Annotated in this window: 53 protein-coding genes (2 of these 53 cut by a window edge); 6 read left to right on the plus strand and 47 right to left on the minus strand. The window is 43.7% G+C overall.

All coding sequences use genetic code 11. The features are described 5' to 3' along the window. On the minus strand, positions 1-2931 hold the 5' portion of the coding sequence (gene addB / locus V7D18_RS22250; RefSeq protein WP_426157617.1) for a helicase-exonuclease AddAB subunit AddB. It extends 537 nt beyond the left edge of the window; the window shows 2931 of its 3468 coding nt (coding positions 1-2931); its start codon is at positions 2929-2931; its stop codon lies beyond the left edge, outside the window. Positions 2932-3070: 139 nt separating this feature from the next. Here addB and V7D18_RS22255 point away from each other — a divergent pair, with 139 nt between their 5' ends. Together V7D18_RS22255 and V7D18_RS22260 are read left to right on the plus strand one after the other, a co-directional pair. Next, positions 3071-3511: an FMN-binding protein gene (locus V7D18_RS22255; RefSeq protein ID WP_426157619.1), complete on the plus strand. Its 441-nt coding sequence runs from the start codon at positions 3071-3073 to the stop codon at positions 3509-3511. A 75-nt stretch (positions 3512-3586) separates the two neighbouring features. Beyond that, positions 3587-4969: an MATE family efflux transporter gene (locus V7D18_RS22260; RefSeq protein WP_426157620.1), complete on the plus strand. Its 1383-nt coding sequence runs from the start codon at positions 3587-3589 to the stop codon at positions 4967-4969. 101 nt (positions 4970-5070) lie between these two features. Here the strand turns inward: V7D18_RS22260 and V7D18_RS22265 are convergent, their stop codons facing one another. From V7D18_RS22265 to V7D18_RS22290, 6 genes are all read right to left on the minus strand, one after another. Then, complete coding sequence (locus tag V7D18_RS22265) at positions 5071-5328, minus strand: HPr family phosphocarrier protein (protein WP_426157622.1); 258 nt, start codon at positions 5326-5328, stop codon at positions 5071-5073. 13 nt (positions 5329-5341) lie between these two features. After that, the gene (locus tag V7D18_RS22270) at positions 5342-7267 is read right to left on the minus strand and encodes a BglG family transcription antiterminator (RefSeq protein ID WP_426157624.1); all 1926 of its coding nucleotides are present in this window, start codon (positions 7265-7267) and stop codon (positions 5342-5344) included. Between the two features lie 82 nt (positions 7268-7349). Next, a complete protein-coding gene (locus V7D18_RS22275) occupies positions 7350-8792 on the minus strand; it encodes a glycoside hydrolase family 1 protein (protein ID WP_426157625.1) in 1443 nt (480 codons plus the stop codon). A 34-nt stretch (positions 8793-8826) separates the two neighbouring features. Next, complete coding sequence (locus V7D18_RS22280) at positions 8827-9165, minus strand: PTS lactose/cellobiose transporter subunit IIA (RefSeq protein ID WP_426157627.1); 339 nt, start codon at positions 9163-9165, stop codon at positions 8827-8829. A 17-nt stretch (positions 9166-9182) separates the two neighbouring features. Then, positions 9183-10436 carry a PTS sugar transporter subunit IIC gene (locus V7D18_RS22285; RefSeq protein WP_426157629.1) on the minus strand — a complete coding sequence of 418 codons (1254 nt, stop codon included), beginning with the start codon at positions 10434-10436 and terminating at the stop codon, positions 9183-9185. A 17-nt stretch (positions 10437-10453) separates the two neighbouring features. Further along, on the minus strand, positions 10454-10765 hold the full coding sequence (locus V7D18_RS22290) for a PTS sugar transporter subunit IIB (protein ID WP_426157631.1): 312 nt from the start codon (positions 10763-10765) through the stop codon (positions 10454-10456). Positions 10766-11101: 336 nt separating this feature from the next. Here V7D18_RS22290 and V7D18_RS22295 point away from each other — a divergent pair, with 336 nt between their 5' ends. Then, a complete protein-coding gene (locus V7D18_RS22295) occupies positions 11102-12016 on the plus strand; it encodes a calcium/sodium antiporter (protein ID WP_426157632.1) in 915 nt (304 codons plus the stop codon). A gap of 2 nt (positions 12017-12018) precedes the next feature. Here the strand turns inward: V7D18_RS22295 and V7D18_RS22300 are convergent, their stop codons facing one another. Next, the gene (locus V7D18_RS22300) at positions 12019-12891 is read right to left on the minus strand and encodes a YitT family protein (RefSeq protein ID WP_426157633.1); all 873 of its coding nucleotides are present in this window, start codon (positions 12889-12891) and stop codon (positions 12019-12021) included. Between the two features lie 404 nt (positions 12892-13295). Between V7D18_RS22300 and V7D18_RS22305 the strand changes: the two genes are divergently transcribed. Next, entirely contained in the window at positions 13296-14705 is a 1410-nt protein-coding gene (locus V7D18_RS22305) for a spore germination protein (protein WP_426157635.1), read from the plus strand. 45 nt (positions 14706-14750) lie between these two features. Here V7D18_RS22305 and guaB read toward each other — a convergent pair whose 3' ends face one another. From guaB to V7D18_RS22340, 7 genes are all read right to left on the minus strand, one after another. Further along, on the minus strand, positions 14751-16205 hold the full coding sequence (gene guaB / locus V7D18_RS22310) for an IMP dehydrogenase (RefSeq protein ID WP_426157636.1): 1455 nt from the start codon (positions 16203-16205) through the stop codon (positions 14751-14753). Positions 16206-16499: 294 nt separating this feature from the next. Then, positions 16500-18152 (minus strand): alpha,alpha-phosphotrehalase, encoded by a 1653-nt coding sequence (treC, locus tag V7D18_RS22315; RefSeq protein ID WP_426157638.1) that lies wholly within the window; start codon positions 18150-18152, stop codon positions 16500-16502. Between the two features lie 3 nt (positions 18153-18155). Next, positions 18156-19562, minus strand: coding sequence for a PTS system trehalose-specific EIIBC component (gene treP, locus V7D18_RS22320; RefSeq protein ID WP_426157639.1), 1407 nt, complete (start codon positions 19560-19562; stop codon positions 18156-18158). 134 nt (positions 19563-19696) lie between these two features. Then, positions 19697-20410 carry a trehalose operon repressor gene (gene treR, locus V7D18_RS22325; protein WP_426157641.1) on the minus strand — a complete coding sequence of 238 codons (714 nt, stop codon included), beginning with the start codon at positions 20408-20410 and terminating at the stop codon, positions 19697-19699. Between the two features lie 189 nt (positions 20411-20599). After that, positions 20600-21109, minus strand: coding sequence for a DUF6106 family protein (locus V7D18_RS22330; protein ID WP_426157642.1), 510 nt, complete (start codon positions 21107-21109; stop codon positions 20600-20602). A gap of 52 nt (positions 21110-21161) precedes the next feature. Beyond that, positions 21162-22781 (minus strand): chaperonin GroEL, encoded by a 1620-nt coding sequence (groL, locus tag V7D18_RS22335; protein ID WP_426157644.1) that lies wholly within the window; start codon positions 22779-22781, stop codon positions 21162-21164. A 99-nt stretch (positions 22782-22880) separates the two neighbouring features. Next, a complete protein-coding gene (locus V7D18_RS22340; protein ID WP_097005136.1) occupies positions 22881-23171 on the minus strand; it encodes a co-chaperone GroES in 291 nt (96 codons plus the stop codon). Positions 23172-23436: 265 nt separating this feature from the next. Between V7D18_RS22340 and V7D18_RS22345 the strand changes: the two genes are divergently transcribed. Next, positions 23437-23991 carry a hypothetical protein gene (locus tag V7D18_RS22345; RefSeq protein ID WP_426157646.1) on the plus strand — a complete coding sequence of 185 codons (555 nt, stop codon included), beginning with the start codon at positions 23437-23439 and terminating at the stop codon, positions 23989-23991. Between the two features lie 136 nt (positions 23992-24127). Here V7D18_RS22345 and V7D18_RS22350 read toward each other — a convergent pair whose 3' ends face one another. The 19 genes from V7D18_RS22350 to V7D18_RS22440 form a co-directional block, all read right to left on the minus strand. After that, on the minus strand, positions 24128-24976 hold the full coding sequence (locus V7D18_RS22350) for a GNAT family N-acetyltransferase (protein WP_426157648.1): 849 nt from the start codon (positions 24974-24976) through the stop codon (positions 24128-24130). Between the two features lie 176 nt (positions 24977-25152). Then, the gene (gene bioB / locus V7D18_RS22355; RefSeq protein WP_426157650.1) at positions 25153-26112 is read right to left on the minus strand and encodes a biotin synthase BioB; all 960 of its coding nucleotides are present in this window, start codon (positions 26110-26112) and stop codon (positions 25153-25155) included. A 23-nt stretch (positions 26113-26135) separates the two neighbouring features. Beyond that, positions 26136-26678, minus strand: coding sequence for a biotin transporter BioY (locus V7D18_RS22360; RefSeq protein ID WP_426157652.1), 543 nt, complete (start codon positions 26676-26678; stop codon positions 26136-26138). A 117-nt stretch (positions 26679-26795) separates the two neighbouring features. After that, positions 26796-27623, minus strand: coding sequence for a rhamnulose-1-phosphate aldolase (gene rhaD / locus V7D18_RS22365; RefSeq protein WP_346064689.1), 828 nt, complete (start codon positions 27621-27623; stop codon positions 26796-26798). A gap of 12 nt (positions 27624-27635) precedes the next feature. After that, a complete protein-coding gene (locus V7D18_RS22370) occupies positions 27636-28886 on the minus strand; it encodes an L-rhamnose isomerase (RefSeq protein ID WP_426157654.1) in 1251 nt (416 codons plus the stop codon). A 24-nt stretch (positions 28887-28910) separates the two neighbouring features. Then, positions 28911-29225 carry an L-rhamnose mutarotase gene (gene rhaM / locus V7D18_RS22375; RefSeq protein ID WP_426157656.1) on the minus strand — a complete coding sequence of 105 codons (315 nt, stop codon included), beginning with the start codon at positions 29223-29225 and terminating at the stop codon, positions 28911-28913. 25 nt (positions 29226-29250) lie between these two features. Further along, positions 29251-30681 (minus strand): rhamnulokinase, encoded by a 1431-nt coding sequence (rhaB, locus tag V7D18_RS22380; protein WP_426157657.1) that lies wholly within the window; start codon positions 30679-30681, stop codon positions 29251-29253. 842 nt (positions 30682-31523) lie between these two features. Then, a complete protein-coding gene (locus tag V7D18_RS22385; RefSeq protein WP_117419375.1) occupies positions 31524-31757 on the minus strand; it encodes a hypothetical protein in 234 nt (77 codons plus the stop codon). Positions 31758-31936: 179 nt separating this feature from the next. Further along, a complete protein-coding gene (locus V7D18_RS22390; protein ID WP_426157659.1) occupies positions 31937-32926 on the minus strand; it encodes an AraC family transcriptional regulator in 990 nt (329 codons plus the stop codon). Further along, positions 32923-33813: a hypothetical protein gene (locus V7D18_RS22395; RefSeq protein ID WP_426157660.1), complete on the minus strand. Its 891-nt coding sequence runs from the start codon at positions 33811-33813 to the stop codon at positions 32923-32925. Before V7D18_RS22395 ends, V7D18_RS22390 begins: the two co-directional genes overlap by 4 nt. A 4-nt stretch (positions 33814-33817) precedes the next feature. Further along, the gene (locus V7D18_RS22400; protein ID WP_426157662.1) at positions 33818-35251 is read right to left on the minus strand and encodes a PLP-dependent aminotransferase family protein; all 1434 of its coding nucleotides are present in this window, start codon (positions 35249-35251) and stop codon (positions 33818-33820) included. An 86-nt stretch (positions 35252-35337) separates the two neighbouring features. Further along, positions 35338-37011, minus strand: coding sequence for a glutamine--tRNA ligase/YqeY domain fusion protein (locus V7D18_RS22405; protein ID WP_426157664.1), 1674 nt, complete (start codon positions 37009-37011; stop codon positions 35338-35340). Positions 37012-37096: 85 nt separating this feature from the next. Next, positions 37097-37615, minus strand: a complete 519-nt coding sequence (locus V7D18_RS22410) for a transcription repressor NadR (RefSeq protein ID WP_426157666.1) — start codon at positions 37613-37615, stop codon at positions 37097-37099. After that, complete coding sequence (locus tag V7D18_RS22415) at positions 37585-39312, minus strand: ABC transporter ATP-binding protein (RefSeq protein ID WP_426157668.1); 1728 nt, start codon at positions 39310-39312, stop codon at positions 37585-37587. The genes V7D18_RS22410 and V7D18_RS22415 overlap by 31 nt, the downstream gene beginning before the upstream one ends. Next, on the minus strand, positions 39299-40075 hold the full coding sequence (locus tag V7D18_RS22420) for an energy-coupling factor transporter transmembrane component T family protein (RefSeq protein ID WP_426157670.1): 777 nt from the start codon (positions 40073-40075) through the stop codon (positions 39299-39301). Before V7D18_RS22420 ends, V7D18_RS22415 begins: the two co-directional genes overlap by 14 nt. 16 nt (positions 40076-40091) lie before the next feature. After that, complete coding sequence (locus V7D18_RS22425; RefSeq protein WP_426157671.1) at positions 40092-40694, minus strand: ECF transporter S component; 603 nt, start codon at positions 40692-40694, stop codon at positions 40092-40094. A 14-nt stretch (positions 40695-40708) separates the two neighbouring features. Beyond that, positions 40709-41455 (minus strand): nucleoside phosphorylase, encoded by a 747-nt coding sequence (locus tag V7D18_RS22430; protein WP_426157673.1) that lies wholly within the window; start codon positions 41453-41455, stop codon positions 40709-40711. 115 nt (positions 41456-41570) lie between these two features. Beyond that, positions 41571-41846 (minus strand): GNAT family acetyltransferase, encoded by a 276-nt coding sequence (locus V7D18_RS22435; RefSeq protein ID WP_426157674.1) that lies wholly within the window; start codon positions 41844-41846, stop codon positions 41571-41573. A 15-nt stretch (positions 41847-41861) separates the two neighbouring features. After that, positions 41862-43583 carry a L,D-transpeptidase family protein gene (locus V7D18_RS22440; protein ID WP_426157676.1) on the minus strand — a complete coding sequence of 574 codons (1722 nt, stop codon included), beginning with the start codon at positions 43581-43583 and terminating at the stop codon, positions 41862-41864. A 191-nt stretch (positions 43584-43774) separates the two neighbouring features. Between V7D18_RS22440 and V7D18_RS22445 the strand changes: the two genes are divergently transcribed. Continuing rightward, on the plus strand, positions 43775-44278 hold the full coding sequence (locus V7D18_RS22445; RefSeq protein WP_426157677.1) for a hypothetical protein: 504 nt from the start codon (positions 43775-43777) through the stop codon (positions 44276-44278). Positions 44279-44336: 58 nt separating this feature from the next. Here V7D18_RS22445 and V7D18_RS22450 read toward each other — a convergent pair whose 3' ends face one another. The 13 genes from V7D18_RS22450 to pap form a co-directional block, all read right to left on the minus strand. Beyond that, positions 44337-45746, minus strand: coding sequence for a L,D-transpeptidase family protein (locus V7D18_RS22450; RefSeq protein ID WP_426157679.1), 1410 nt, complete (start codon positions 45744-45746; stop codon positions 44337-44339). A 99-nt stretch (positions 45747-45845) separates the two neighbouring features. Continuing rightward, positions 45846-46460 carry an HD-GYP domain-containing protein gene (locus V7D18_RS22455; protein WP_426157680.1) on the minus strand — a complete coding sequence of 205 codons (615 nt, stop codon included), beginning with the start codon at positions 46458-46460 and terminating at the stop codon, positions 45846-45848. 45 nt (positions 46461-46505) lie between these two features. Next, positions 46506-46997 (minus strand): transcriptional repressor, encoded by a 492-nt coding sequence (locus V7D18_RS22460; RefSeq protein WP_426157681.1) that lies wholly within the window; start codon positions 46995-46997, stop codon positions 46506-46508. Positions 46998-47051: 54 nt separating this feature from the next. Further along, positions 47052-47189: a FeoB-associated Cys-rich membrane protein gene (locus V7D18_RS22465; RefSeq protein ID WP_426157683.1), complete on the minus strand. Its 138-nt coding sequence runs from the start codon at positions 47187-47189 to the stop codon at positions 47052-47054. Between the two features lie 64 nt (positions 47190-47253). Beyond that, complete coding sequence (gene feoB / locus V7D18_RS22470) at positions 47254-49437, minus strand: ferrous iron transport protein B (RefSeq protein ID WP_426157684.1); 2184 nt, start codon at positions 49435-49437, stop codon at positions 47254-47256. Between the two features lie 73 nt (positions 49438-49510). After that, positions 49511-49729 carry a FeoA family protein gene (locus V7D18_RS22475; protein WP_426157686.1) on the minus strand — a complete coding sequence of 73 codons (219 nt, stop codon included), beginning with the start codon at positions 49727-49729 and terminating at the stop codon, positions 49511-49513. A 14-nt stretch (positions 49730-49743) separates the two neighbouring features. Further along, on the minus strand, positions 49744-49959 hold the full coding sequence (locus tag V7D18_RS22480) for a FeoA family protein (protein WP_104436553.1): 216 nt from the start codon (positions 49957-49959) through the stop codon (positions 49744-49746). Between the two features lie 196 nt (positions 49960-50155). After that, positions 50156-52213 carry a M13 family metallopeptidase gene (locus V7D18_RS22485; RefSeq protein ID WP_426157688.1) on the minus strand — a complete coding sequence of 686 codons (2058 nt, stop codon included), beginning with the start codon at positions 52211-52213 and terminating at the stop codon, positions 50156-50158. 83 nt (positions 52214-52296) lie between these two features. Continuing rightward, entirely contained in the window at positions 52297-53397 is a 1101-nt protein-coding gene (gene rpsA, locus V7D18_RS22490) for a 30S ribosomal protein S1 (RefSeq protein ID WP_426157690.1), read from the minus strand. Next, entirely contained in the window at positions 53378-54229 is an 852-nt protein-coding gene (ispH, locus tag V7D18_RS22495) for a 4-hydroxy-3-methylbut-2-enyl diphosphate reductase (RefSeq protein WP_426157691.1), read from the minus strand. Before ispH ends, rpsA begins: the two co-directional genes overlap by 20 nt. 3 nt (positions 54230-54232) lie before the next feature. Continuing rightward, positions 54233-54919 (minus strand): (d)CMP kinase, encoded by a 687-nt coding sequence (gene cmk / locus V7D18_RS22500; protein WP_426157693.1) that lies wholly within the window; start codon positions 54917-54919, stop codon positions 54233-54235. After that, positions 54916-56172, minus strand: coding sequence for an NAD(P)/FAD-dependent oxidoreductase (locus V7D18_RS22505; RefSeq protein WP_426157695.1), 1257 nt, complete (start codon positions 56170-56172; stop codon positions 54916-54918). Before V7D18_RS22505 ends, cmk begins: the two co-directional genes overlap by 4 nt. A 66-nt stretch (positions 56173-56238) precedes the next feature. Beyond that, on the minus strand, positions 56239-57671 hold the 3' portion of the coding sequence (gene pap, locus V7D18_RS22510; protein ID WP_426157697.1) for a polyphosphate:AMP phosphotransferase. Its footprint extends 67 nt past the window's final position; 1433 of the gene's 1500 nt are visible here — the last part of the coding sequence; the start codon falls outside the window, past its right edge — the gene reads right to left on this strand; its stop codon occupies positions 56239-56241.

Consider the following 57671-nt stretch of genomic DNA (forward strand, 5'->3'; position numbering starts at 1 on the left):
CTTATCCGGTCTTTTTCTCTCTTCCATCTCCAGCGCCGCATCCATGTAGACCACCAGCTGCAGCTGCAGTCCATAGTAGAGGGAAGTTAAATCAAATGCCGTGCTTCCGGATTTGTAGTCAATGATCTTAACATAGACAGCCTCCTCATCTTCACATATATCCATACGGTCAATCCGCCCCCTTAAATGAACGGCCTCATCCTTTGATAAGGGCAGTCTCATTGCCTTTAAATGATCGTCTGCAGAAAAGGATACTTCGAATCCCACAGGAGTGAAGTCCCCTTTTTTCAGCTGCTCGGACAGTGCCCAGACCGTTCTGTCCGTAATCCGCTCCACCTTGCCTGCAAGATAAGCGTTTCTTGCAGAGCTCTTTAAGACTGTATTGCCATATTCCTCCGTCACTCTGGTTACACATTCGTGCACCATAGTCTTACGTTCCTCTTCTGTCAGCGTCTTAAAATCCCTGCCCTCTTCCTTCATCCGCGCAAACCATAAATCAATGGAGTCATGGAACAGATTTCCGATATCCATGGCGGCCAGCTCATATTCCTGGCGTTCCATCAGTTCCAGACCGTAATTTAAAAAATGGGCATATGCACAGGAAGCATACTGCTCCATCCTGGTCACGCTGCCATTAATAACGGAACCGTAAAGAGCTCTCGCAGCTGCTTTTCCGATGCCCTTTTGCCGGTATACATAAAAAGCCGCTTCAATCAGCTTCCTTCCTTCCTCCTTATGGTCCGCAGAAGCAAGAAAGGCTTTTAGCAGTTCCAGAATCCGGCTGTCTTCTCCGTTCTTTCCATACTCCCTCATCCCATCTGCCAGCTGGTTCTTTGCCTCACGGAAGGTCAGGGGAACTCCTGCTTTTAAGGGAGCCGATTCCTTTAATCCCGGAAACAGTTTCTTCAGCTCCCCGATTAAGGTGGAGGGGCGCAGGCTCTTTCCGCTCCCATCCATGGCTGAATAAGATAACACCAGCTCTCTCTCCGGCTTTGTCAGCGCTAGGTACAGATAAAACCTCTGGCGAAAACCTTCTTCCATGGAAGTAGGGGCCAGTTCTATGGCATGACCGGATAAAAACTCTCTTTCCCTGTCTGTAAATAAACTGCTTTTCTCCTTTTTTACAGGAACCAGTCCGTCATTGACTCCTACAAAATAAAGAACCTTGATATGGTCCAGACGGGTTCTCGTGATATCTCCCACTACAACCCGGTCCACAGCGGCCGGAATCACGCCCACTTGAATCTCAGCAAAGCCGGCATCCAGAATCTCCCCGTATTCTCTCCTGCTCACATGCTCCCCGCCCAGCAGTCCGGCAAGCCGGTCAAATAAATCCATTACCAGCCCGTAAACCTGCCCGTACTCCTTTGCAAGAGCGAATTCCCCCATATCCTGAAACTTTTTCTCAAAATCAAGCATCTTTTCCTCAATGCCTGTCTCCATTAAAAGTGCGGTCACTGCGGCAGTCATGGTTTTTACCGTGGAATCTTCTCTTTTAAATTCCTCACGCAGATGCTTAAGGGGCCCCATTAACTCATCCTTAAACTGGTTTAATTCCACAAGATTTAACTCTCTGGCTCCTTTATACCAGCCCTCAAATGCAGCATCCCATCTTTTAAAGCCCCGGATTCCCATAGCTATTACGTAATTTTCCAGTCTGTCTGCCTGATTCATACCATCCTGAGAAACAATCAGTCCTGTTCTTAAATAACGAAATACCGATTCATAGGAAAAATCCTTCTGAACAATCTCTATGGCAGCCCGGATCAGCTCGACCATGGGATTCTTTAAAATGCTTTTTTTATCATCCAGAAAATAGGGCACATGACTTAACTGAAACTGATGGATCATCTCGTTTGCATAGTTCGATAAATTCCCGGTTATTACCGCCATATCCCTGTATCGAAGTCCGTTCTTTCTGATATTCTCTTCCATGGAACGTATCACAAATGCGATCTCTTCCGACGGACTGCGCGTCTGATGCAGATGAATGGATTCCGGCTGTCCTTGAAAGGATCTTCCTGTGTAGCGGTACAGATTCTGTTCCAGAAAATCCAGAGAACAGGGAGTACCCTTTCCTTCCTTAAGAAAGCGAACTGCCGGATGATCGGAAAGAAGAATGTCCTTTTCCCGGCTGATACCCGTTTCCTTCGCCAGATCATTCAGTTTTTTAATCATCTGGCGGCTCATGTAAAACAGCTCCTGGACCCCTGTTTTTCTGCTCATATTCTCTGCAGGATCCATGGTCACTGTAATCACGACCTTCCTGCTGTAACGGAAAAACAGCTCTAAAATCCGGTACTGGACAGGGGTAAAACCTGTATATCCGTCTAATGTAATGACACTGTTTTTAATCAGCTCAGATCGTGGAAGAACGTTACAGAGTACATCCAAAATCTCCTCGGATGTAATAAACTTACCTTCAATATACTCCTTAAACCCCTGATAAACGACAGTAATATCCGACAGTTTCTGAGCCAGCACAGGACTTACATTTTCAGGGATCTTTTCCCCAAGGATATCGGGGGTTATTCCATACTGGTAAAGCTCTGAAAGCATGGACTTCAGCTGGGAAATGAACCCTGCCTTTGATAAATGCTCTTTATAAAAAACCAGACTTTTTTTCTTATCTGCTGCTACCTTTCTAAGTACCATGGATTTTCCCATATCGTCAAGGACCTGGGGATTCGTAACTGCCAGTTCCTCAAAGATCCGGTAGGCGAGACGTTTAAAGCTGACAATATCAATATTCATCACTCCGAAGCTTGGGTGCAGGGAAACGATCTCCTTCTGGGTCTGCATGGTGAACTGCTCCGGTACAATGGCAAAATACTGGGTATCCGGTTCTTCCACCGACTGCCGGATCAATTCCGTATAAAGGCGGCGGGTCTTGCCGGAACCGGATCCGCCCACAATAAATTGAAGGGACATACTTTTTATTCCTTTCCCAAAACACATGTTTGTCTATTATATTAGCACAGATTTCCTGTTACAACAATGAAATCTTAGGAATGAAATCCCCCAATCCGCTCATACATTGTAACAAAACTATACGGAGGGCTTCTGTCTTATGAGCTCAAAAACAAAAATTGTTGTTTTACGAATGAAAGAGATCATCTATACTGCGATCTTCGTTGGCCTTGGAATCCTCCTCATTACCCTGTTTCTAGTCATGTTCCGTCCGAAAAAGGATACTGTTCCCACTTCCGGCGATTCTGTGGACTATGTACCGGGCGTATATTCCTCTGCCATTACGCTGAATAGCCAGGATATCAATGTTGAGGTCACAGTTGATTCTAAGAAAATCACTTCCGTTACACTGGTTCCTTTAAGCGAGGCGGTTACCACGATGTATCCCCTTATGCAGCCCGCCATGGATAATTTATCTCCGCAGATTTTAAAGAACCAGTCAACCAAAAACATTTCCTACCCGTCTGAATCCCGCTACACCTCCGGAGTCCTGTTAAACGCAGTGGATCAGGCACTTACAAAAGCCCAGAAAACCGACTGAGACAGGGATTGTGTTTTTTATTTCCAGACGGTATAATGAAAAATGATTACATAATTACTTAAACGAGGAAATTTTATGAAAGAGAATACGAGTAACAGAGGCGAAGGGACGTCGAATCAGATTACAGAGGGAGTGATATGGAAACAGCTTCTTCTGTTTTTCTTTCCAATTTTATTTGGGACATTTTTTCAGCAGCTCTATAATACAGCCGATGCTGTCATTGTAGGCAGATTCGTGGGGAAGGAAGCACTGGCTGCCGTAGGGGGCCCTACAGGAACCATAATCAATCTTTTCATCGGGTTCTTTATCGGGCTTTCCTCCGGCGCAGGCGTGATCATATCCCAGTTTTTCGGGGCCGGACAGAAAAAGCAGCTGAGCCAGGCAGTGCATACAGCCATGGCTTTTTCTGCTGTCTGCGGCTTTTTTATCATGATCATCGGAATCGTTCTCGCTCCCTTTGCCTTAGAAGCCATGGATACTCCGGCTGACATTCTTCCCTATGGTGTTTTATACATGCGGATTTACTTTCTTGGAGTGATTCCAAATCTGGTTTACAATATGGGAGCAGGGATTTTAAGGGCAATCGGGGATTCCAGGCGCCCCCTTTACTTTCTGATTGCCAGCTGCTTTACCAATATCATTTTAGATATTATCTTCGTGGTTTTCTGGAATATGGGTGTCATGGGGGCAGCCGTTGCTACCATCCTGTCCCAGCTTCTCAGTGCCGTGCTGGTACTGATCGTTTTAATGCGTACCAGACAGCCATACCGGCTGATGCTGTCTTCTTTAACGTTTCATAAGGACATGCTGGTGCGGATTGTCCGGATCGGATTTCCGGCAGGGCTGCAGTCAGTCATGTATACTTCGTCAAATATTATCATCCAGTCAAGCGTGAATTCACTGGGGACCGATACAGTAGCAGCATGGACCGCATATGGCAAGATCGATACCCTGTTCTGGATGATGATCAGTGCCTTCGGAATCTCCATAACCACATTTGTGGGGCAGAATTACGGTGCGAAGAAATCAGACCGGGTATACAAGGGTATCCGGGTCTGTCTTTTCATGTGCTTTCTTTCATCAATTGTATTAAGCTTCCTGCTTTACACATTCGGAAGTCTGGTATTCCTCCTGTTTACCACTGACGCAGCCGTTATTGCCAAAGGCACACAGATTCTACGGTACCTGGTCCCTTCCTTTTTTACTTATGTCTGCGTGGAGATTTATTCCGGATCCCTTCGTGGAACAGGTGACTGCTGGATCCCCATGATTTTAACCAGCCTTGGAGTCTGCGTCCTCAGAATTGTGTGGATTTGTACTGCAGTGCCAATTCACCCGGCTATCGAGACGGTAGTATTTTGTTATCCTCTCACGTGGACCGTTACATCCATACTGTTCATTATATACTTCCATTGGTTCAGCAAACTAAAGAGAACAAGAGTGAAAAGAAAACCATGATTTTTTCCACATAGAAAAGAGGCGTAAACTCTTATATCCATGTGCATCCTTTCTGCACCTGCCAGAGCTTGCGCCTCTATCTGTTTATTCATCCCCATACTTTACAAATTTTCTCTGCAGAATGCTTCTAATTTTATCGCAGCCATCTCTTCATCTGTACCTTCAATCATAAAAGTTACCTTTTCCCCGCATCTGACTCCCAACGCCATTAATGCCATAAGCCTCTTACCATTGGCGGTCTGACCATTTCTCTCTATTATGATTGAACTCTCAAAAACAGAGATTTCCTTAACAAGCATACCGGCAGTTCTTGCATGAATACCCATCAGTTCTGTTACGATATATTCAAATTTTTTCATCTCTGGTTCCTCTCTAGTTAAAACATCCAACTACTGCTTCTATAAAATCGATATAAGCATCACTCTCCAAAACTTTTACTGCATTTGGTTTATCGATCAATAATACAATTAAATTATCATATACATCGTGGAAGATTGCTCTTTCTTCCCTGCTGATGGCAAACATCATTACAATACTGACCGGTTTTTCATTCCACATAATCGGTTTTTTCTCATTCAGCAAAACAAACATACCGGTTTTATTGGCATTCATATGCATGGAATGGGGAACTGCAATATGCTCAAATGCCGTTGAGGACTGTTTTTCCCGCTCAAATATCTCCTCGGCAAAATTTGCATTTACATAGCCTTCTTTCTCCATGGTATCAACCATGAATAAGATAGCGTCTTCCTTGTTCACAAATTCCTTATTCTTATAAAAAAAACAGGGATTTGAGATCTGCATCAAATGCTGTTTTAGTCTTGCTTTCTTTTTTCTCAGAATAATTTTTTCAATGGCAGAGCTGATATTTTTATAATCCTTTTCATTTAAAAAGGGAGTGACAATTACCGTTTCCATACGGATCAGCTCTGTTATGGGAATAGTGGAAATAATCAAATCCGTTTTATCCAGTTTCCTGATCTCGTCGAGAGAGGTTATGACTGTCTTTATTTCCACCTGCTCCTGGTAATGACTTTTAATTTCCTCCATCATTTTATTGGAAAAATCATAATATTGTGGAAATAGAATAACACAGCTTATTACCTTTCTTTTTGATTTCTGTGTTTCCAGATTTCCGCCGATATGCAAAGCGATATAACCTATTTCATCCTCTGACAGGTCATAACCGGTCAATTCGTGAATTTTATTGGAAACCTCTACGGCACATTCAAATATTAACGGACAGGTGTTTTTAATTTGATTAACTAAAGGATTTTTTATTTTGTATCCATTGCGCAGTCTGACTAACATATTTTTGATATGCAATGTGAATTTTATAATAAAATCAGCATTTTCCATATCCACAAAATACGTATTTTTCAAGATGTCGCTTAACTGATTCACAATATTAACACATTCACTTCCAACCATATGTTCCAGGTTTTCTTTGTTAATGGCATTTAAATCCATTTTCATTAAATGGCTTAAGAGAATAATTGTAAGTTCTTCTAATTCCGTTATGCTGTATTTAACTCCAAAATGAGTTTCAATTTCCGTTGCAATATTACGGGCCAGCTCCTGTTCACGAATACCGATGCGCTTATCTTCCTTTTTTTCTTTTTCAAAGGTTTTTTCTTTTTTCATTCGGTCTATTCCGATTACAATATCCAGTATTAAATTAACTAAAGCGTATTCATTTATGAAATAATGGTATTCCTCGCACCCTGTCTCAATAATCTTTTGCAGCAGTTCCAGATCATACAAGGGGTAGATATTCTTAATAACATCAATGCTCATGACATGATCGGTAAAATCTTCATACAAAATATTGCTTAATGCTTTTCTTTTATCCAGCTCCTTTCCTTCTACCGCCACAAATGAATTTGTGGCGGTCAGATACAGATCGTACTCTAAAAATTTCCTGCGTACTTTGTACATATCCTTTTTAATGGTTTCAAAACTAACGTAAATCTCATCTGCAATCTCATATAAATCTGTCTTACTCCCCTGATCAGCATCATTTGATAAAATACGGATTATAATATAATTGATTCGTTCCTGAGAATTCTGCGGAATATTTCTCCCCTTCGTTTGAATGAAAGCCTGTCCTCTTTTTAAATCAATCTGATATCCTTTCCTGGAAGAATGAATCAGACCCTTCTCAAAGCTGTTAATTTCCGAAATGTAATTTTTTATACTTCGTTCAGAGACTCCCATTACATTGGCCAAATAACCGGCATTCATCCATTCTTCATTTGACAGCATAATTTTAATTAGTCTCCTGCAATTATCCTTCATTTTTATTACCTTTCTTCCACTAATTTTGCTTCCTGTTCAAAATTCCGATCGCTGTGGGAACGAATATAATCCGGCGTTTTTCCTACAAAATCTCGCCATTTGTTTCTATAACTCTTTTATACCACTGAAAGCTGTCTTTTGGAATTCTTTTTCCCGAACCTTTTCCGTAATCATCTAAGTCAACATAGATGAATCCGTAGCGTTTACTCATTTCAGAAGAAGAACAGCTTACAATATCAAGCGGTCCCCATGCATAGTACCCTCTTAAGTCAACACCGTCTTTGATTGCTTCCTTCATCTGCTCAATATGAGTTTTATAATACTCCGTTCTATATGGATCATGTATTTTCCCGTCTTCTCCCAGCTGGTCATACAGTCCAACACCATTCTCCGTAATGTAAATAGGTTTTTGATAACGATCATAAAATTCATTGAGCAGTGTCCTGAGTCCGATTGGATCAATGGACCAGCCCCAGGGATTTGCAGGCAATTCCGGATTTCTGTATACGCTGTTTCCATCTTCAAAGCTCTCTTTACTGCAGAGTCTTGTATAATAATAAGAGAATGAAAAGAAATCAGCAGTATTCTTTAATACATCTTCTTCCTCTGGAGACAATTCAATCTGCAGGTTCAGATCTGAAAAATAACGGATTGCATATCCTGGTATATAACCTCTTAATAATACATCGCCATAAAAATATTCCATTTGGTTATGACGTAAGGTTGCAAATACATCTTCGGGCTTTGAAGAAGCCGCATATGCCGGTCCGCCGCAAAGCATCATACCGATCTGTACATCAGGATATTTTTTGTGAGAATATTTTGTGATCTGGGCACAGGAGACCATTTCATTCACAACTGCCTGATATTTGGCTTCTGTAACATGACCCACCGCATCTTCCGGAACTCCAAGGTGGTTAAAGCTTTCATGAAGAATTAAATTAATCTGATTTACAATAATCCAGTATTTCACTTTTTCATGATATCGATCCAAAATAACTTTCCCGTATCTTGTAAAGAAATCAATTACTTCTTTTGAATACCAGCCCTTGTAATTCTGAGTTAAATATAATGGCATTTCATAATGAGACATGGTCACCATCGGAACCATACCGTTTTTAATCACTTCATCAAATAAGGCATCATAAAATTTAAGACCTGCCTCGTTCGGTTCTGTTTCATCTCCCTTTGGGAAAATTCTGGCCCAGTTAATGGATGTACGGTATGTTTTCATCCCAAGACCGTCTTTTCCCAACAATTTTAGATCTTCTTGATACGTATGGTAAAAATCAATACCTCTGCGTTTTGGAAAAATCCTTGTGCTGCTTTTAATCGCCTCTTCAATAAAGGAAGAGGTTACTTCCTCGTTGTATTTATTCTTAATATCAATATCATCTCTGAATTCATTAATGTCTGCAACACATAATCCTTTTCCATCTTCCAGATAGGCGCCTTCCATCTGATTTGCTGCAAATGCGCCGCCCCACAGAAAATCTTCCGGAAAACCATTTGCCACCTTTCTCATTGCAAATCTCCTTTCCTGCCATTCTATAAAAATTTCATTTATTTTCAAGCGCTTCTAACCGTTTGTTGACCGCTTCCATTACTTTAATCAATTGCTTTGCAATATTGATTTCGCTATAAATCGTCATCAGTGTATCCTGGGCATGAGCAAACAATAATGTATATTCTGTTTTGTCTCCTCTTGTCTCTCCCTGTATTGCGTCTGTCTGCACCTTATGCGCTTCTGTAATAAATTTACTTGCATCCTTCATCAGTTCTTTTGCTTTTTCCACATCGAATTCTGCCAGGGCATCCAAAGCTTTTTTATTGCAGACTCTTGCATCGCCGGCGTTCATAATAATCTTCATAGCATTTTCTAAGATCTGTTCGTTCATATATCATTTGTCTCCATTCATGATTCTGCTCCGTTTTTTTCTGCTTCCGTCTCCTGTTTGTCGTATGCCCGAAAGAATGGATACCAAATTACAGATGCTGCGGTAACTGAAATAATAAGGAATATTATTGCTTTTAATGAACCGGTTGAAATCCATGTTGAAATGGGATATGGGCAGTACCATAATTCAAACTGAATTCTCGGCATCGGTGCAAATGCAAGTACTTTTACAAAAAACCAGGTTAATAAAGGAATTACAAGACCGATGATCCACATAGGCAGCATCAGAAGCGGATTCCATGCAATACAGCCAAATACAACCGGCTCATTGATATTAAAAATACCAGGCAGCAGACAGGCTTTCCCCAGTGCGCTTAACCGTTTTGACTTTGCACGGATCAGCATAACTACAAGCGGTAATGTACAGGCGACTCCGCCCACCCACATGTAGGTACAGTAAACCAGTCCTTCCGTATAGATATTCATGGAAGATACGGTTGCTGTTCCTGCCGCTACCATTGCTAAGTTGGCTGTGATTCCGGCAAGCCTGACCGGCTGTCCAACAGGTGTTAATACCCATGTTGAAATACCCATGGAATAAATAAAGCAGCTTATGAAGCACATGAAGGTGAAACCATACCAGGTGTTTAAGAAACCTTGTAACGGCATGAAAATATCTACAATGATCTGATACAGGTTGACATTTTTAATTAACACTACGATCCAGCCAAAGCAGACAATAATTGCTATTGGTAACATCTGGTCAAACCATGTTCTTACAAAATCCGGAATCGCCGAATCCTGCTTAAAGAAGCTGAATTTAGCGAATAACGAAAAAACAAGAGATGTAATTACGCCTGTAATCATTGCTACGAACATTCCGCCCGCACCAAGTGCTGATGATCCAAAACCAGCAGTTCCTTCTGCTTCAACTACCGGAGTCACACAAATCAGGAAGAAAATCAAACCAGTTAAGCCGGCTATCAGTCTTTGTTTGCGCAGTTTCTTTTTCTCACAATAATTGAATGGTACCAAGAAGGCTACAAAGAGTGACAATTTACTCATCGTCCATCCAAACGGAGTCCAGAAACTTGGTAACCCCGGAATATAATCATTCAAAATTGCTAAACAGCAGAACACGGAACCAAGTAAAATAAATGGCAATGTCTGCATAATGGAATCTTTTAAAATAACAACCCAGCTGTTATGACTTATTTTGTTCATTTTAGGTGCAAAGCTGCTCTCCAGCCAATTAATCAACTTATCCATCATTCATTCCTCCGCTCATTTTATTCGTATAGTGATAAAATGTGTTCTATTGCTTTTGTACCATCTAATCTGGAATAATATTCCGGTTTCATCAGTGCAATTTTAACTGGATATTCATGAGTATATTCCTTCAGATCCTCCATAACATACTCAAGATGTGGTCCCACCATAATTAAATCAACATCTTCAATGTAGTTATCAATTTCAGAATCACTTCTTGCCTGCACTTCCATATCTATTCCCTTTTCTTTTGCAGCCTTTCTGATATTCGCCGCCATGAATCCACTGGAAGCTCCTGAACCACACACCAAAAGAACTCTTAACTTTTTCATTTCTTAGTTCCTCCTTTCTACTGGTTAAGTCGATTATAGCTGACTGCCCAGCCGATTTCGAATAAATATTTGCACCTTAACTGTGCAAATATTTACTTGTTATGTGGCAGTAAATCTTGACAATCTCATATATGTTCACTATACTAAAACGGATAAAAGGGAGTAGCTTACGTCATTTGACGTTTTGCGTATACGCCAGTCCCGTTTCCACTGCCAAAAGGCGGGAAACCGGTACGCATATAATTAGCGAGACTTTTATTGCATTTAACATGCAATAAAAGTCTCGCTTTCTGTTTAAAGGCTGCTGCTTATATAAAAAAAGAAAGAGGAAACAAAATGATGTACTTATGGCTTATTTTTGGTTTTGTATTACTGATTAAAGGAGCTGATTATTTTGTTGAAGCCAGCTCCTCCATTGCGAAAACACTAAGAGTACCCCGGATTATAATCGGTCTAACCATCGTCGCCTTTGGAACCAGTGCTCCGGAACTGGCAGTCAGTACGACTGCTGCGCTGTCCGGCAACAATGATATCGCTATCGGAAATGTAGTCGGCTCCAATATTTTTAATCTGTTAGTCGTTCTTGGCGCCTGCGGAATAATCCGGCCATTCGGCGTCCGCCTGCGGTGGGACTACGCTGCCAGCGTCGGCGTTACCGTAATTTTATTCATTATGATGCTTTTCAATCTTGATATTACAAGAACAGAGGCAATCATACTGCTTTGCCTGTTTTCCGTATTCGTGGGTCTTACCATCCGTGACGCAATTATTAACCGGACATCGGAGGAAGAAGGAGATAAGCCCCTTCCCCTGTGGCTTGCAGCCATATTTATCATCGGAGGGCTTGCAGCCATCATCTGGGGCGGTAATCTGGTTGTAGAAAATGCCAGTGCTATCGCAGCCACATTTGGTCTCAGCCAAAATCTGATCGGCCTCACCATCGTTGCCATGGGAACCTCACTGCCGGAACTGGTAACTTCCATTGTTGCCTCCAGAAAAGGAGAAAACGGGCTGGCACTTGGCAATGTCATCGGCTCCAATATTTTTAACATCCTTATGGTATTAGGAGCTTCCTCCGCCATCAGCCCAATAAAGGTCAATCCCCTCTCCCTTTATGACACCGCTTTTCTCATTGGTGCAAGCATTATTACATGGATCTGGTGCAGTAGCAAAAAGCAGCTGAACCGGGCAGAAAGTGCTTTCATGATAATTTTATACTTTTTGTATATGATCTATATTATCATGCGGTAGATTTACTCCATGGGTGCACGGTAAAATTTTCCATAAAACTGCTGGGTCTTAAACATATTCACTATCACATGGTCATCCACTTCATGAAGCAGTGCGATGATATCTGTTACTTCATAGGAGGATACTACTGTATGGAGAAGATACATCTTCTTCCTGCTGTAGCCTCCCACTGCATCCACACAGGAAATGCCATGGCGGAAGTCCTTTACATATTTTGCCGCAAGCTCCGGCCCTTTTGCTGTTGTAATCTGAAGTGTGACACGTTCATACCGGTGATGGAAGGTAGATATGACCTTCGTCGACACAAACTGAAACAGGATAGAATATCCGGCATAATCCCAGCCGAATATGGCCCCGAAAATACACAACAGAATCACATTTCCCACAAACACATAGGTCCAGATGGAATTGCCGGTTTTATTGGAAACATAAAGAGCGATGAAATCTGTACCGCCGGTGGATGCGTTTCCCCGAAGGGCCATTACGATGGCAAATCCAAAAAGCACACCGCCGTAGATTACATTTAATATGCTGTCTTCAAATATTGGTGCAAAATGAAATACTCTTAAAAATAAACTGGCTAATAGTACCTGCAGGAGAGAAAAAAAAGTAAACCGTTTGCTGATGCTCCTGCTGCACGCCCATGCAACCGGAAGATTTAAAACAACCATGCCAAGAGAGGTTGATATATTAAATCCAAACAAAGATGTAACACGGTCTATTAAAATGGCAATTCCCGTAAATCCTCCTGATAATAACCCTGCAGGCCTGATAAAGGCCTGAATCACATAAGTCTGTAATAATGCTGATCCCAAAACTGCCACTGCAGTCATTACATTCCGGACCCGCTTATCCCGCCTCAGTTCTTTCCACATAGAATTCCTCCTTATCACATCACATATTATATGTAAGATCTTCTACCCTATCAACGCTTTTATAAAAAAATTAGAGGACTGCCCTTCCCCCACAGAAGGCAATCCTCCGTCACGATCTGAAACCGTCACACTATGTAGTTTTGCGTTTTGACATCCCCACGTCAAAACACCGCACGCAAGGCACCCCTTGTGCTTCTCACATGGACGATAATACCATCTTTTAGCTCATAAGTCAATATTTTTAGTGTATTTTGCCAAAAATCAACAGGATTCGACCTCACTTCCCTGCATATTTTCCAATAAAAATGGTTGAAAAAGTCCTTTTTCACCATGCAGAATTAATAAAACATATTTTTCACAAAAATGCGCATACTTTTTATTACCAATGCAAGGAGACCATTACCATGGAATTTACAACGAATCTTTCAGATACTATGAATCACTTAAATAACAAACTGGATGTAGTCGGCAACTTTGATCTGGTTTACCGAACTTTCTATATTGCCGGCAAAGAAGCGTGCCTTTACTACATCGAGGGCTTTACAAGAGGGGACGTATGGCAGAAATTAATGGAGGACTTTGCCTCCATCACGCCTGAAACCATGCCCTCCGACGCCCATGAATTCTCGAAGAAAAATCTGCCTTACAGCCAGGTAGGGCTTGTAAAAGATGACGAAGCGATGATCAAACAGCTTCTAGCAGGAATCTCCTGCCTGTTTATTGACGGATACGATAAATGCCTTACCCTTGACTGTAGAAGTTATCCGGCCAGAAGTGTATCGGAACCGGAAAAAGACAAGGTCCTGCGGGGATCCAGGGACGGATTTGTTGAAACACTTACCTTTAATACCGCTTTAATCCGAAGGAGAATCCGGGATCCCAAGCTTACGGTTGAAATTATGAATACCGGGGAAAGTTCCCACACGGACATTGCCATCTGCTATTTTAAGGGACGGGTGGATGAAAAACTTCTCGCAATGATAAAAGAGCGGATTAAAAGGCTGAAAGTAGACGCCCTGACCATGAACCAGGAAAGCCTGGCAGAATGTATTTATCCCCATAAATGGTACAACCCCTTTCCGAAATTCAAGTATTCGGAACGTCCGGATACTGCAGCGGCTTCGCTGCTGGAGGGAAATATCATTATTATGGTAGATAACTCCCCTTCCGCCATGATTCTCCCCTCGTCTGTTTTTGATATTATAGAGGAGGCCGATGATTACTATTTCCCTCCTATTACCGGAACCTATCTACGGCTGTCACGGCTTATTATATCCATCTTAACCTTGTATTTAACGCCCCTTTGGCTGCTGTTTATGCAGAATCCGGAAATGATCCCAAGCTGGCTGCGCTTTATCCGTTTATCGGAAGAACCCCAGGTTCCTCTTCTGTTCCAGCTTCTGATTCTGGAATTTGCCATTGACGGACTGCGGCTGGCTGCGGTCAATACCCCCAGTATGCTGACCACCCCTTTAAGTGTGATTGCAGGTATTGTAATGGGAGAATATTCCGTGAAATCCGGGTGGTTTAACAGCGAAACCATGTTATACATGGCCTTTGTAACTGTGGCAAATTATTCCCAGTCAAGCTTTGAACTTGGCTATGCATTTAAATTCATTCGTATGATTCTCCTGGTTTTAACCGCTCTTCTAAATGTATGGGGCTTTATAATCGGCTTTATTTTGTCTATATGCGCCGTTGTATTTAATAAAACCATCGCTGGTAAGAGCTATATCTATCCTCTGATTCCCCTGCATCTGTCAGAGCTCAAAAAAAGGTTATTCCGGGGACGCCTTCCTCACAAAGTAAAATAAATATAAAAAAAGCAGACGGAACATCAAACTTCCGTCTGCTTTCTATTATTCATCAATACTGTAGTTAGGTGCTTCTTTTGTAATATGAATATCGTGAGGATGGCTCTCTTTTAAGGAAGCAGCTGAAATCTTAACAAATCTGCCTGTCTCCTGGAGAGTCTTAATATCCTTTGCTCCGCAGTATCCCATACCGGAACGGAGTCCGCCAAGCATCTGGAATACGGTATCTTCCACCATGCCCTTATATGCCACACGGCCTTCCACACCTTCCGGAACCAGCTTTTTCGCATCTGTCTGGAAATAGCGGTCCTTACTGCCGTTCTCCATGGCAGCGATGGAACCCATGCCGCGGTATACCTTATATTTTCTTCCCTGGTACAGTTCAAAGGTTCCTGGGCTTTCATCACAGCCTGCAAACATGCTTCCCATCATACATACGCTGCCGCCTGCTGCAATCGCCTTTGTTAAGTCTCCTGAGTATTTGATTCCTCCGTCTGCAATGATGGGAACACCATGTTCCTTGGCCACGGAGTAGCAGTCCATAACTGCTGAAATCTGCGGTACACCGATTCCTGCAACCACACGGGTGGTACAGATGGAACCAGGTCCGATTCCCACCTTCACTGCATCAACTCCCGCTTCGATCAGTGCTTTTGTAGCGTCACCGGTTGCTACGTTACCGGCAATTACAGAAAGATTCGGGTATGCTTCCTTAATCATTCTGACACAGCGGATTACATTCTCAGAATGGCCGTGAGCAGAGTCAAGAACTACCACATCTACCTTCGCTTCCACAAGAGCTTTCACACGGTCAAGAACATTGGCGGTAATTCCCACAGCAGCTCCGCACAGAAGTCTTCCCTGGCCATCCTTTGCTGATAAGGGATATTTGATCTGCTTTTCAATATCCTTAATGGTAATAAGACCTTTTAAGTTAAACTCATCGTCTACAATCGGGAGCTTTTCCACTCTCGCTTTGGCAAGAATCTTCTTCGCCTCCATAAGAGTAATTCCTTCTCTTGCTGTTACAAGATTCTTGGAAGTCATGCACTCCTTGATTTTTCTGCTGAAGTCCTCTTCAAACTTTAAATCGCGGTTGGTGATAATGCCGACTAATTTTTTTCCTTCTGTAATCGGTACGCCGGAAATACGGAACTTCGCCATCAGTTCGTCCGCATCTTTTAATGTATGTTCCGGGGAAAGATAGAATGGATCCGTTATGACGCCGTTTTCTGACCTCTTAACCTTATCAACCTCTTCTGCCTGCTCTTCAATCGACATGTTCTTGTGAATAATGCCGATGCCACCCTGTCTTGCCATGGCAATCGCCATGCGGTGTTCGGTTACGGTGTCCATTCCTGCACTCATAAGTGGAATGTTCAGCTTGATGGTTTTTGTAAGGTTGGTCGATAAATCAACCTGATTCGGAATTACGTCTGAATAGGCCGGAACTAACAGCACATCATCAAATGTAATGCCTTCGCCAATAATTGTACCCATTATTTTCCTCTCCTTCACTTAATTTTATACTTTTTAAAATAAACAGTTTTGCTTATTAGTTAAATAGTTTAGCAAACTTTGCTTTGGTTGTCAACGGACATTTTTCTGTATTTTTCCGCCCTCTGTGGACAATAAAATGAACATTTCTAATAAATAGTTACTTAGTTTAATGAAAATAAAACCAGTATCCAATCCTGGCCTGTTTTTAGGTGCAAAAAAAGATCGGTAAGAATTCACTTCTGCTGATTACAGCAATGAATTCTGATCGATCTTGCCTGCACTACCAACAACAAATCATCCTCTCCAGTACAGCATAACCGCTCCAAAGGGTTCCAGTATCACCCTATCTCCGAAGATTTTTACACTTTTATAATTGGATAGCAATACCTTCCAATCGTCCAGGACCTCTTTTTGCTTCACCATCTGCTCCTGCCCGGTAAAGTTAGCAAATACCAGCAGCTTTTCTCCATTTAATGCCCTTTTATAGGACATTACATCCTGATTATCCACAAAAACTGGTTCATAGCTCCCATCGCTTATAACTTCATACTGCTTTCTCAATTTCACAAGCTTCTGATAATAGGCAAAGATGGAATCAGGATCAGCAAGGCTGTCTTTCACATTGATATCCCTGCAATTTTTATTGACAGTTATCCACGGTGTTCCGGAAGTAAATCCGCCATTTTCCTCTCCATCCCACTGCATGGGGGTCCTGCTATTGTCCCTGGACCGCTCCTTAAGTATCCTGTAAATATCCTCTTCCTTCTGTCCCTGCTCCTTTAAAATATCAAAATAGTGCAGGCTCTCAACATCCCGGTACTGGGAAATGTCCGTGAAATTGGCATTTGTCATACCGATTTCCTCTCCCTGGTAAATAAAGGGCGTTCCCCTCATCCCGTGAATCACCGTAGCCAGCATCTTGGCGGACTGTTTCCTGTAGAAACCGTCGTCACCGAACCTGGATACCGCTCTCGGCTGGTCGTGATTGCACCAGAACACTGCATTCCAACCATTTCCCCCGGCAATGCCCTCCTGCCATGTGTGGAAAATCTTTTTCAGCCGTTCAAAGTCATAGGGCATTAAGGACCATTTATCCCCGTTCATATAATCCACCTTCAAGTGATGGAAGTTAAAGCACATCTTCAGCTGTTTTTCCTCCGGGTTTGTGTAATGAATACAATGGTCAATGGTTGTGGAAGACATTTCCCCTACCGTGACCACATCCTCTGCATCAAGCCCTGTATCCTCCACGATTTCCCTCAGAAACTCATGAATCCGGGGACCATCTGTGTAGAAACGGCGGCCATCCCCCTCCTCGTCGTCCTCCCAGGCAGTTGGCTTGGAAACCAGATTGATGACATCAAACCGAAAGCCGCGGATTCCTTTCTCTTTCCAAAAACGGAGTATATTTTTTATTTCTTCCCGCACGTTTGGGTTCTCCCAGTTTAAATCTGCCTGGGTAACATCAAATAAGTGCAGATAATACTTTCCCAGTTCTTCCACGTATTCCCATGCATTTCCCCCGAACTTGGACTGCCAGTTCGTGGGCGGACTTTCCGGCGTGCCTTCCTTAAAGAAATAGTAATCCTGATATTTCTTCTCACCGGCAAGAGCCCTCAAAAACCACTCATGTCTCGTAGAAGTGTGGTTAAAAACCATGTCAAGCATGAGCCTCATATCCCGGTCTTTTGCCTCGGAGATTAGGCGATCCAAATCCTCCATGGTTCCGAATAAGGGATCGATCCGGCAGTAATCCTCAATATCATAACCGTTATCATTCTGAGGCGATACGAAAAATGGAGTGAGCCAGAGGTAATCCACACCCAGCTTTTTTAAATAATCCAGCTTTTCGATAATGCCCTTTAAATCCCCGATTCCGTCTCCGTCAGTATCCATAAAGGATTTAGGATAAATCTGATAAACACATGATTTCTTAAAATTCTGCATTTACTAAATTCCTTTCTTTTTGCCCACAGCGACAGTCAGCCCAAAGGGTACTGCAATAGCAATCAGCATGCAGATGGCGAAGATTCCCATATATTGAGGCTGTATGGAAAGAATTCCCGGAATGCCGCCCACTCCGATGGAATTAGCCATAACGTTCATTCCAACAGAAACGGTTGCTGCAATGGAAGAGCCGATCATAGCGGAAAGGAAGGGGAAGCCCCTCTTTAAGTTTACGCCGAACATAGCCGGCTCAGTCACCCCTAAATAGCAGGAGATGCAGGCTGGAATGGAAATCTGCTTTGATTCCTCATCCTTTTTCTGTAAATAGATCATACCCAGTACTGCAGATCCCTGCGCAATGTTGGATAAAGCAATCATTGGCCACAGCATGGTTCCGCCGAACTCTGCCATGAGCTGGAGATCGATGGCATTTGTCATGTGGTGAAGTCCTGTAATGACAAGGGGCGCATAAACGAAGCCGAATAAGGTGGCAAACAGCCAGCGGAAGCTGGAAGTAAGTCCTGCATAAACCACCTTTGATATGGCGGAGCCAATGGCCCAGCCGATAGGTCCTACTACCGCATGGGCGGCAATCACTGCCAGAAGCAGGGAACAGAACGGAACAACAATCATGGAAATGGCCTGAGGAGTGATCTTCTTAAAGAACCTCTCCAGATAAACCAGCACAAAGCCTGCTAAAATTGCCGGAATAACCTGAGCCTGATAGCCGATCATTCTCATTTTTACAAAACCGAAATCCCAAACCGGTATCTCTACACCCGGTGCCATGGCATAGGCATTCAAAAGCTGGGGAGATACTAAGGTCAGACCGAGAACGATTCCCAGGATCTGAGTGGTTCCCATCTTTCTCGTCACGGACCATGTGATACCGACGGGAAGGAAATGGAAAATAGCCTCGCCCAAGAGCCAGAGGAAGCTGTAAACGCCGGACCAGAACTGGGAAACGGCCACCAAAGTCTCTGTCCCGTCATTCATGAATTTAATTTCACCGATAATGTTCCGAAAGCCCAGGATGAGACCGCCTACGATAATGGCAGGAATCAGGGGAGCGAATATTTCCGCTATATCTGCTACCACTCTCTGCAGCGCGTTCATGTTGCCCTTTGCTTCCTTCTTCACTTCGTCCTTTGATACGCCTTCAATTCCTGAAATTGCTGCAAATTCATTGTAAAAAGCCTGTACGTCGTTTCCAATGATAACCTGAAACTGTCCAGCCTGTGTAAAGGTACCCTTAACGCTTTTCAATGCTTCGATCTTTTGCGTATCAGCCTTTGAAGGATCTGACAGCACGAAACGCATTCTGGTCATACAGTGAGTCACGGCCCCTATATTCCCCTTACCACCGACGAGGTCCAAAAGCTGCCTGGAATCATCTTCATATTTCCCCATATCCATACTCCTTTTCCATATGTTTTTAAATTAGTTGCAACTTATATGTTATTATTGTATTTCGACTATAACATATACGTATATCTTTGTCAACATATATGAAGAAATATATTCCTGCCTTTGGATATACCTTCTTACAGCTTCCTTCGGGCGAAATCCACAAACTTGAACTTGTCCGGTCTGTGGCGGGATTCGGTAAACTGAAACAGGGTGGAGTCCTCCAGGTACGTATAACTCTTCACCACCACGATCATATCGTAGCTTCCCATATCCAGCAGGCGATAATCCTCATCTGTAGCCATGTGTACCGTAATTTCCTTCATGGCAAATCCGATTTTCAGGCCAAGCTCCTTTTCCAGATATTCGTAAACAGAATCCTGAGCCGCACGGAGAGGCAGATTTTCCACCACCTTCCGTGAAAAATAATCCTTGTCAATAATGATCTTCTCTCCCTCGATCTCCCTGACTCTCTCTAGCAAAAAGGCCTCATCCTCTGGTCCGATCTGCAGGGCCGCCATCAGCTTTTTATCTCCCTTGACGATTTCTAAATTTTCCACAATGGTAATGGGTTTAGAAGCAGAAAACCGGTAGATTTCCTTAAAGCTTGCGATTTCGGATACAGGGAAATTGAACTTGTTCTTGTCCAGGACCTCCGCCGCCTTTCCTCTGGCTTTTTGGATATAACCGTCCTGGACCAGAAGCTCCAGAGCCTTACGCACCGTATCCCTGGAAGCGCCGTAAGCCTCCATCATCTCGCCCTCCGCCGGAAGCTTATCTCCTGGCTCATATTCCCGCCTGTCAATCTTATCTAAAAGCAGCTTATAAAGATGCCTGTATTTACTTTCCATAATTGTTTAACCTCCATTTTACCGGGTTTATTTTTATATTTCTGATAAGTATTGATTTCATTGTAACATATACGTATATGTCAGTCAAATAAAAGTAATAGCAGGCCAGCGAGGCATGTGAATGAAGAGTCTTTTCCATAAAGAAAAAAAAAGAATCAGGCGGCCTGGTTAACCGTCTGATTCCTGTTATTATATCTGAGTTACAACTTTGCGTGGTGCAGTCATCTTCATACAGCGGAGCAGCTTGTCGTTTGGTTCAAAAATAATTTTCGTCCGTTCTGAACCAGACTGGCTGATCAGTGTATAAGTCTTAGCATCAGGTATTTTGGAAGAAAAATCCAGTACTTTCATGGTGCCTGTTTCATGATCTCTGGCTTCTGTAGAACCGGTAGGCGCTACTATCTGAATTTCCTCCATCGATCCTTCCCAGGCTTTCTTGCGCTTGCTTTTGCCGTAAATTCTGTCAATGGACAACGTATTGGTCACAAACAGATACTCATATTCCACTTCACTGTTGCGGAATACTACGTAGGTCGCAGCTCCGGCAGCGAACAAAATAATCACTCCAAAGATACCGAAAACCGGAGAGATGGACAGGAAAAATGCGATCACGCACAGAATTCCCATCACAATTTTCAGTAACATGGTATAAGCCGGAGACTTCCTCTTCACAAGCCATTCTGCATACATTTCATTCATAATAATACTGGATCCTTTCTCATACCTGCAAGGCGTCTCTTCCGTACAAATCTTACATCATATCCATTCCGCCCGGAGCCGGAACTGCAGGTGCTTTTTCCTTAATATTAGCAACAACAGACTCTGTTGTCAATAAGGTAGATGCAACACTGGTTGCATTCTGAAGTGCACTTCTTGTTACCTTGGTAGGATCAAGAATACCTGCATCAACCATGTCTACATAAGCTTCTTTGTATGCATCAAAGCCTGTACCTACTTTTGCTTCTTTTACTTTATTGATGATGACACTTCCTTCCAGCCCTGCATTGGCTGCAATGTGGTATAACGGAGCCTCCAGAGCCTTTAAGATGATCTTTCCGCCTGTCTTCTCATCGCCTTCCAGTCCGTTTACAAGACCTTCAATCTCAGTGATTGCATGGATATAAGCAGAACCGCCGCCTGCGATTACACCTTCCTCAACTGCTGCTCTTGCTGCAGATAACGCATCTTCCATACGAAGCTTTGCTTCCTTCATCTCAGTTTCTGTTGCAGCACCAACACGGATTACTGCTACGCCGCCGGATAATTTAGCAAGTCTTTCCTGTAATTTTTCTTTATCAAAATCAGAAGTTGTTTCTTCAATCTGGCTCTTAATCTGACCGATTCTTGCATCAATGGCAGCCTTGTCACCGGATCCGTCAACGATAACTGTATTCTCTTTCTGGATCTTAACAGATTTTGCACGGCCTAACTGATCAAGAGTTGCGCTCTTTAATTCGTAGCCCAGTTCTTCAGAAATTACTGTACCGCCTGTTAAAACTGCGATATCCTGTAACATCTCTTTTCTTCTGTCGCCGTAGCCAGGAGCTTTCACACCTACTACATTGAAGGTTCCTCTTAATTTGTTAACGATCAGGGTTGTTAATGCTTCGCCTTCAATATCTTCTGCAATGATAAGAAGTCTTGCGCCGGACTGAACAACCTGCTCTAATAATGGAAGAATCTCCTGAATGCTGGAAATCTTCTTGTCAGTAATAAGAATATATGGATCATCAAGATTTGCTTCCATCTTCTCCATATCGGTGCACATGTAAGCGGAAATGTAGCCTCTGTCAAACTGCATACCTTCTACAAGGTCCAGCTCTGTCTTCATGGTCTTGGACTCTTCAATGGTGATAACGCCGTTGTTGGAAACCTTCTCCATAGCGTCAGCTACCATCTCACCGACTTCATCATCTGCTGCAGAGATTGCTGCAACTCTTGCGATGGAAGCTTTTCCTTTGATCGGCTCACTCATCTTTGCGATTGCATCGATCGCTGCCTGTGTTGCTTTCCTCATACCCTTTCTTAAAACGATTGGGTTTGCACCGGCTGCTAAGTTCTTCATACCTTCATTAATCATAGCCTGAGCCAGTACGGTAGCCGTTGTGGTACCATCACCGGCAACATCATTGGTCTTGGTAGCTACTTCCTTTACAAGCTGTGCTCCCATGTTCTCGAATGCATCTTCCAGCTCAATCTCTTTTGCAATGGTAACACCATCGTTGGTGATTAACGGTGCTCCAAATGATTTATCAAGTACAACGTTTCTTCCTTTCGGACCTAATGTAACGCGAACGGTATCTGCTAACTGATTCACTCCTGATTCAAGTGCTTTTCTGGCTTCTACGCCATATTTAATCTGCTTTGCCATGATTCATTCCTCCAGTTTTAACTTTAATTTGGTGATCTTATATAAGGAAATCACGCCTTTTTTATCAAAATCTGCTGTTACCTGACGGTACTGCGTTTATTATTCAATTACTGCCAGAATATCACTCTGCTTAACAATTACATATTTCTCGTCGTCTTCTCCGGTTTCGATCTCTGTTCCTGAATATTTGGAGAAGATTACTTTATCGCCTGTCTTAACCTGCATGGAAACTTCCTTACCATCTACAAGACCGCCAGGTCCTACTGCGATGACTTCCGCCTGCTGTGGCTTTTCTTTTGCCTGACCCGGCAGAACAATACCGGACTTTGTTGTCTCCTCTGCAACCAATGGTTTTAACACAACTTTGTCAAATAATGGTACTAATTTCATTGCAATTCCTCCTCATAACCTTCTTATTATTTCTTTCTTATGGCCTATAGAAAGAAGTTATTTTTTATTCACATAATATGTTATATCACTCATTATTAGCACTGTCAATAGTTGAGTGCTAACTTTATATTTTTTTTACAATTTTACCATATTTAGACGGATTGAGCCGTTACTTACATAGTTTATAGAAATTTTCTTATTATATACCTTTATTTTTTTTCGGGTAAGTATTACAATAGGTAAGAGAATGAAAGGAGTGTTTAAAATGGCAAAAAGAGGTAATGGTTTTGGGAAATTCGTGGCACTTGCCACTATCGCCGGTGCTGTTGCCGCCGGCATCTCTTATTTTACAAAATACAAATCCTTCCATAAGGAACTGGAAGAAAATTTCCATGATTTTGAAGATGACGGGAATGATGACATTTCCAAAATTGACAGTACGATGAACCGCAACTATGTTTCTCTTCATGCAAACAAGGATGAGCTGAAGACAGCAGCCTCCGATATGGCAGACGCAGCGAAAGACGCAGCAACTGCAGCAAAAAACATGATGAAGGATGCGGCTACCATAGTGAGCGATACAGCCAGGGAAGCAGCTTCTGCAGTGGCTGATACAGCGAAGGATATGTTTGATTCTGCAATGGAAAAGGGAGATTCCCAAGAGGAAGATTCTGACATTACAGAAGACGGCGGTCTTGATTATTCCGCTTCTGAATCAGGACAACCTGCTGCAGATATGGCACAGAAAGATAACACAGATTCCAAAACAGAGGAATCTTCAGATGATACCACCACAATTGTGGAGGAGGAATTGCAATAAATTTTCTGCTGTATGCAGGTAAAAGGAGTATTTTTTGAAGGAATGTCTCAGAATATACTCCTTTTTTAGCGTTTCTTTCATTCGCAGAAGACTTGGCTGATAATCAAAAGGCTCAAAGATCCTATTTGTCAACATCTTAAAATGGTAAACGATAATAGGGAATTCTTTTGCATTCCTCAAAGCCTAATTTCCCTGCAAGCTTTCTGGAACCCATATTTCCCGAGTTGCAAGACCAGACAGGTTCCAGGCCATTCTCCAGACAATAATCGATCAATCGTGCGCAAACCCTTGCTGCAAAGCCTGAGCCGCGATACTCTGTGCCCGTCTCAATTCCAATTTCAAGTTTACGATCAATTACACAGGATGCGAAGGCGGTAGAAGCCGGTATTCTATCTTTTAGCAGCAGCGTAAACCCAATCCCATACTTTTCGAAATCACTATAGCTGACCCAAAAATATCCCGGTACTACGTTTCCAGCCAACTGATTGAAAATATCTTCTGTCATCGGGATAATTTCGGCATGTTCATCTGGAAGACTTCTCCTGAAGGCAAGATACTTTTCTTTCCGGAAGGTAAAATTGATTCTCTGATATTCCAGGACTTTATGAACTTCCGCTGATGACGGATCGCTGTACGGCTCTTCCGCCCCTTTTTTAATTAAATTATCCCCTAAAAGAGTTTCCATTTTCGAATAGAGCGCGGCAGGATATACCTGCAGCCATTCGGCTCTTTTTCTGCATTTGTCAGAATTGAGCAAATGTAGTTTCAGTTCTCCATAAAACTCTTCGTTACCGTTTTCTCCATAAAGTAAAGACATTCCATATGGATGTTGAAGATAAAATGAAGCTGGCGAGGTGCTATCATCAACAAAAATTTTTCCGTCTACTTTTCTCTCCAATACTGACATAGCAAATAAAGTATTAATCTCCGCTTCCTGTAAAGTTAAAATCAGATTTTGAAATGTTTCTTTTTTTAATTCAATCATTAAGACTGCCCCCTTGTATTTTAGTGGCTTTAGTATATAATGCAATTACTTATAGGTCAAATGTATAATATTAAATCTGTACTACTACAGACCGGACTTTGAAGATGCATAATTGGCAAATATAAAAGCCACTGGTTTCACCAGCGGCCAATTTTAAATAAAAAAATATAACTGATTCACCCAGGTTCAATACAGTATTCAAACCCGGCCTCCCGAATCATTTTTATAGTGCTGTCAATGCTCTCTCCGCCTGCGGTAAGATATCCGGAAGCAAATACAGAATCAACCGCATAAAACATCCATTTTTCTTTTCCTTTTAGATAAAGCTCCCTTCCTGCCGCACACCGGATATCTGAATCTGGATTTAAAAGTCTGGCAAGGCAAAGAACTTTTAAACAGTATTCAGAGGTGAGAATAGCTGTACTCTGATTCTCCAGCGCTGTACCTTTTATGGGGATCAGGAAATTAATCGGAACTGCCTTTGGATTTATGTTCTGAATCTCAAACAGCATGTCCACCACATCCTCCGGCTTCTCTCCCAGTCCCACGATTCCGCCGCAGCACAGTTCAAAGCCCATTTCTTTAAGCATCTGTATGTTGGCAATCCGCTGCTCATAGGTATGGGTCGTGCAGATATTCGGATAATAATTTCTGCCTGTATTTAAGTTGTGGTTTATTCTGTCCACACCCGCTTCCTTTAAGACCGCCGCCTGCTCCCTCGAGAGGAATCCAATGGAACAGCAGACCGGAGTATCTGCTTCTTTCTTAAGTGTCTTAATCTCATCTGCAAATGCCAGAATCTCTTCATCAGAAAAACGGATTCCGCTTAACCCGATGCAGTGGCGTGCCAGCTTCTTTTCTTTTACCAGATAACCGTCTTTTATAAGCTTGTCACAGGTAATCAGCTCATATGTATCAATATCTGTTTTCGCCTGTCCGGACTGGGCGCAATAGGCGCAGTTCTGGGTACAGTTTCCACTGCGGGCATTGGTCAGCAGGTGAATATCCACAATATTTCCTTTATGCTTTTTTCTTAAGGAATATGCCGCTTCAAGGAGCTTCGGAAGCTCTTCATCCGGCATCAGGAGTATGGACCTGGCATCCTCCTTTGTAAGATTCTCATATGGTTCTGTCATTTACTGCCTCCTCTTATCCCGCCCTACCACTGCAGGGTTCTTTGAATCACCGAATATAAACGGCGTACCAGCACGATAGTAATGCATGTCTTTAATATGTCTCCAGGAAGAAACGGAATCACGCAAAGCCCAAGTGCAGCTGAAAAAGAGGTATGGGTGATATAGGAAAACCACAGGGTTCCAAATACATAGGTAATCAGCCATCCGGCAAGAATCGATACTGCCAGCGCCTTAACCGTCCGTTTTCCAAAACGTTCCAAAATCCAGCCAGTCACGTAAGCAGACACAATATAAGCGATGATATAACCTCCCGTAGGTCCGGCAATCCAGGTCAGTCCGCTGTGAAAACCAGAAAAAACCGGAAGCCCTGCCGCCCCCATCAGGACAAAGGTAAGCTGGCTTAATGCACCAAGTCTTGATCCCAGTAAACAGGCAGCAAGAAAGGTGGAAAGATGAGCGAAATTAACGGGAACCGGGCCGATGGGTATGGTAACCTGAGACAGAATTGCAGTCAGAGAAGCAAACAGAGCACATAACGTAATTTCTTTTGTTTTTAAATGTTTCATGAAAAATCCCCCTGTATAATGATGTCATTTTTCACCATTATACAAAGGGATTTTTATATTGTCAACCCAAACATTCAATTAGGTTAACATTCCGTCGTTCTATTACAAAAACAGCCTTTATTTCTCGTAAAGAAACTCTTCCGGCAGCGTCACTTTAAAATCCCGTGCCAGATCTTTAAAGTTCTCCGGTGTGATTGTCTGGAGCTTATCCGGACGTATGGATAATACCTTTACCAGAATCTCCGCAGATTTTTCGACTGTGTGCATTAATCCGAAGGTTAAGTCAAAATCTTCACCGGAAGCGAACAGACCATGATGGGCCCATACTGCCACGTCATATTTCTTCATCAGTTCACTGGTTGCAACTGCAATATCACGTCCGCCCGGGACCATCCAGCCAACGACACCCACGCCTCCAGGGAAAACAACAGGACATTCCGTTGCCATTTCCCACAATTCTCTTGTAAACACTCGATCCTCTAAAGGAAGCACAAAAGTCAGTGCAATTACGTTTGCGGGATGGGCATGGTAAATGACGCGGTGCAGCCCTTTGGTAGCATTCTTCTTCACTTCGTGATTCATTAAGTGGGAAGGCAGCTCACTGGTGGGACGGCCTCCGTTTACAAGCCCCCAGCAGATCCGATAATTTTCTCCGGATTCATCGATCTCTATGATACAGGTGTTGGCAGCCGGATCCAGAATGACATTGCGGAAATATTTTCCGCTTCCTGTCACCATAAAATATTCTCCTGCCAGATCCTTAACCGTTGTTCCGATTGGCTGCCATGGAGTATTTCTGTCTAATTCTTTCTTTACAGACTCCACCTCTTCTGACTTAATCCGGTAGCTTAAATTGCCTCCGTTTCTTTCATGCCAGTTCTGCTTAAAACCATCGTCACACATACGGATAAAGCCTTTTACAAATTCTGCATCTAAAATCTTCATGTTTTTTCTCCTCTATTTGCGGTTTGCCAGTACTTCTTTTTCATATGCGGTAATCTGGCTGAACCAGTCTTCTTTTGCAGGTACTCCGTTTAACTCACAGAAATAGTTCCATACATCGCCGATAGGGTAGAGCTTTAATTCTTCCTGAAGCATCATAAGCTCTGTAAAATTACGGGATTCCTGTAAAGCAGCCAGCTTTTCTTTTGGAAGAAGAAGGGCATTTAAAAGAGCTTTCTGCATGTTTCTCATTCCTACTACCCAGGCACTTAGTCGGTTGATGCTGGCATCAAAAAAGTCCAGAGCCAAAAGGACGCGGTCTGCTCCGCCCCGCACAATCTCTTTTGCAATCTCTTTCGTCTCATCATCAAATAATACCACATGATCACTGTCCCAGCGAACCGGTCTGGTTACATGAAGCGCCACCTTATCAAAGAACAGCAGCATGGAAGAGATCTTATCGGAAACCACTTCTGTCGGATGATAGTGTCCGCTGTCCAGCAGGCAGAGAATATCATTCTTTGATGCGTAGTTCATGTAAAATTCATGGGAGCCTACCGTACAGCTTTCCATTCCGATGCCAAATACCTTGGATTCCACTGCAACGTATACCTTAGACTTATCGTAATCCATGGAAAGGATCTGGTCAAGGGAATCCTTTAACCTTGCTCTTGGTGAGGTGCGGTCAGCGGGGATATCCTTAAATCCGTCCGGTATCCAGATATTCATGGTGCAGGGAGTATTTAACTCTTCAGCAAAATACTGGGAAATGCGGATACAGGCCTTAACATGACGGATCCAGAACGCTCTTATTTCAGGATCTTCACTTGATAAGGTGGCATGCTCTGCCTTTGGGTGTGAGAATAAGGTAGGGTTAAAATCGATGCCGATACCTCTTTCCTTTGCAAACTCCACCCATTTTGCAAAATGCTTTGGCTCCAGCTCATCGCGGTCAGACCATTCCCCTTCTTCAAAGATTCCATAGCTTGCATGAAGATTAATTCTGTGTTTTCCCGGAATCAGGCTCAGCGCCTTGTCCATGTCTGCCATCAGTTCTTTAGGATTACGTGCCCGTCCGGGATAATTTCCAGTTGTCTGGATTCCTCCTGATAATGCGCCGGCTCCGTCAAATCCGGTTACGTCATCTCCCTGCCAGCAGTGCATGGAAATAGGGATCTGTTTCAATGCAAGAAGTACCTGGTCTGTATCAACACCTACTGCTTTATAGCTTTCCTTTGCCGCTTCATATCTTTCTTTGATTGTCATGGCTTTTTCTTCCTTTCTCTTTTCTCAGTCTAAATGAAATACCGGCTTTAACCCGTCTGAAACAGGGCTGTTGTCAGGATTGGTTTTCATAATGTCCGCCATATAGTCCCACCATTTCCGGTTAATGGGTGTATCTGCAGATTTGGCCCACTTCTCCTCATCTTCTATTTCAATATATCCATAAAGCACATTGGTCTCTTCATCTAAAAATATGGAATAATTATGGCCGCCGCATTCATGGATCATCTCTTTCATCTCCGGCCAGAGCAGATTATGACGCTTTTCATATTCTTCAGCCATTCCTTCATTTAAATACATTTTAAATGATTTTCTGATCATAGTTTTCTCTCCTTTACAAAACCTCTCACAAGGGCTTATATTCTTTTACAGCAAATGACTGGTAAACGGATTCTCTTGCAGTTTTTAAATCTCTAAATTCCCCGTAAGCAATCATCTGGGCCAGCAGATTCCCGATTGCAGTCGCTTCTCCCGGTCCGGCGTAAACGGTCTTACCGGTTTGTTTCGCAGTTAATTTATTTAAGTAGGCTGCGTTGGAACCGCCGCCGACTACATGAAGGTCTGAATATGTTTTTCCTGTAATGGATTCCAGTTCTTCTGCCGTTTCTTTATAACACGCGGCAAGGCTGTTATAAATTACTGCTGCAATCTCTCCTGCACGTTCAGGAACGGGCTGTTTTTTATTCCTGCAGAAATTCATAACCGCTTTTATCATGCTTTCCGGAGCCAGAAAACTGCTGTCGTTGCAGTCTACCAGAGAAGGGATCGTCTCTTTTGAAGCAAGTTCACACAGCTCAGCAAAGGAATAGTCTTCCCCTCTGCCAGCCAGTTCTTTTTTCACCGACTGGATCATCCAGAGGCCCATAATATTTTTTAAATACCGATAGCGGTAATCATACCCGCCTTCATTGGTAAAATTGGCTTCCATGCTTTCATTGGAACAATCCGCTGCAAGAAGTTCCGTTCCCATAAGAGACCACGTTCCCGAACTGATATAGAGAATATCATCCTCTGCACCTTCCTTATCCGGAACTTTAGGAACTGCCATGACAGCAGAACCGGTATCATGAGTGGCCGGCAGTATCACTGTACAGGAAAAACCGACCTCTTTTATGATTTCCTCCGTAAACTGTCCCACTTTTGTACCAGGCATGGATAATGGACCAAACAGCTTTTCCGGATAGGAGAGCATACGGATCAGTTCATAATCCCAGTTTTCTGTTACAGGGCTCACCAGCTGGGTTGTGGTAGCATTGGTATATTCCTGTTTTTTTTCTCCCGTCAGCAGAAAATTAAAGTAATCGGGAATCATAAGGAAAGATTCCGCTCTTTTAAGAAGCTCCGGCTCTTTCTCCTTAACAGCCATCAGCTGATAAATCGTGTTGAAGATCTGTTTCTGGATTCCCGTTCTCTTATATAAGTCATTCTGGGAAATGAATTCATATACCTTCTCATCCATTCCTGATGTTCTGTCATCCCGGTATCCTGCTGCCCTTCCAAGAATTTTATTATTCTCATCAAGAAGAACAAAATCCACTGCCCAGGTATCAATACCCATACTGACTGGTATCTTACCCAGCTTTTTGCACTGCTTTAATCCCTCTTTTATTTCTGCAAATAAGGACCCCACATCCCAGGATAAATGCCCATCCTCCTGCTTCATACCGTTTTCAAAACGGTAGATCTCCTCCAGAACTATTTTGCCGTCCTGCACAGTCCCAAGTATATGGCGGCCGCTGGAGGCCCCAATGTCTACGGCAAGATAATATTTCTCCATCCACACCACACTCCTTTCATTATTCTTGCCCACGCCCTTTGGGCATAAAGGGATACCCGCAGGGTATTTCTTCCTTTATCATAACGGATATTCAAATAAAAAATAAGGTCGCTGTTTAATTAAAACTGCGTCCTTATTTGCATTATTGGCATTGTAACACCTGTATGAATCATAGAATTATACTGAACGTAAAACCGGGCAATAGCTGAAACTCTGGAGTGTGACAATAAGATAACAGGAAAATAGCAACTGACCTCTTGATTCTGAATTGCAGATATGCTATATTAGAATTACAAAAGGAACAACCGCCCCTCTACAAGGGGTTGGCCATGAATAAGATAGAAAATCCCACCCTCTCAACCGCCAAGTTTACAAGGGTGGTTTTTCTATGCCTGTTTCCAGGACTTTACAGAAAAATCCTACTTACAATTATAAAAAATAAAGGTAAGCAATGCTAAAATGAATGTACCAAAGGCCATAAGGTCTTTAAAGTCATACTTCATCCGCACCACCTCCTATCTATGTAAAGATAGAAGGCCAACGCCCTTGCAGTGACACGATTGTTCCATGTCACTATGGTAACATATCCCATTTCAATGTGCAATTACTTTTCCTGGTAGCAGGTACAATAACGATCCTGCACGTTTCTCGCCTTTCCCTCGACTTCGTTCCTTTTCCCGGTGTTCTCTGGTAACAATGCAAAACGCCATGGAAATACTGATTTCAGTATACCATGACGCTTGATTGTTATTTTAACACCATTTTTCATAAATAAAGACAACGAGCAATAAACTGAATAACTGGATTCATTTGCATTTCCCTGCCCACTATTTATACAAACCTTAATCAGTTTTGGAAGAAATAAGTAATTCTTTTAAATCCATAATAGACATTTCGTGCTCGTCCAGTATTGTGGATACTTCCTTAAACTGTTCCAGCTTTATTTTATCCTGAATTTCTTTTTCCTTTTCATCCAGTGTAATGAGACATTCCTTATACTGCTTAATGGATTCCTGCACTTCCTTTAACTCTTCCTGAAGTTTTTCCAGTGCTGTCTTTCTGACTCCTCTTGGCATATTGGTCCTCTCCTTTACAGATATTATTAAATTAACCATATATAACCAAGTATATGCAGATTTATTTTTCTTTATTACAAAAATACAACTTTTTAATAAATTATCTTAGTTTTCTTTTTCTTCTTTTTAAAGCTTTGGTTAAAGTTTTAACTTCTTTACAAAGAATGAATGTGATATTATCATCTCTTTCCTTCCGGAAACGGCAATGATAAATTCTTATCCCTGTATTCTTTTGGAGACATGCCATGGTAATTCCGGAAAATCCGGTGAAAATAACTGGTATTATCATAGCCTATCGCAACCGATATATCGGTTATGGAAAGTCTGGTATTAAGCAGAAGAAACGATGCCTGATTCAGCCGTTTAATCTGAATGAGTTCCTTAAAAGTCCGGCCGGTAAGACGTTTTACTGCTCTGCTCAGCCAGTAAATATTGTAGTTTAACCGGGCTGCAAGCTCTGTCAGTTCTCCGTCCTTATAATTTTCATCAATAAACTTTAAAACCTGAAAGGTCAGCTTCTGGTCAAAACTTTCTGTTGTATGGCTGATTTTATCCGTGTAATGCATCAGCTGGAGAAATAAAAGACCCATTGTAACCTGATTGATGCTTCTTTTATTGGGCTGGTCATTGAGCAGCGTCCAGACCATATTTTCCACCAGATTCTGTACCGGAAGAACGTCTGCAACCTGAAAATGCAGGTAACTTGCATAGCGTGGATCAAAACACAAACTGCCCACCAGAAAATCCCTCAGAAGGTTTTTCTCCTCTCCCATCATCTGAAAAGCGGTATCAAAAAATTCCGGAAGAATGATAAAGTTAACCGCAATATCTCTCTCACCTGCAGGAAGTATTTCCTGGGATGCATGCTGATTTAAAAACAGCAGCTCCCCGGTCTTTAATACCACTTCTTCCCCGTCAATGCGGTGTGTCGTCTCTCCCTGACACATATAAATCACTTCTATATAATTGTGCTTATGTCTTGGAAAATGGACAAATCTGGTATGTGGCCTGATACGGATCATTTTACCGTGCTCCAGCATCTTTTTACTGTCAATCACCAGCTCCTGTCCCTCTGTATAACGTTTCCGGTCGATCTCCGTCCGGCCGTTTATGATTTCCCGTTCCTCATCGGTGATGACCGCCAGACGATTGATAATCTCCTGATTCACTGTTTGGTGCCTCCTCCTTCGCTCTGGGAGAACAGGATTAAGTTCTTCCATCTATCCTCACCTATGGCACGTTCACTGAGTGCATAAGCGTGGTCTTTTTCACCGTTAGCCAGGAGTTTATAGATGACTGCCCCATTTGCATCTGTATCCCTGATCCACCGGTCATTTCGTACTATCACCCCGTCAGCAGTCTGAAACTGCCAGACAGCCGTCTCCTCCTGCCTGTTGGTGCTGGAATAAGTGATTTCACCCTGCATGAGATCATTCTGAAACATTCCGTTTTTCGAGGTTTTGACTGTAATATCCTGTGTCACTCCATCGTAATAACGGTAACCGCATTCTCCGCTGCCGTTCATCTTTCCATTCTTCCAGTTTCCGTAAGAATAATCATATCGTTTTCCTTCTTCCAGACTGAGAACTGAAATCGCAGCAGCAGTTCCCTCCGGAACCCCATTCTTAAAATCTCCATAAAAGACAACCGTTGGTTTTAAAAATACCAGTCCTGTACCGTCTGTTATTTCACGTTTTAATCTGCCCTCAGAATATATACAGGGAAACTCATTTATGGAATCCCGATTTGCCTCTACAAGCCTGGCAGCTCCTTCTAAATCCCCTTCCTTAAACCTGCCGGTCAGTCCTTCCAAAAATTCCTGATCAGCCGCAGTCAGAGAAATCCCTGGATCCTGTGTCTCAGTTATGTCCATTTTCTTTGCAGGTATATCCTGTGCCTGGATCTTACTTAGCTGTGTTTCCTTAATCTGTGCTTCCTTACTGTTTCTAACCGTTCCTGCCACGCTTAAAAGAAACATCAGAACATACACCAGGGCAATGGTGATTCCTATCCTTAAATTTTCTTCTCTTTTTGTTCTATTCAGATCATGATTCACTTAATCACCCCTTACTGCCGTCAACCGACCAGGCTTCTTTTAAAAGAATGATTCCTTCCTGGATCTTTTCCTCAGTCAGATTTGCAAATCCAAGAATGACTGTAGGCGGATATTTGTTGTGCTCCCTGTGGATAAAGGAACCGGACAGACCATATACTTTTACGTTTCGCTCCTCTGCCCTTGCAACCAGTTCCTCCTCCGTTCTTCCCATCCGGTCGGTAAGAAGCAGATGAAGTCCTGCATGTTCCCCGCCAATAAAAAACTGTTCTTCAAAGGATTTCAAACCGGCAGTCAGCACATCATGCTTGGATTTATACAATGCTCTCATCCGGTTTAAATGGCGCTCATAATGCCCCTCGGACATGAACTGGTAGAGAATATTCTGGTCAATTCTTGATACAGTGGAAGCATAGAAACTGAACCTTTTCTGATAAATCCGGCATAGGGGCATGGGTAATACCACATAACTGACACGAATGGCCGGAGCGATGGATTTGGAAAAGGTTCCGCAGTAAATTACCCGGTCCCTGTCATCCATCCCCTGCAGGGCAGGAATCGGCTTTCCCTTATACCGGAACTCACTGTCGTAATCATCCTCAATTAAATACCGGTTCTCACGTTCATACGCCCATGCCAGCAGCTCCTGCCTGCGTTTGACGGGCATAATAATTCCGGTTGGGTATTGATGCGAGGGCATAACATAGGCAATATCCGCCCCGCTTTTTTCAAGCAGCCGCACATCCATTCCTGACTTGTCCATATCCACCGGCACGACCTGATACTGCAGGCTGTCAAACACCCGGTAGGCCTGTCTGTAAGTAGGATTTTCCATGGCAATGGTTCTGTCCTTCCCAAGAATCTGGGACAGCAGCATCAACAGATATTCGCTTCCTGCACCTACAATGATCTGCTCCGGAAGACAGTTGACTCCTCTGGCAGAATGCAGATAGGAGCGGATCGCTTCCCTGAAGGGTAATTCCCCCTGGGGATCCCCGGCTGCAAACATCTCCCTGTTATCATCGATCAGGGTATTTTTCGATATCCGCCTCCATGTATTAAAGGGGAAACTGCATAGATCAATTCCTCTTGGAGAAAAGTCCACAGCCCATTCTTTCTTTCCGTTTTTCTTATTTGTATCAATAAAAAAAGATGGCTGGCTTTTCATTTTCTCCTGACCGGTATCAATAAGTCCGTCGATTTTCAGCACAAAATAACCCCGGCAGGGAACCGCTTCAATATAGCCCTCTGATAAAAGCTGCTCATAGGCCATCTGGGTGGTGCTCCTGCTGACTTTTAAGTGCTCCGCCAGCAGTCTGGTGGAGGGAAGGCGGACCGCCGGTTTTAGGTTTCCTTTTACAATTTCATTCTTAATGTAACTGTAAATCTGGCTGTAATAAGGCCATCCCGGCTGATTCTTTAAGGGTATCATCAGCTCCATGAAAAAAACATTCCTCCTTTACCGGATAGGAAAAAATGCCGCACGTCCCTTATCCTTCGGTCATGCGGCATTTCTGTTCAGCTGTACTATTTTGCAATTTTAAAGGAACTCTTTAAGGATACAATCCGGTTGAATACCAGATGTTCTGGTGTGCTGTCCTTGCAGTCAACACAGAAGAAGCCGTTTCTCACAAACTGGAAGCTGTCATATGCCCTGGCTCCTTCAAAGCTGGGCTCCACATAACAGTGTTTTAAAACAGTCAGGGAATTGGGATTCAAGTTTAAGCTGCCGTCTTCGTTTAATTTCCCTTTTTCTTCGTCCACGATGTTCTCGTATAAGCGGCACTCCGCTTCCTGTGCAGTGGCTGCAGCCACCCAGTGAATGGTACCCTTCACTTTTCTGCCCTCGAATCCGGAACCGCTCTTCGTCTCCGGGTCATAGGTACAGTGAACAACCGTAACATTGCCGTTCTCATCTTTTTCGCAGCCTGTGCAGGTGACAAAATAAGCGTTCATGAGGCGGACTTCATTGCCTGGGAATAAACGGAAATACTTTTTAATGGGCTCTTCCATGAAATCTTCCCGTTCAATGTAAAGCTCTTTTCCAAATGGAACCTTTCTCTCACCCAGCTCCGGATTTTCCAGGTTATTGGCAACATCCAAATACTCTGTGGTATCCTCCGGATAATTATCAATTACCAGTTTAATGGGATCTAAAACCGCCATCATTCTGGGTCGTTTCAGTTTTAAGTCCTCCCTGATGCAGTATTCAAGCATGGCGTAATCAACAGAGCTGTTGGCCTTGGAAACACCTACCAGGTCGACAAACATGCGAAGTGATTCCGGCGTATAGCCTCTTCTTCTTAACGCTGCGATGGATACCAGCCTGGGATCTTCCCAGCCGTCAACAATATTGTCCTCCACAAGCTTTTTGATGTAACGCTTTCCAGTCACAACATTGGTCAGATAAAGCTTGGCAAATTCAATCTGGCGGGGCGGATTTTCAAATTCACATTCCTTTACTACCCAGTCGTACAGCGGTCTGTGATCTTCAAATTCCAGAGTACAGATCGAATGGGTGATATGTTCAATGGCATCTTCTATTGGGTGGGCAAAATCATACATGGGGTAAATACACCATTTGTCCCCGGTGTTATGATGGGACATACGCGCCACACGGTAAATGACCGGATCACGCATGTTGATGTTGGGAGATGACATATCAATTCTGGCTCTTAATACCTTTTCGCCGTCTTTATATTTTCCGTCTTTCATCTCTTCAAACATCTTTAAGTTTTCTTCCACACTCCTGTTTCTGTAAGGACTCTCCTTACCCGGAGTTTTAAAATCTCCTCTGTATTCCCGGATCTCTTCGGCAGTCAGATCACAGACAAATGCCTTTCCTTTCTTTATTAAAAGAACTGCACAGTCATACATCTCCTGAAAGTAGTTGGAAGCAAAGTAAAGCCTGTCATCAAATTCTGCACCCAGCCATTTTACATCCTCAATAATGGATTCCACGAATTCTGTCTTTTCTTTAGTCGGGTTTGTATCATCAAAACGGAGGTTGAATTTTCCGCCATACTTTTTAGCCAGGCCATAGTTTAACAGGATGGATTTGGCATGTCCGATATGCAGATAACCGTTTGGCTCCGGTGGAAATCTGGTCTGCACATGGTTATAAACGCCTTCTAAAAGATCCTTGTCTATCTCCTGCTCAATAAAGTTTTTAGAAATTATTTCTTCTTTGTTATCTTCCATCTTTCTTCCTCCATGTCAGTCACTTCAATAATACAATATCATATCATACTTCAATCGATTCGAAAAGGGGGAAAACGTCTTAATCCTATATCAGATAGCCTTTCTTTTTCAGCTCTGCCTCAATAAAATCCAGATTTTTCTCCGAGTCTGCCTCTACAGTATGATAATGACAGCCTCCAGTCAGTACATTTAAGGGCTGGTCTTTGGAGGATTTCATATGCTCCACAAATTCAGCCGCATCCAGACGGTTATTAATAATTAAATCCACCTCGATCTGTCCGTATAACTGGTGCTCAATCAACACATTTTTTAGCCTTCCCCCGTAATCAACGATGGTATTAAGCTCATCTAAGGTATCCTCTGTCCGGTGACTGGTCCGAAAGACCCTTATACATGCCTGTGTATCTTCGTCCTCATCTCTGTGAAGGAGGTAGCCTTTATTAGTAGATATAATTTTCTCATTTTCTGCCCGCAAAAGTGCTATATCCTGTACCACCACCTGTCTGCTGACGCCCAGTCTCCGGGCCAAATCTCCTCCGGATACCGGCTGTCCTTCCTCATTTAAAAGCTCCACTATTTTTTTTCTTCTTCTGCTTCCATCCACGTCTCGTTGTACCTGCCTTGTTCTCTGATGTCCTCTGTTGTCAAAAATGCTCCTTCATATCCAAGGAGTTCGCAAAGTCTTGTGATGTGAGGCGGCTCCAGCCGGGCTTTTAAAAGAATGTCCTTCTGGTAAAAGACCTCCTCTCCCGGTCCGTCTGATATCACCTTTCCCCCAGCCATGACAATAACCCGTTCAAAATACCGGGCAACAAAATCCATGTCATGAAGAATAGCCAGTACGAATTTCCCTTTACCTGTCATGGTCCTGATTAATTTTCCCAATACTTCCCGCCCTCTTGCATCCTGGGCGATGGTAGGTTCATCTAATATAAGTACCTTAGGGTCCATTGCGGCAACGGATGCAATTGCTACCATCTTCCTCTCAGACAGATCCAGATCATAAGGATTTTCTTCTGCTGCATGGAGAAGTCCCACCATCTCAAGGGCTTCTCTGGCGCGCTGTTTTGCCTCTTTTTTCGTCATGCCGATGTTTAAGGGGCCTACCATCACCTCTTCTAAAACCTGATTTTTAAAGATCTGGTCATCGGGATTCTGAAATACATATCCCACCTTTTTTGCAAGCTGGGCCACTGTCCGCCCTGAAATATCTTCCCCTTCAAGCAAAACAGTTCCTGCCTTTGGTTTTAACAGCCCCTTAAGCAGCTTAACGAGAGTAGTTTTGCCAGCGCCGTTCTGGCCGATCACTGCAGTCGGTCTCGCATCCAGGGTAAGTGTCAGATTTTCAATTACAGGGGCGCCCGGTATATAATAAAAACCCAGATCTTTTATGGAAAATATCTCCGTCTCCTGTTTCACACCGTTTCTGCCTCTTATTCTTCCGGGAAGGCTGAGAGGAAACTGATCCTTTAACTGCTGTATCTGATTTAAAGTTACGGGATAGATAAGCTCCTCTCCCTCTTTCCTGTGTACGAAAAGGGCTTTGGAAACCTGGGTGTATACAGGAGGCTCAACTCCCAGCTTTCTTAAGTCTTCTCTGGAAAAAATACACTCCGGAACATCATAAGCCACCTGTGTTCCCTGATGAAGCAATAAGATTTTATCGCAGTAGGCCGCCAGCTTTTCCATCTTCTGTTCCACCATGATGATGGTGATTCCGGTTTTTGCCAGCTTTTCAACCACTCGAAACACCTCCTCGCTGCCCTGGGGATCCAGCTGGGAGGTGGGCTCATCAAGGACAAGAACTTCCGGCTCCATGGCAAGAATGCTGGCGATCGCCACTCTCTGAATCTGCCCACCGGATAAATCAAAGGGATTCCTGTCCTTATACCTGATGATATCCAATATCTGTAATGCTTTTTCCACTCTTTTTCCGATCTCTTCCCTTGGAATTCCAAGGTTTTGAAGGCCAAAAGCAATTTCATCAAAAACCGTATCCTTCGCACCGGACAGCTGGTTAAACGGATTCTGAAACACAAGGCCCACCTTCTGGCACAGTGCTGCAATGGGTACTTTTGATGCTTCCATTCCGTCTATGAGCACCTTTCCTCCATACGCTCCCCTGAACATGGTAGGAACCAGCCCTGCAAATGCCTGGCAAAGAGTGCTTTTTCCCGCCTGGTTTTCCCCCACAATTCCGATAAACTGTCCCTTCTCCACTTCAAAATTAATCCCGTCAAGAGCCAGCTTACTGGTGTGGGGATACCGGTATTTCAAACCGCTCACTTCAATGAATGCCATACATCACCCTCCATACTACCGAAGCCGCAATAATCAGAACCATGAGAATCATGAACCGCTTATCCCGGCCCACAAGCCTGTGTTCTCTTAAAAAAGTCTTTTTATTTTTCGATCCGAATCCTCTCACTTCAAGGGCAATTGCCCGTTCCCTGGTATTGATGAGAGAGCTGCTGACCACAGGAGAAATAAGAGGAATAAACGCCTTCGCCCTGGTAAATAAGCTTCCTTCGGTTTCCATTCCACGGCTCCTCTGGGCATCCAGAATGGTATTCATGGTTGCCATCATCTGAGGTATGATTTGAAAAACAGAGGTAATCATATATCCGAATCTGGGAGAAAAACCGGCCTGCTCCAAATCCTCCACCAGATCTGAGGGTTTGGTGGTCAGTACAAATGCCGCAAAAGCAAGAAGCATATTTAAAATATTCAGACCGATCCGGCATGCGTAAAGGAGACCTTCCTGATAAAAAGCCAGAGTTCCGATCCGAAACAGAATCGTGGTGTTTTCCTTATTAAACAGGCCGTGAATAAGAAAAACAGTGATGATAATGGTAAATGAAAATGCAATCAGCGGAAAAACCTTTTTTAAGATTCCTCCGCTGATCAAAAGGCCCAGACTGATTACCATAAACAGCCCGTACATCCACAGCGCGCCTCCAATCAGAGGCACGCTGATGGCTGCCAGAATATAAACCATCTTGGCAAACGGGTGAAGTCTGGTTAAACAGCTGTCCTTATCTACGTAGAGACTGATGCTTTTCATAGGATTGAACCCTTTCTTAATCCAGACTTTCTACCTCATCATTGACCTCATAGAGGGAGGTGAGTTTTTTAGGCAGTCCTTTCATTATGGCAAAAACAATGAGGACTGTTATAAGCTTGTCCGGTACATCCACAACCAGTTCATCGAGAAATGATCCTAAGAATATGGGCAATCCGGCTGACTGGGACCAGCCAAATAAAAGATCTCCCCAGACGTTGCCGGTTGCACCGCCCCAGAATATCACATTTAAAGGAGTGGAGATGACAACTGCCGTAAGTCCCGCAGCTACTGCAGTCAGAATGGCTCCCGACAGCTTTTCCATATATCCAAGTCTTGCCATGATTCCGACTGCAGCACCGATTCCCAGACTGGTTAACGCATAGATCAAAGTGATAGAATCACCGGTGGTAAAGCCAAAGATCAGGTTGTTGGCTGCTCCGCAGACAGCTCCGATGACCGGACCTCCAAGCACTCCTCCGATACAGGTTCCGATAGAATCCAGCCAAAGGGGAAGTTTTAAAACTGACGCAAAAAGTTTTCCTAAATAATTAATTCCAATGCAGGCGGGTATCAGCACAAAAGTGGCTGCGTGCAGCCTGGTCTTAAACAAATGATTCATCTCATTTCCTCCATTCATGATTCTGATTGATTCAATCGTACAAACGCATCCAGCGCAGTAAGAATCTCCAGCTGTTCTCCTCTCATCATGGCAGATTCGCCGTCTGTATAGCTGTTAATCTGTTCTGAGAGTTCTTCCTGATATTCCACCACTGTATTCAGAATGGACGCCGTTTTAACACCGCGCAGTCCTCCTGTCACAAATACGGCAGCCGTTTCCATGTCAGATCCCAGCACGCCTTTCCCTGACCAGTAAGCGCAGATTTCCTCTTCATGATCGATGTAAAAGCTGTCGTGGCTCCTGGCAATTCCCACATGGGTCCTTGCCCCCAATGCTTTTGCACTATCCATACAGGCAATCAGAAGTTCCGTATCCGGGATTGCGGGATACTTGGAATCCACATAGGAAGAGGAGGCACCGTCATCCCTCACGGCCCCGTTTACCAGGATTAAATCTCCCAGTCCGATTCCTTTTCTAAGGGCTCCGCAGCTGCCGATCCGGATCATTCCACGTACTCCGATTCTGGAAAGCTCCTCCACAGCGATTGCTGCAGATGCTCCACCTATTCCGGTAGAAACCGCCATCACAGGCACTCCATGATAGAGCCCTTTTATGCTGCGGTATTCCCTGTTGTAAGCCAGCTCCTGTACATCCGACAGATATGGGGCAATCCGGTCTAAGCGGGCCGGATCCCCCGGCAGCAGAGCATAGGGCGCTGCCTGACCGACTGACAGCCTGATATGGGGCATGATTTCAGCCAAAATTACCATCTCCTTCCTTTTCTCTGCTCTGAATTTAGCACAAAGGAGCTGCCTTGTCAACCAAATGTCAGGTGACAAGACAGCTCCTTACTCTTTTAAAATTTTAAGTTTCTGTTTATTTTCTTATGGCAGCTGTCCATAGATCCTGTTTCTCAGTAAACTGTTCATTGATCCATTCCAAAGCCTGCTCTCTTCCTTCCTCTGAAAAAGGGAAAACTGCTTTCGTCTTTTTTTCATCAGGAGTTGCCTCATAACAGTATGGCTGGGGATATACGGTAACTAAAAGCCCCTCTTCTTCCTTATTAATCCGATACCGCATTCCATTCATGCTTCCCGTATAAGCCTCTTTTTTAAAAAACTGGATTGGTACAAAGGTTTCCTTATTAAGCATGGTTAATCAATCTCCTTATTTGACACCCGGACCTGTTTTTTTCTTACCTGTGGACCTGGAAACTCCGGGACCTGCTTCCTGCTGCGGGTTGTCTATAATAGGGGCTTCCTGGGTGGAAGGCGTTGTTACCGCAGGTGTTGTAGGCGCTGCCGTGGTTGGTGCTGCCGTGGTCGGTGCGGCCGTGGTTGGTGCGGCTGTTGTCGCTGCCGTGGTGGCCGGAACTGACGTTGTTGTCGTTGCTGCCGGCGTTGTACCGGCAGTTTCGGTTTTCGTTGTACCGTTAGAGGTCGTCTTTGATTCCGTACCAGGTAAATTGTAGCAGAGCACCGGTACTTTTGACGGGATATTTTCAAAAAGCGTCTTGGCCATGGCAGGCGGAAGGTTTACACAGCCATGGGATCCGCTGGTTTTAAAAATGCTTCCTCCAAACTGCTTTCGCCAGGTGGCGTCGTGAAATCCGATGTTGCCGTTAAATGGCATCCAGTAAGCAACCGGTGTGCTGTAATCCTCTCCCTTTAAGGTCGCATCCTTCTGCTTATAGGACAGGGAGTAAACTCCTGCCGGTGTTGACCAGCCCTTTGATTCATTTCCTGATACGAAATCAGTATCAAGAACCAGTTTACCGTCTTTATAAAAATATAAATGCTGGGCTGTGAGATTTACTTCTACATAGGTATTGCCATAATCATTCTCTCCAAAGCTGGCGGCCTCCTGCTTATACACAGGAACCCTTTCCTGGCTTTCTCCAGATCGGATAATTCCTGCCAGTTCATCGGCCTCCGCCTTCTGGTCAATCTTCCAGCCATAACTTCCTCCGGTTATTTTTACCGTCTTACCATAGGAAGTGCTAAGAGTCTTGGCCTTCGATGCAGTATCGTACTTAGAAGCAAGCTCTTTTACATAAGCCGTTACCTCAGAACTGCTTAAATACGCCTTGCCGTCTTCTCCTACTCCCACCCATTTGGAAATGGTATCGCCGTTTAGTATTTCTCTCTTATCGCCAAACTTATAAGTTACTTTCACGTTGGTATAACGGTTTAAGGTCTGGACCTGGCTGACCAGATCAGGATCATCTGCTGCGATCTGGGGCTTTTTATATGCCTCGCCTTCCTCTAAGGATACTTCTGTCTTTAAATCCATGACAGCAGCCGATATCAGCGATTTCACCTTTTCCGGATCAGGCCGGTTACCCTCATCTGCCGCAACAATATGATATCCTTTTCCGGACTCATACTGGGAAATGGCAGCATTCTGGGGTTCTTTTATCTTGTCTTCCTGGAAACAGGACAGCTTTGATACCGCCTCATCAAACTGATCCTGATTATATTTTACCAGGGTTCCTATATCAAAGTTTTGAAATTTCTTAATATGCTTTGCCCATTCAAGAGGTTTCTGTTCCTGCAGCAGTTTTTCCACACTTCCGTCAAAAACTGCTTCCATACCGATATCAGAGCCCTTAATGCTCTCTGTATTGTCACCCCGTTCTTTAATTGTAAGCTGGTAACCGTCAATGCCGGATGAAACCATCTTCTTAACCTCATCAACGGACTTTTTGGATGCATCCATACCATTGATAATGGTGTTGGGGAAAAACACCTCTTTATACTGTCTTCCGATCTGTAAATATGTAAGCGCCGCAATTAATGCGACTACGGCAACTAAACCGCCTCCGATTACAGCCAGACCCCCGATTCCCAATGACTTTTTCTTCCTGCTGTGGGGTTTTTGCTTTTCCATTTATTTCCTACCTCTTAACTAGCCTTTTTATTCAGGTATTATTATATCGTATAACCGCGAAATATGTCTAAATATTTATGGTATATTTCTTGACTTTTTTATTACGATTTGACCTGACATTTCCAGAACATTCATATTGACTTCCTGCCCTTCATAAGATATGGATAAGAACAATTGGAAAGAACCAATTTATGGCTAATTATTTATCTGTATACGGAATCGTCAGTTCCGTTTCTCCCTTTTATACCACCGTCTCAGACCGCAGCTGCTCCCTGCTTCTTTCTGTAAACGCACAAAACCTGGGGCAGATTAATTTTGTCGTAACTCCCCAGACCTTTGTTTTAGATCAGCATACATTCCGTCCAGGTGAACGGATTATCGGCGTATACGACACCGATGTACCTGTCCCCTTAATTTATCCGCCCCAGTACCAGGCTGTTGTTCTGGCACAAAACAGGGATGGTTATGAAGCGGCCCTGGATTATTTTGATGAAGACTTATTAAATGCAGCACAGACAATAAAACTGAATATTCCGGCAGATGGAAGCACACAGGTTCTTCTTACCAACGGACAAAATTATCTTTTCAACCCCGGTGAGCACTATCTTTTTATTCTTTATATGACTGCTTCCGATCATATCCCAGACGAAATTACGCCCTGGAAAGTCATCGTATTTTGCTCCGATAATGAATAAAGTCATTAAAAAAGCCGTCTTATCTGCCCATTTGGCAGGCCGTAAGACAGCTTTTTTATTAATAATGGCATATAACGGGGATTCCGGTATAAATCAGCTCATAAAGAGCCTTTGCCTTTTTGGGAGGAAGATTAATACATCCATGACTTCCACCTGTCTGGTAGATGGAACCTCCGAATTTGCTTCTCCAGCTTGCATCATGAAAACCGATTCCACCGTTAAAGGGCATCCAATAATCTACATGACTCTCATATTCATAAGTTCCGTCCGGTTTTTTATCCCCTCGCAGTACGCGGTCTGTCTGCTTATAGGCAAGGGTATAAATGCCTTCCGGCGTGGTAAGCTTCTTTGATACATTCCCCGTAACACAGGGGGAATCCCATATGACACTGCCGTTCTGATACATATAAACATGCTGGGCAGCCATATCCGCTTCCACATAAGTACCGCCCCAGTCAACATTACGGTCAGCTGCTGCCAGGCTGTACTGGGGAGTTCTCTCCTGGCTTTGTCCGCTCTGAACAATGGCAATGAGCGCCTGCGTCTCCGCTTCCTGATTGATCCGCCAGCCGTATGCACCGGAAAGAGACAAATCCCTGCCGTCAGCTGCTTTAAACGGCCGTGCTTTTCCAGCCGTATCATACTTTCCTGCCAGTGACTGGATATATTCTGCAGCTTTTGCGCCGCTAATATGGATACCTGTCTGGTCCGAGCCTTCAATCCATGTACAGAGCTGTTCTCCTGAAAGCACTTCTGACTGACTGCCAAATAAATATGTGACTTTCATCTCCCTGATCTGGTTAAGCGCCGCACATCTGGCTGCCAGCCCTGAGTCCTGTGATGTCACGGTAATGGTGTCATAACAGTTTTTTTCCTCCAGACTGATCTGCCTGGTCTCCTGGGTTAATGCAGCCCGGACTGCTTCATCAAGCTTCTTTCTGTTTACGCTGTTCCCCTGAATCTCAGGAATCACTGTGAAGGGCTGTCCCTCCTGCCAGTCCGAGATCTTTGCGTTTTGTGTAACCACAATATCCTTACTGCTTACACAGGCAAGAGAATCCAGCCGTTCTTTCAGCTTCTCCTCCTGATAGGTCACCGTGCTTTTCAGGACACTGCTGTTGTCAATATCAGGACCTGCCACCCGTCCGTTATTGTTCTGCTGGGCCAGTATATTCTGAAGTCCGTCGGTAATCACTACCTGATACTGGATATCTGATCCCTTAATTACTTCAGAGGCACCTCCCTTTTCTTTTATGGTAAGCTGATACTCTCTTCCATAAAAACCTTCTATCTGTACCTTTGCCTCCTCTACAGTCATACCTCCCACCAAAACTCCGTTGATTTTTGTTCCGGGCACAAACTTAGAAGCATCATCTGCCAGTGCAGTAATAGCTCCTGCCAGCATAAAAACTGTTGTCAGAAAAGCAATTATCCCTACGGTACCTGCATGACTCTGTTTCCTGTTCATTCATCCAAATCCTTTGCTGTTAATTATTATGGGAAAATATCCCACTTCTTCCTAGGTTAGCACGATTTTAACAGAATAACAAGTATCAAAATCCACAAATCAGTCCGCCACATATTTTGTAAGTTCAGCCCAATGTTCCAATGCCGCAGCTCCAATACAGGGATCATACATGATGCCTAAATTCTTCTTTATTTCCTCATAGCAATACTTCAGTGAATATGCATCCCTGTACCCCCTGTCCGAGGTCATGGCATCAATAGAATCACAGACGGAGATGATCCTGGCCCCAAGCGGAATCTCGTCTCCCTTCAGTCCGTAAGGATAGCCTGTTCCGTCATACCGTTCATGATGATGAAGAACAATGTCTTTCAGTTCATTTAAATGACGGGATTTGCTTAAAATCTGAGCACCTGTCTGGGGGTGCTTTTTCATGGAAGTCCATTCGTCAGGAGAAAGCCTGTCAGGTTTATTTAATACTGCATCAGGAACTCCGATCTTACCAATATCATGAAGATGAGCGGCAATGTGAATCCGCTCCGTTTCTTCTCTTTCAAGCTTTAAAAACCCGGAAAGGGCCAGCGCCATATCGCTGACCCTTTGAGAATGCCCCGCCGTATAGGGATCTTTGGCGTCCAATGCACTGACGATGCATTCGATGATTTCATGATAATCAATGCCGTTTTTGCATAACTCAAAACCTGATTCATTTTTCATGTTCTACTATACCCGCTTTACAAGTTAGCATCTGCTAACTCAAAATTAATAACAACCGGCATTTTCACATTCACAAGGCTTTATGGAAATTGAGGTTATTTTCTGATTATCTAAATAACCGCAGGCTGATAATCCTGCTTTTACAACAGAATTCCAGTTTTTGGCAGACAGATGAAAGGTGGTCTGATCATCCAGTATAACGGTACAGGCATCCTCCATGGAACAGCTGTCGGAATAGGCGATCTTATACATGTTCTTTCTGCTGATCGCCCCGATTTCCTCCAGGACATTTACCATACGATAGACAGTTGCCGCACCGATACTCTCATCAACTCTTGAAGCCTTATAATAGATTTCTTTACAGCTGGAGCATTCATGTTCCAGAATAATATCTAAAAGTGTGAGGCGCTGCTTTGTGATTCTGCAGCCCTTTCCCTTCAGTCTTTCAATAATAAGCTCCTTCTGCATCCTGGTTCTGTGATAGCTTCTGGAGTCAGCTGCTTTTCTCTTTTCAGCAATGTTTGTGTGCATTTCCATTTTGACACCTCCGTTTAGAAGTATTATATAGTACGAAAATCATATATCAGCCTGTTAGTGGCAATGTCCTCCGCAGTCCTTGCACTGTCCGCCGCACTGAATGGATTTTCCGTTTTTCTTATCTCGAATCATGCTTCTTATAATCATTGCCACCGCTCCGATGACAACTGCTGATACTGCTAATGTTCCCATATGATACCTCCTGATATCTTGAGCCTGCATAAACAATGCAGGCTCTTTTATTATGATTGCCGGATTATTTTGCTCCGGCTATACTTGTTAATTTTACTTTTGATCCGCTTTTTTCTTTTAAAGGTCTGACAAGCAGATAGATGAAGCCTGCAATGAGTGCAAATGCCACTGCGGTAAAGAATCCAAAGGATCCGGTCGTTATTAAGGTTCCTACCTGATAAACGCAAAGCGCTACTACATAAGCCAGAAGCGTCTGATATCCCACTGCAAACCAGAACCATCTGGCATTATTCATCTCCCGTTTGATTGCTCCCATTGCGGCAAAGCATGGTGCACAGAGAAGATTGAATACAAGGAAGGAATAAGCGGCAACTGCTGTCATACTGCCTGCAAGAGTACCCCAGATCTCAGAACCGTCCTCTGCAACCTCTGCAAAGCCGTAGAGAATACCGAAGGTTCCAACTACGTTTTCTTTTGCTACCAGTCCGGTGATGGCTGCTACTGCAGACTTCCAGTCTCCCCAGCCGAGAGGAATGAAAATCCAGCTGATTGTGCTTCCCAGCTTTGCAAGGATGCTGTGGTCAAGTTCCAAAGCTTCCAGCATTCTGAACTGACCGTCTACCCAGCCGAAATAGGAAGCAAACCATACAACGATGGTAGATAATAAAATGATGGTTCCTGCTTTCTTAATAAAGGACCAGCCGCGTTCCCACATACTTCTTAAAACATTTCCTGCTGTAGGCATATGGTAAGCCGGGAGCTCCATAACGAAAGGCGCCGGATCGCCAGAGAACATTCTGGTCTTCTTTAAAATGATACCGGAACAGATAATTGCTGCAATTCCAACGAAATAGGCACTTGGTGCAACCCAGGAAGCACCGCCGAAAAGTGCACCTGCAATCAGTGCAATAATGGGAAGCTTGGCACCGCAGGGAATAAAGGTTGTTGTCATAATTGTCATCTTACGGTCGCGGTCATTTTCAATGGTACGGGAAGCCATGATTCCCGGTACGCCGCAGCCGCTGCCGATCAGCATCGGAATAAAGGATTTACCGGAAAGCCCAAATTTACGGAAGATACGGTCCATAATAAATGCCACACGTGCCATATAGCCGCAGCTTTCCAAAAATGCAAGAAAGATAAAGAGTACCAGCATCTGAGGTACAAAACCTAAAACTGCTCCTACACCAGCTACGATTCCATCAAGAATCAGCCCCTGGAGCCAGTCTGCACATCCAACAGCAGTTAAAATGCCTTCTACTACTACCGGTACACCTGGAACATCAATACCGAAGAAGCTGAAACCTTCGCCGAAAAGTCCGTCATTGGCCCAGTCAGTGGCCCATGTACCAACGGTTGTAACAGAAACATAGTATACAAGAAACATCACCGCTGCAAAAATCGGCAGAGCCAGGAACCGGTTGGTAACGATCCGGTCAATCTTATCTGATACGGTCAGGCCGCTCTTTTTATTTCTTGTAAAACACTGATCAATGATGGAGGATATATATACATACCGCTCATTTGTAATAATACTCTCTGTATCATCATCCAGTTCACGCTCAATCCTTGTGATCTCTTCTGTCACATCTGGCACACGTTTCATCTGAGTCTGGATTTTTTCATCCTTTTCCAGCAGCTTAATCGCAAAAAAGCGCTTCTGTTCTTCGGGTATGTCACTGCCCAGTTTCTCTTCAATGGAATCCAGAACCGATTCTACTTCAACTGCAAATTTATGTACAGGCGGCTTGCTGTCTTTATGAGACGCAAGAGCCACTGCTTTTTCAGCGGCTTTCTGTATTCCAGTTCCCTTAAGCGCTGAAATCTCCACTACTTCACAGCCAAGCTTTTCACTTAATTTGTTTATATGAATCTTATCCCCGCTCTTTTCCACGATGTCCATCATGTTGACTGCCATGATAACAGGAATTCCAAGCTCCATAAGCTGGGTGGATAAGTATAAATTTCGTTCTATGTTGGTACCGTCCACGATATTCAAAATCGCATCAGGCCGCTCTCCGATTAAATAATTTCTCGCCACCACTTCTTCAAGTGTGTAAGGAGAGAGAGAATAAATACCCGGAAGGTCCATGATAATTACATCTTTATGGCCTTTTAACTTTCCTTCTTTTTTCTCTACGGTAACGCCTGGCCAGTTCCCCACAAACTGATTTGATCCCGTCAGTGCATTAAACAACGTCGTCTTACCGCAGTTGGGATTACCTGCTAATGCAATTTTAATTGACATACTCTACCTCTTTCTGCCTGTCAGCAATTGATTTGTCTTGTATTAGTCTCACCTAACTAATATGTAAAAAAAATTACTCCACAATGATCATTTCTGCATCCGCTTTTCGTAAGGACAGCTCATAACCTCTGACGGTTACTTCAACCGGATCACCAAAAGGAGCTACCTTTCTCACAAAAATATCAACACCTTTTGTGATTCCCATATCCATAATTCTTCTTTTAACGGGACCTTCTCCGCTTAATTTGGTTACCTTCACGGTTTTACCGCATGGAATTTCCTTTAATGTCATCGTCTTTTCTCCTTTTATCCCACCATGATTTTATTAGCCATATCTTTGCCTATGGCTACTCTGGAATCTTTTACGTTAACAATCATGTTTCCACTGATTTCAGAAACAACAGTTACAATTCCGCCGGTAACAAAACCCAGGTTCTCAAGAAAACGTCTTGTTTCTTCTTTGCCGCCGATTTTACGAATTACGTTAGGCTCTCCTGCTTTCACCATTGTTAAAGGCATCATTCGTCATCTTCTTTCTTTTTATTAATGATAATCATTCCCATTTCTCATGAGTTAGTATATTCTAACTTTCGTCTGTTGTCAAGTTTTTTATTGATTTATTTTCTCATTATCAAATTGTATTTTTTTACATGCACATAAAATCACAAAAAGCTGCCGCATATCACTTACGCTGCCGCAGCCTTCCTGATATTTGCTTCTACCAGATTTTCACCCTCTTTTCAGGGGATACATACATGGCGTCGCCTTCTTTTATCTCCGGATACGTCTTATAAAATGCATCTGTGGCGCTTAGTACTCCATTGACCCTGACCTTCGCCGGAGAGTGGGGATCCGTATTGAGACGGTCAATCATGGTTTCCGGGGTATACCTGGAAGCCCAGATGGTTGCATACTGGCGGAACAGAAGTTTTAAATCGCCGCCCTTTTCTCCTGCAATCGTCGTAATACAGGCCATGGACCCCAGATCAGCGATGTTTTCATTCAGCGTCTGGGCGCCGTTTACTTTTCTCCCCTGATATCCCTCCATTCCGCTGTAGTATTCCTCCACCTTTTTGGCCAGTTCATTGAATTTCCCACGGTCCTCCTTCGTCCACCATACATGATAATTTCCATTTTCATCGTAAAGGGAACCGGAAGAATCAAATGCATGGCTCACCTCATGGGCCATCACCATTCCGATTCCGCCTAAATTGGAAGCAAAATCTGCCTTGGAATCATAAAAGGGGGATTGGAGAATTGCCGCCGGAAATACGATCTCATTGGCTGTGGGATTGTAATAGGCATTTACAGTCTGGGGAGTCATACCCCACTCGCCTTTATCCACAGGTTTATTGTATTTTCTTTTATTAACCTCAATCAGGGCTTTCTGGAGAGAAAGAACATTATCAATTAAGTTTCCCCCGTCTTCCGCTGATACCACCATGGCATCCTTATAATCATCGGGCCATTTGTCCGGATAGCCTACTTTGAGATTCATATGCTCCAGTTTTCTTATTGCAGAGGCCTTTGTCTCATCACTCATCCAGGTCAGATTTTCAATCTGTTTTTTATAGGAGGTGAGAATCAGGCGGATCATGGACTCAATGTCTTTTTTATCCGACTGGGAAAAGCATTTCTCAACATAAAGCCTGCCGAATTCAAATCCCAGTATGTTCTGTGTCAGCTCGCTTGCCAGCTTTTCATCTGTTTTTCTTTCTTTAATTCCCTTTCTTAAATTATTCCATTCCAGATAGCTGTCTCTGATTTCAGGAGTCAGACTTGGGGCAAAATCGTTTACCAGGCAGAATATGGTATACTGTTTTAAAAGCGGGAGCGATTCTTCGTTTAAATATCCGCTGATCTTTTTCATCTGGTCTTCCTGAACCACGATATAGGTGTCCGGTTCGTCCAGCCCTGCAGCCTTTAAAAAAGTCTCCATTGTTCCGTCTGGAAACAGCTTCTTTAGTTCTTCTCTGGAATACGGATTATAAATGACATTTGGATCCCCCTGTTTACTGAGAGGAAGTGCACTTCCAGCCAGGTCCTTCTGAAACTTTAAAATATCAGAAGCATTCTTATCCGCCTCTTCTTTCTTCATTCCCGTAAATTCCATAATCTGCGATATATAATCCCGGTAACGGCTCATCAGCGCTTCCTGATCGGTATCCTCTAAAGTCTCTTTTCCAGGTCCAAGATCCGCACCGCCAAAATACAGGGCATAGCGGGTGGAATTGCTCATGTCCTCAGACCACTGAGGCAGAATAATACTCCCCACGCCCAGATCATCAAAGATTTTCCCTGCCTGTTCTAAATACTCCTCTATCGTCGAAGCACGGCTGATACCGTCCATGTAAACAGCAAGTCCTCCAAATCCTGCAGCCCGTCTTCCTTCCATATCCATTCCTGTCAGATAGAGATCCGCAATTTTTTGTTCCAGTGACCCTTCTGCTGCGTTTTTCCTGTTATTAACAGACTCACGAAGCACTTCATTTAAAATATCATATGCCTCTCTATCCAGCTTGTAAAACTGGCTCCAGCCGCCTGCATCGCCTGGAATCTGGATTTCGTCTAACATCTGTCCGTTGATATAATCATAATAATCGTCTTCCAGACGCACATGCTGTGCTTCCCCTCCTGAGGCTTTTCCCAGACCGCTGGCAGGCTTTGCCTGTGTCTGCTCTTCTTCCGGCTCTGGCTTTACATTACCTGCACATCCGGAAAGTATAATAGCCAGTGCTGTCACAACCGCCAGTATTCTGAAAAAAACCTGTTTCATGGAATCATCCTCTCTTTACAATTTTTTGTATGAAAAAAGGAAGCGGATTTCTCCACTTCCCATCTGCTCATTCTTTATTATGCTTAAACTTCGTCAGAATATACAGGTGCATCTTCTGCAGCTGCTTCGTCCTGACTCTGAAGTGCTTTGATGCTTAAGCTGATCTTCTTATCATCCTCGTTAAAATCAACGACCTTTGCTTCGATTTCCTGACCAATTGCCAGAACATCTGCAGGTTTTTCCACATGATCTCTGGAAATCTGGGAAACATGAAGCAGAGCATCTACGCCTGGCTCCAGCTCAACGAATGCGCCGAAATCAGTCATACGTGCTACTTTACCGTTCACAACATTGCCCACTGCATACTTTTCAGATGCATCTTTCCATGGGTTTGTCTCCGGGAATTTTAAACTGAGGGCAATCTTGTCGCCATTGATGTCTTTGATTAAGACTTTTACTTTCTCACCAGCTTTGAAGGCTTTTTTCGGGCTTTCTACTCTGCCCCAGCTCATCTCTGAAATATGAAGTAAACCATCGGCTCCGCCAAGGTCGATAAATGCACCGAAATCGGTTACATTCTTGATTGTACCTTCTACAACATCGCCTGCATGGATCTTATTGAATAATTCTTTCTGAAGCTCGGCTCTCTTAGCAACCATAATCTGCTTTCTGTCACCGATAATTCTTCTTCTCTTAGGATTAAATTCTGTGATAATGAATTCAATTGCCTTGTCTGCATACTTGGTTAAATCCTTCTCATAAGTATCGGATACCAGGCTTGCAGGAATGAAGACTCTTGCGCCCTCTACAACTACACTTAAACCACCGTCAAGTACCTGTGCAACTTTTGCGGTAAGTACTTCGTGGTTTTCAAATGCTTCTTCCAGTCTCTTATTGCCTCTGTCTGCTGCTAATCGCTTATAGGATAAAGCAACCTGACCCTCACCGTCGTTCACCTTAGTGACTTTCGCTTCCATCTCTTCGCCAACCTGTACAACGGTTGTAAGATTTAAATTCTGGTCATCCGTGTACTCGCTACGCGGGATGATGCCGTCAGACTTGTACCCTATATTCAACACGATTTCATCTTCTTTTACGTCGATGACTTTACCAGTGACGATCTCTCCTGTACGTATGGTTTTCAATGATTCCTCTAACATTTGTTCAAAACTTAACTCTGACATTAGTATGAACCTCCTCGATAATATGATTCGGGGTTGAAGCCCCGGCTGTAATACCTACGCTGCGCACAGAATTTACACAATCAGGATCTAAATCACCTAGTGTCTGGATATAGTAAGTATTCTTACATTCCCTTCGGCATATCTCGTACAGCTTCTGGGTATTGGAACTGCTTTTTCCGCCAATGACAATCATGGCATCCACTTCTGAAGCTATCCGCTTTGCTTCCACCTGTCTTTCCTGTGTTGCATTGCAAATCGTATTTAAAACAAGTATATCATACCGCGTTTCAGAAATTTTTTCAACTAAATCTTGAAATTTCTTGTAATTAAATGTCGTCTGTGATACAATACACAGCCTCTCTCCCTCTGTAAGCGGTAAAGTTTCCACTTGCTCGGGTGTTTCCACTACTAAAGTATTGTCATTTCCCCAGCCTTTAATACCTTCTACTTCCGGGTGTGATTCATTGCCTATTATGATCAGACGTCTGCCTTCTTTATTCTGTTCCTGGGCGATTTTGTGAATCTTTCTCACATATGGGCAGGTTGCATCAATGATCTCAATTCCGTTTTCTTCCATGATATCATAAATGCGCTTTCCGGCTCCATGAGAACGGATCACCACAACTGCGTCGTAAATCTTTTTTAATTCTTCTTCATTTTCAATTACTTTTACGCCCTTTTCCTCTAAATCCTTTACAACCTCTTCATTGTGGATGATAGGGCCATACGTATAAATTGGCTTGTCGTTTCGCTTCAGCTGTTCATACACCTGATCAACGGCACGCTTCACACCGAAGCAGAATCCGGCGGATTTTGCCACAATTACTTCCATACATTAGCTCCTCTCTTCCAGTCTTCTTTCCTCAAACAGCATTAAAATCCGGTCGATTACCTCTTTGGCAGTCATCTCAGAAGAATCTAAAAGCACCGCATCTTCCGCCTGCTTTAATGGAGAATGTTCCCGGTTCATATCCTGGTAATCCCGTTTAATAATATCATTTTCTATCTCTTCCAGACTGCATTCCTGCCCCTTTTCCTTCAGTTCCAGGTACCTTCTTTCCGCCCGGACCCGGCTGCTGGCAGTTAAATAGATCTTAAGATCGGCATCAGGAAGAACGCAGGTTCCTATGTCTCTGCCATCCATGATTACATTCTCCCGTTTTGCAAGCCCTTTCTGCAGATCTACCAGTTTTTCTCTCACTGATAAATGTACAGATGCAGCAGAAGCCATGGCTCCCACTTCCTCAGTACGGATCAGCCCTGATACATTCTCTCCATTCAGAATCACCTGCTGCACGCCGTTTTCATACGCCAGAGTCACATCTGCGGTCTTAACAGAGATAGATATAGCCGCCTCATCCTGCGGGGATATGCCATTTCTTAAAAAATGCAGTGCCATGGCGCGGTACATCGCTCCTGTATCCACGTATACAAAATTAAGTTTTTCTGCTGCAGCACGGGCAATGGTGCTCTTTCCTGCTCCAGCCGGCCCGTCGATTGCTATATTATAAACCTTTGTCATCTTTCGTCCTTCTCCTCTCCTGCCGCACTTCCTGCTGCCCAGCCTGTGGACCAGGCAATCTGAAGATTAAAGCCCCCAGTCACCGCATCAAGATCCAGCACCTCTCCTGCAAAATACAGGCCGTTTACAAGTCTGGATTCCAGAGTGGAAGGATTTACCTCCTTAACGGATATGCCTCCCTGTGTGATAATGGCCTCATTGTAGCCTCTCAGTGCAGTCAGAGTCATGGTAAACGCCTTGGTTACACGAATCAGAGCCTGGCGTTCCTCCCTTGTAATCTCATTAACCTTCTTTTCCGGTGAAATTTTGCTTGCATCAATGATGACAGGGATGAGTTTAGCCGGATATAAGCTCCCCAGAGCATTTTTAAACTGCTTATTCATGGACTCCTCAAAATCTCTTAAAATTCTGGCGTCCAGCTGTTCCTCCGTCAGCGCAGGCTTTAAATCTATGGTAAGGGTAAGGGGACCTTTTTTTAGTTCCTTGGCCGCGTAGCTGCTGGCGCTCAAAAGAACAGGGCCGCTGACTCCGTAGTGGGTAAAAAGCATCTCTCCGAATTCCCGGTAAATAACCTTGCTGCCTTTCATAACCGCCGCTTCCACATTGCGCAGGGAAAGTCCCTGAAGTTCCTTAATCACAGGCTCTTCCACAACGAAAGGAACCAGTGCCGGAGATAAGGGAATCATGGTGTGACCGGCTTCTTTTGCCAGTTCATAGCCATCCCCTGTGGATCCAGTGGTCTGATAGGAATAACCTCCGCAGGCAATAATAACGCTGTCTCCATAGAAAGACTTCTTTCCTGAACTGTCACTGACAACAATCCCCTTCACAGCACCGTTATCAAGAATCAGTTTTTCCGCCTTTTTCCGGTAATGAATCGTAACTCCAAGCTCCAGAAGCCTGCTGTTTAATGCTTTTATGACATCAGATGCCTTATCAGATGCAGGAAACACCCGGTTTCCCCGTTCCGTCTTTAACCGGCAGCCAAGGGTTTCTAAAAGTTCCATCATATCGAAATTGGTAAAACCGTAAAAGCTGCTGTAAAGGAATTTGGAATTGGTGACAACATTCCCGAACAGCTCCTCTGTATCACAGGCATTGGTCACATTGCACCGGCCTTTTCCCGTAATATAAACTTTTTTACCAAGCTTCTCATTTTTCTCAAAAATGTGGACGGTACTGCCCTTCATGGCTGCTGCTATTCCAGCCAGCATCCCTGCAGCGCCCCCGCCCACGATTAAAACCGTATTCATGCCCTTTCCTCCTGCCTTTGTTCACTTCCTCCTACTTTACACGAAAAAGCAGGAAAACACAAGTGGTCAGGGACGATTATTCACTTCTTTTATCTTATCTTCCAACGCTTCCACCACAGTTTTTAAGATCTTGACCCTTGCATAATACTTGCAGTTTCCTTCCACTACCACCCATGGAGCATAGGTTGTGGAGGTACGGACCAGCATTTCATTGACCGCTGATTCATACTGATCCCATTTTTCCCTGTTTCTCCAGTCTTCTTCCGTAATTTTCCACTGCTTTAACGGATCTGCCTGACGTTCTTTAAAACGTTTTTCCTGTTCGTCTTTATCGATGTGAAGCCAGAATTTGATGACAACGGCGCCTGCATTTGCCAGGTGGCTTTCCATTTCATTGATTTCCTGGTATGCCTGTTTCCACTGTCTCTCTCTGCAGAAGCCCTCCACCCGTTCAACAAGCACTCTCCCGTACCAGGTGCGGTCAAATATGGCGATATGTCCTGCTTTCGGCACATGATTCCAGAAACGCCAGAGATAGTGATGAACCCGTTCGATATCATTGGGGGCAGCTGTGGGGTATACTTTATAGCCTCTCGGATCCAGATGGCTGGTAAGCCGTTTGATGGCTCCGCCTTTTCCAGCCGCATCCCAGCCTTCAAACCCCAGTACCACCGGTATCCGCATGAGGTAAATCTGGCTGTGGAGAAATTCCAGCTTTTTTTGAAGACGGTCAATTTCCTTTTTGTATTCTTCCTTTGAGATGGACTTGGTTAAATCCACGCCGGAGAGAACGCCTGCTTTAAAGCTCTCTGAGCGGACAGGAACTTCCTTCTCCTTTGCGCCTCCGTTTAAATTCTTCTTATTTAAAGCATCTTCCAGACAGTCAGCAACACATGTCATGATCTTGGCTGCAGCATACTCTTTATCGGTTGCCTCAATAATGGTCCACGGAGCGTAATCCATGTCCGTATTCTGAAGCATCTCTTCGCAGATATGCAGGAACCTGTCATATTCCGTGTTGCGCTTCCAGTCTTCCTTTGTCACTCTCCAGCTGGTTTCCTTTGAGCTTTCCAGCTTTTTAAACCGTTTCTTCTGCTCTTCCCTGGAAACATAGAGAAACAGCTTGATAATTACCATCCCGTCATCGGTGAGCTGCCGTTCAAAGGACTGTATGTCATGAAAAGCCCCGGCCAGATCTTCATCAGGAATCTTTCCAGAAAAACGCTCCATGGTTACCTGACGGTACCAGCTTCTGTCAAAGACAGCAATTCTTCCCTGGGCGGGCAGCTTTGTAAAAAAGCGCCAGAGGAAGGGACGCATACGCTCCTCGTCCGTTGATTTATCATTGGCATAGACATCAAAACCTCTGGGATCAAGGGCCTGAATTAAGTGATTGATCTGAGTTCCCTTACCTGAGGCTCCCATTCCCTCAAACACAATCATGACAGGAATCCCGGCTTCTTTGCACTGGCGCTGCAATGCCCCCAGTTTTTCACTCT

It is taken from the genome of Lacrimispora sp. 38-1 (assembly GCF_049890855.1).
GTDB lineage: Bacteria > Bacillota > Clostridia > Lachnospirales > Lachnospiraceae > Lacrimispora.

Bases quoted from the DNA above. Each gene is read 5' to 3' on its own strand.
- V7D18_RS22255 (WP_426157619.1), top strand. From the start codon at position 3,071: ATGAGCTCAAAAACAAAAATTGTTGTTTTACGAATGAAAGAGATCATC.
- V7D18_RS22260 (WP_426157620.1), top strand. From the start codon at position 3,587: ATGAAAGAGAATACGAGTAACAGAGGCGAAGGGACGTCGAATCAGATT.
- V7D18_RS22265 (WP_426157622.1), bottom strand. From the start codon at position 5,328: ATGAAAAAATTTGAATATATCGTAACAGAACTGATGGGTATTCATGCA.
- V7D18_RS22270 (WP_426157624.1), bottom strand. From the start codon at position 7,267: ATGAAGGATAATTGCAGGAGACTAATTAAAATTATGCTGTCAAATGAA.
- V7D18_RS22275 (WP_426157625.1), bottom strand. From the start codon at position 8,792: ATGAGAAAGGTGGCAAATGGTTTTCCGGAAGATTTTCTGTGGGGCGGC.
- V7D18_RS22280 (WP_426157627.1), bottom strand. From the start codon at position 9,165: ATGAACGAACAGATCTTAGAAAATGCTATGAAGATTATTATGAACGCC.
- V7D18_RS22285 (WP_426157629.1), bottom strand. From the start codon at position 10,436: ATGATGGATAAGTTGATTAATTGGCTGGAGAGCAGCTTTGCACCTAAA.
- V7D18_RS22290 (WP_426157631.1), bottom strand. From the start codon at position 10,765: ATGAAAAAGTTAAGAGTTCTTTTGGTGTGTGGTTCAGGAGCTTCCAGT.
- V7D18_RS22295 (WP_426157632.1), top strand. From the start codon at position 11,102: ATGATGTACTTATGGCTTATTTTTGGTTTTGTATTACTGATTAAAGGA.
- V7D18_RS22300 (WP_426157633.1), bottom strand. From the start codon at position 12,891: ATGTGGAAAGAACTGAGGCGGGATAAGCGGGTCCGGAATGTAATGACT.
- V7D18_RS22305 (WP_426157635.1), top strand. From the start codon at position 13,296: ATGGAATTTACAACGAATCTTTCAGATACTATGAATCACTTAAATAAC.
- guaB (WP_426157636.1), bottom strand. From the start codon at position 16,205: ATGGGTACAATTATTGGCGAAGGCATTACATTTGATGATGTGCTGTTA.
- treC (WP_426157638.1), bottom strand. From the start codon at position 18,152: ATGCAGAATTTTAAGAAATCATGTGTTTATCAGATTTATCCTAAATCC.
- treP (WP_426157639.1), bottom strand. From the start codon at position 19,562: ATGGGGAAATATGAAGATGATTCCAGGCAGCTTTTGGACCTCGTCGGT.
- treR (WP_426157641.1), bottom strand. From the start codon at position 20,410: ATGGAAAGTAAATACAGGCATCTTTATAAGCTGCTTTTAGATAAGATT.
- V7D18_RS22330 (WP_426157642.1), bottom strand. From the start codon at position 21,109: ATGAATGAAATGTATGCAGAATGGCTTGTGAAGAGGAAGTCTCCGGCT.
- groL (WP_426157644.1), bottom strand. From the start codon at position 22,781: ATGGCAAAGCAGATTAAATATGGCGTAGAAGCCAGAAAAGCACTTGAA.
- V7D18_RS22340 (WP_097005136.1), bottom strand. From the start codon at position 23,171: ATGAAATTAGTACCATTATTTGACAAAGTTGTGTTAAAACCATTGGTT.
- V7D18_RS22345 (WP_426157646.1), top strand. From the start codon at position 23,437: ATGGCAAAAAGAGGTAATGGTTTTGGGAAATTCGTGGCACTTGCCACT.
- V7D18_RS22350 (WP_426157648.1), bottom strand. From the start codon at position 24,976: ATGATTGAATTAAAAAAAGAAACATTTCAAAATCTGATTTTAACTTTA.
- bioB (WP_426157650.1), bottom strand. From the start codon at position 26,112: ATGACAGAACCATATGAGAATCTTACAAAGGAGGATGCCAGGTCCATA.
- V7D18_RS22360 (WP_426157652.1), bottom strand. From the start codon at position 26,678: ATGAAACATTTAAAAACAAAAGAAATTACGTTATGTGCTCTGTTTGCT.
- rhaD (WP_346064689.1), bottom strand. From the start codon at position 27,623: ATGAAGATTTTAGATGCAGAATTTGTAAAAGGCTTTATCCGTATGTGT.
- V7D18_RS22370 (WP_426157654.1), bottom strand. From the start codon at position 28,886: ATGACAATCAAAGAAAGATATGAAGCGGCAAAGGAAAGCTATAAAGCA.
- rhaM (WP_426157656.1), bottom strand. From the start codon at position 29,225: ATGATCAGAAAATCATTTAAAATGTATTTAAATGAAGGAATGGCTGAA.
- rhaB (WP_426157657.1), bottom strand. From the start codon at position 30,681: ATGGAGAAATATTATCTTGCCGTAGACATTGGGGCCTCCAGCGGCCGC.
- V7D18_RS22385 (WP_117419375.1), bottom strand. From the start codon at position 31,757: ATGCCAAGAGGAGTCAGAAAGACAGCACTGGAAAAACTTCAGGAAGAG.
- V7D18_RS22400 (WP_426157662.1), bottom strand. From the start codon at position 35,251: ATGGAGCTGATGATACCCTTAAAGAATCAGCCGGGATGGCCTTATTAC.
- V7D18_RS22405 (WP_426157664.1), bottom strand. From the start codon at position 37,011: ATGGAAGATAACAAAGAAGAAATAATTTCTAAAAACTTTATTGAGCAG.
- V7D18_RS22415 (WP_426157668.1), bottom strand. From the start codon at position 39,312: ATGGCATTCATTGAAGTGAGCGGTTTGAAATACCGGTATCCCCACACC.
- V7D18_RS22420 (WP_426157670.1), bottom strand. From the start codon at position 40,075: ATGAAAAGCATCAGTCTCTACGTAGATAAGGACAGCTGTTTAACCAGA.
- V7D18_RS22425 (WP_426157671.1), bottom strand. From the start codon at position 40,694: ATGAATCATTTGTTTAAGACCAGGCTGCACGCAGCCACTTTTGTGCTG.
- V7D18_RS22435 (WP_426157674.1), bottom strand. From the start codon at position 41,846: ATGCTTAATAAGGAAACCTTTGTACCAATCCAGTTTTTTAAAAAAGAG.
- V7D18_RS22440 (WP_426157676.1), bottom strand. From the start codon at position 43,583: ATGGAAAAGCAAAAACCCCACAGCAGGAAGAAAAAGTCATTGGGAATC.
- V7D18_RS22445 (WP_426157677.1), top strand. From the start codon at position 43,775: ATGGCTAATTATTTATCTGTATACGGAATCGTCAGTTCCGTTTCTCCC.
- V7D18_RS22450 (WP_426157679.1), bottom strand. From the start codon at position 45,746: ATGAACAGGAAACAGAGTCATGCAGGTACCGTAGGGATAATTGCTTTT.
- V7D18_RS22455 (WP_426157680.1), bottom strand. From the start codon at position 46,460: ATGAAAAATGAATCAGGTTTTGAGTTATGCAAAAACGGCATTGATTAT.
- V7D18_RS22460 (WP_426157681.1), bottom strand. From the start codon at position 46,997: ATGGAAATGCACACAAACATTGCTGAAAAGAGAAAAGCAGCTGACTCC.
- V7D18_RS22465 (WP_426157683.1), bottom strand. From the start codon at position 47,189: ATGGGAACATTAGCAGTATCAGCAGTTGTCATCGGAGCGGTGGCAATG.
- feoB (WP_426157684.1), bottom strand. From the start codon at position 49,437: ATGTCAATTAAAATTGCATTAGCAGGTAATCCCAACTGCGGTAAGACG.
- V7D18_RS22475 (WP_426157686.1), bottom strand. From the start codon at position 49,729: ATGACATTAAAGGAAATTCCATGCGGTAAAACCGTGAAGGTAACCAAA.
- V7D18_RS22480 (WP_104436553.1), bottom strand. From the start codon at position 49,959: ATGATGCCTTTAACAATGGTGAAAGCAGGAGAGCCTAACGTAATTCGT.
- V7D18_RS22485 (WP_426157688.1), bottom strand. From the start codon at position 52,213: ATGAAACAGGTTTTTTTCAGAATACTGGCGGTTGTGACAGCACTGGCT.
- rpsA (WP_426157690.1), bottom strand. From the start codon at position 53,397: ATGTCAGAGTTAAGTTTTGAACAAATGTTAGAGGAATCATTGAAAACC.
- ispH (WP_426157691.1), bottom strand. From the start codon at position 54,229: ATGGAAGTAATTGTGGCAAAATCCGCCGGATTCTGCTTCGGTGTGAAG.
- cmk (WP_426157693.1), bottom strand. From the start codon at position 54,919: ATGACAAAGGTTTATAATATAGCAATCGACGGGCCGGCTGGAGCAGGA.
- V7D18_RS22505 (WP_426157695.1), bottom strand. From the start codon at position 56,172: ATGAATACGGTTTTAATCGTGGGCGGGGGCGCTGCAGGGATGCTGGCT.